This window comes from Mammaliicoccus sp. O-M54 (assembly GCF_022386035.1).
Lineage (GTDB): Bacteria > Bacillota > Bacilli > Staphylococcales > Staphylococcaceae > Mammaliicoccus > Mammaliicoccus sciuri_A.
Map to the genome: position 1 here is coordinate 461,374 of NZ_JAJNJE010000001.1, position 57,671 is coordinate 519,044.

Sequence of the window (57,671 nt, forward strand, 5' to 3'; positions counted from 1 at the left end):
TGGGTGCTCAAGCAATTTCTCAAGTTCGTTTATTCAACTTGCATCCAACTGGAAGCATGACTAAAGATGAACGTATTAAAGCACTTATGTCTGATGGTGGTATACAAGAGTGTGGTAGTTCTCAAAACTGTGTAAATGCTTGTCCAAAAGGTATTCCTTTAACAACATCAATCGCAGCAATGAACAGAGAAGCTACTTTCCAAATGTTTAAATCATTCTTCGGTTCAGATCACGAAGTAAACTAATAAAGATATGAGAGGCTGGGACATAATTTTATGTCTTGGCCTCTTATTTGTTTATTTATATAACATAAAGACCAATTCATTAACTGCATATAAGGGTATGTGTTATTATTATTAATATAAGTTTGATGAGAAAAGAGGTACAAACAACTATGGAAGAAATTACAAAACAGATTGAATATTCGTTAAGACATATAGTAGAAAGAACGAAATTAAAATCAAGAGGTCAGTTAAAGGTTTATGATATAACACCGCCTCAATTTATTGCTTTACAATGGCTCAATGAGCATGATCAAATTACAATTGGTGAGTTATCTAAACGTTTATTTTTAGCATATTCTACAACAACAGATATAGTAGATAAACTTGAGAAAAAAGAACTCGTTCAAAGAATTCAATCTGAGAAAGATAAAAGAGTATTCCACGTCAAGTTATTAGAAAAAGGCACGGCACTTATTGACGAAGTTGTTCAAGCGAGACAAATTTATACTGAAGATCTTCTATCTATTATGGAAGATGAAGATAAAATAAAGTTTAATGAAGCGTTAGAAATTATGTTGAAAAGAATGCGAAGTGAAGATGAATGAATAAACCAATTGGCGTAATCGACTCAGGAATTGGTGGTTTAACAGTTGCTAAAGAAATCATGCGACAATTGCCAAATGAGACGATATTTTATTTAGGTGATATAGGAAGGTGTCCATATGGCCCGAGAACAAGAGAAGAAGTTAAATCATTTACCATTCAATTAGCTAACTTTTTAGTTGAAAAAGATATTAAAATGCTAGTCATCGCATGTAACACAGCTACTGCGGTTGCTTTGAAACCTTTACAAGAAATGTTATCAATACCCGTGATTGGAGTTATTGATCCAGGTTCAAGAACAGCAATTATGACAACTAAAAATAATCGTGTACTTGTTCTTGGTACTGAAGGGACAATTAAATCTGAAGCATATAGACGAAGTATCAAATCTATTAATCCTCAAGTAGAAGTTAAAGGCGTCGCTTGTCCAGGATTCGTTCCTTTAGTTGAACAAATGAGATATAAAGATCCGACGATTACGAGTATTGTTATCCATCAAACGCTTAAACAGTGGCGATATGATGACTCAGATACAGTAATTTTAGGATGTACACATTATCCACTATTATATGATGCGATTCATCAGTATTTTGATGATGGCAAGACAATTATATCTTCAGGTTTAGAGACAGCAAGAGAAGTAAGTGCATTATTGACTTTTAGTAATGAGCATTCATATTATACACCAAATCCGAAACATCAATTTTTTGCAAATGGTGATGTTGAACATATTACGAGAACGATAAAAGAGTGGCTACATATAGAAGATGCTCATGTTGAACGAATAACATTGTAAGGAGAGATAAATATGAAAGATATTATTATTGCATCAAATAACCAAGGAAAGATAAATGACTTTAAAACCATTTTTCCAAAAGCAAATGTTATAGGTATTTCTGAAATTGCACCTGATTTTGATGTAGAAGAAACAGGTACAACATTTGAAGAAAATGCAATTTTGAAAGCAGAAGCGGCTTCAAAACAATTAAATAAAATCGTTATTGCTGATGATAGCGGATTATCTGTAAAAGCTTTAAATGGTGAACCAGGTATTTATTCAGCAAGATATGCAGGCGCACAAAAAAATGATCAAGATAATATAGAAAAATTATTAACAAACTTAAAGGGTATAGAAGATAGAGCAGCAGAATTTGTTTGTGCCATTGCTGTAAGTGAGCCTGGTAAAGAAACTGTTACATATGTAGGTAAAGCACCTGGTGAAATTATAGACGAACCACGAGGGGAAAATGGATTTGGCTATGACCCAATTTTCTTTGTACCATCACAAGACAGAACGATGGCAGAATTAACTGCTGCAGAAAAAAGTGCAATCAGTCACCGTGGTAATGCAATTAAATTAATGAATGAAGACATAGGGGAGCGATTCCAATGAAATGGGTAATTGTTAGCGATAATCATGGCGAACAAGGCATACTTCATGAAATATACGAAAAAAATAAAGACGCAGATTTATTTTTACATTTAGGTGATTCTGAATTCGACTATAACGATACAGAACTAAGTTTGTATCAAAGAGTTAAAGGAAATTGTGATTTCGATCCACAATTTCCAATAGAAGAACAAGGTGAAATAGAAGGTATAGGTTATTTCTATACACATGGTCATAGATATGATATTAAAGCATCTAGAGAAGTATTAAGTGCCCATGCTAAAAATAACCATGCTAAATTTGCATTTTATGGACATAGTCATATAGCATTATGTGAGTCAATAGATGGCGTTTACTGTATCAATCCAGGAAGCATCTCTCAAACAAGAGGACAGTGGGAAGAAACTTATGCCATCATCGAATTCGACGAAGCATTAAATAATGCAACTTTAACATATTTAAATAGAAATAATGAAGAAATAGAAAAATTATCATTAGCACTTTAAATATATATTTTGCAAAACAAAAATGGCAAATAGATTTTATTTATTGAGATATTCTTACGAATATCTCAATTTTATTAAAAATTTAGAATAAACTTTCAATTAAACAAAAATTGTTTTATAATTATGAATGTCGTTAATTTTATGTAAAAACTAATAAGTTATGATACGTAGGAGGAGTAGAAATGGGCAGAACACACGTTACATCAGTTATCAATGATGATGAGTTTTGTATAAATAAAAACGAATATAACGACTTACATAAGAACGAAAACATATATGTATTAACAGCAAATGGACTAGTACATGCGAGTGTTATAGAAATATTTGAAGATAAATCTTTGTGTAAAGCCGAAAAAGCCAATACAGTTAAAGTTAATGACATAGTTATCACCGAATAAAAGTAAAATAAAATAACTAAACGTGTAATAATACTTCGAAAGCGATTTAATAAACCTTTTTCTTTTTAAAAAGTATTGATAAATCAGTATCTATTCGATATAATTATTCTTGTGTTGAAAATGTCCTGGTAGCTCAGCTGGATAGAGCAACGGCCTTCTAAGCCGTCGGTCGGGGGTTCGAATCCCTCCCAGGACGCTAAGTAGGGTTTAAAGAGTATTGTTAAAATACCAAAAGCCTTTCATACCAATGGTTTGGAGTATTTGAGGTTATATCGAATATCATAGAATATTTTATTTTAATCCCCAAATTATCCCCAAACATGAAGAAAAGCATCTACATTAATTTGTAGGTGCTTTTTTTATATGCTATTTAAAAATGTTATGGCTTGTTCATCATCACGTTGATATGTTTCTTCTAACAAGTGTGAATATATGGATAGGGTAACATTAATATTCTTGTGTCCTAGACGTTTAGAAATATAATGTATAGAACACCCTTCATGTAATAGAACTGAACACAAACTGTGACGTAGTGAGTGAGCCGTTATCTCTTTGATGTTTAATTGCTTACACGCTCGTTTTAATGCTTTATTAACTGCGTTATTAGTTATCAGTGTACCATGTTCAGAAAATACATATCCATTAACATCTTGTGGGCGATTATTAATGAAATTTTTAACACGACTTAATGTTTTATGATCCATACTGATTACTCTATCTGATGTTTGTGTTTTAGTGCCAGGTATATGAACTTGATTATTAGGTAAATTAAAATCATCACGTTTCATTTTCTGTATTTCAGTAAATCTTGCACCAGTAACCATTATGACAAGCAATAGTAAGGACGACATACTTTCTTTTGTTTCTAAATAGCTTTTTAAACGTTTAAACTCATTATGACTAATATATTTATCCTTTTCATCTTTAGACGCCACAGAGCCTTTTGTATTGGCTTTATATGTGGCGTTCTTGTGTATTAGTCCGTCATGTATAGCATCATCTAAACAATTGCGAATATAACTGTTTAACTTACGTGTACTGTCTGTGGAATGATTACCAGCATATTCATTTATAAATTTCTGATAGTCCATTCTATTTAGTTCTGTAAGTAATGTGTGGTTAAAATATTCTTTAATTAATCTGTATGCTATAACGTAACGATCATAAGTTTTCTGTGTGACTTTATCCTTCTTATTTGTTTCATACCAGGACTTGAAGTAGTCTGCAAATTCAACCTTATTATTTAATACAATACCTTTTCTGTAATAAGATTCTAACTCGACAGCTTCAGCATGTGCTTCTTGTTTGGTACGGAAGCCACCTTTTTGTATCTTCTCTTTTTTACCGTCAATCGTAGCATAAAAAACATAACGCCATGTTTTACCACGTTTTTCATAAGATGCCATTTAATCACCTTCTTTAATTTCTTTAACTTCATATTCATAAACATCGTATGAAATAAGAAGTTTATAGTCTTCTATTTCTATATATTCTTTTAATTCACCGGTATTTTTAAATTGGTCATCATTAAAATTTTTTGAATACCACATTGTGCTGGAAACTACAGCTTCTGCATAAGGCATAAAGTTTACCATAAGTGGAAATGTAGAAAAATCAAATAAATTGTTTTCGTATGCTTTTTTAAAAATTAATGCCATAAAAGGTACAAATAAATTTAATTTTGAAGTCATAGTTTTATTCCCAATAATATCCTTTACGTGCTTTTCACTAGTTAAAATTTCTGTAGGGAAATCACCAGCTAAATTTACCATTACACCTTTTAAAGGAGTGTTTTCATTAAATGTTAATAGCAATTTTTTTACATCTCTATCTTCATTAAGATAGGTACATTTTAAATATAAATTGTTATCTCCTTTAAGTGGGAAAAAGAAATCATCTTTAGGAATCAATTCTACATCTAATATTTCGAGCGTATTATAACCATCATCTAAAATGATTAGATCTTCTATTTTACACTCTAAAATGTTTACTATTCTTTCTAAGGTATCAAATTGAATACCTTTACTTCTACCAGTTGACAATAAACTTAAAGTATTTATGGATAATCCTGTTTTGCTAGATAACTCTTTAAGAGTAACCTTTTTATCTTTCATTATTTTTTTGAGATTGAATTTAATCATGTTCATTCCTCCAATAGTAATCAAGTAAAATTTATCATATGTTTGTAAAACATACAATGATTTATAGTAAAACTTTGCGAAAAATAAGATAAATACTAATAAACTATTAATAAAATACTATTATGTAGTAAATACTATTGACAAGACATTTATAAAAAAGTAAAATATAGTCAATTACTAATATAGTAGTAATTGATTAACAACATATAGTAAAGGAGGGCATAAAAATGACTGTGGTTATCAAGAGCAGATATTTAAAAGAGTTAATGTTTTTAAAAGGTCATAACCTTTCAACGTTAGCAGATGAAGTTGGTATTTCAATTTCTTACATGAGCCAAATTATCAATGGTAAACGAACACCTAGTGCAATGCTGGCGTCAAAGATATCTAAAGTATTTGGTGTAAGTGTAGAGGAATTATTTACATTTAAAGACAAGGAGGAAACGATATGCAGCAACAGTTAAACGCAACAATTAATATTCCATCTGATTTCATTTTGATTACAAAAGTGGAGTATGAACAATTATTAAATAACCATAATGAAGGTAAATTTATAAGTCTAAAAGAGTTAGCAGATCATTTAGATTGTAGTCCACAGTGGTTAAAAGAAAATATTTTATTTAACCCTAGATACAAGAATGATTTAAAAGAGTTTGTTCATTTTCCAAGTTCGAGTGGTGAAAAGTATCATATACACCAAAAAAAGGCATATAAATATTTTGATGAACATTCAATCAGTATCTTTGATAGAAAAAATAAATAGGAGGACTTTAAAAATGAATAATAACTTATGGGAAATTAAAAACTTAAAATGTCATATGGACGTGCTACAAAACAAAATGAAAGATTTAATTCAATCGAATTATTGGTTATTAGAAGATTACTTCGAAGATGAAGAACTAAAAACTAAAGATGATGTTATGAAACATGGGTGTGGTTATTCAGAGCAGCGTATCAAACTTAATCAATCAATTACTTTACTACAGACTTATAAAAAGGAAATGGACGATTTAATCGCAGAGTTAGATTCAGAAATAAATAAGTTGAAAGAGGTCGAGTAAATGAGAGAGTTCGTTCTAATGATGTTCATTATTTCGAGTGGGCTACTACTTATAGCAAAAGGCGTAGATTTCTTCTCGGCAGTATATTTTGCCATACTTTTCGGTTCTATGCTCTTTTATCTATATGTAACTGTTCAAGAATTAAAAAAGCCTAATGTTGACGGCAATCAACAAAAGGCATCGAATAATTAAAAAATTAACGTGACTACATTTTAACACAAAGAAAGGTTTGATTAAATGGACGAAACAATTCTTTATAATAAACATTTTGAATTTCACTCACAGTTAGACTATGTGAATACAATAAACTTGTCACGTATCAAAGAGATTAGTAAGCGAATCAATTTCGCTTCTATCTCTAGTGATAAACAAGTCTTTAATAATAAAGGCAATCTATATCATCGAGAAAAGAGTGATATAGGTGATTACATTAATAATCTTACTTTAGACTATACCATAAAAGCTAAATCATTGGGAGTAGTTTATGGAACGATTCATACAAAAACTACAGATAATGACAGTGGTGAAGAAGAAAAGAAATCTACATTTAAGTCTGATACATTCAATAACTACGCTCGATTTATAGCTGATCTAATTTCAGATTTAGTAATTTATTCAGATGAACTTGATTGCTTCATTATCGTAAAAGATAACACTTATGAAGTAATAGATGAAACAAATTTCGCTTTAAATTATCCAGTGGATAATAAACATCAAATTAACGACTTTTTAGAAGTCATGCTTGAAGTGTATCGAGAACGATTAAATGTTAAGCACAGGTACAATATTTCGCCTTATACAATCGCTGGGAACGATTGGATATATGATTGCAGAAATTTAGAATACAGTAAAAAAACACTAAGTTCAAATGAACTATATATCAAGAAATATGATGTAAATGCTAAAGATATAGACACAGATAAAGCTAGAGAATTTTATGATCTAGTCACTGAAAATGATAAGAGTAAAAACAATTTAATGCTTATGCACGCTTATACAATGTATAGAAAAATGAATTTAATACAAGCTGAGAAATGGTTCTTGATGAAAGACTTCGGACGTTCGGGCAAAGGTTTATTAATGTCTACATTTGATGCGTTGCTACAAGTCAATAAAGTAAATTTCGATAGTTTAATTACAGGTGGTTTTGAAGCAGCTAACGAGTGGATGAACTTTTACGGTGCAGACATAGCACATGCTAATGAAACAGGGGAAGTCACAAAAGTAATGATGCGTATATTAAGAAAGATTGCAACAGGGGAAATCATTTCTGGTCGTGGTATTGGTAGAAACGCTTTTACATTTAAGAACAATGCAGTGTTAATACTAGATACAAACGAAAACGTAGATACAGGGGAAATTACAGCTAATACAACACGTACAGTCAAAATTTCATTAAAGGATAGACCACTTAATGAAACAGACGAAGAACGTTATCAGATATTCAAGCCATATTGGGACTTCGTACAGCCACATGGTAAGCAATCAGCATCAGCATCAATTTCATTTTTGATTGCAAGTTTAGAATATCTAAAAGAAATTGGACGAGAATTTAAGTTTAATGATGTGACACTTAAAAATTATTTTAGTGATGATGAATTGACAGAAACACAAGTCGTTATGCTTAAAGTTTTATCAGAACAGGGGTTTGTATTTGCTGGTGATGAAACAATTCAAAAGTTAATTGAACAAGATTATAAAAGTTTGAGATACAAGCAAGCTAAAGATGATATGAAAAATATCGGGATAAGTATTAATCATCAAAAAAAGATTGATGGTGTAAATACTAAAGTTCATAAAATAGGAAATCCAGAACTATTTAATATGGCACTAGAACTTATAAATAAAGATTAAGGGTTACCGTAACTCTTATAGTAACTCTAAGAATGGCTATATAACAGTCGGTAACCTTTGTAACTCTATTTTTCTAAGCGTATTTTTGAAAGTCTAAATATTTTTAAGTATGTAGAAAAAAATAAGGGTTTTAAGGGTTACCGGTTACCTAAAAGGAGGCATCAAATGACAGGCTATCATGTTGCAAAAGAACTTCTTCAAAAGAACATACAGGTAATTCCGTTAGATCAGTATAAAAAACCAGCAGTAACATTTAAAGATGCAGTCATTGATGATGACTTCATAGAAAATTATAGCAATATGTATAACAGGGCTTTTGTGTTAGGTGTACTTACTCGTGATGTGTGGTGTATTGATATTGATGTAGACCATGCAGAAGGTAAGAACGGTTTTGAGAGTATAGAACATATACCATTTAATGATGAACTTGTGGCTAATATGGATAACACGTTAGTACAAACTACGCCAAGTGGTGGTAAGCACATTATATTCAAAAAGCGTGATGGGATAAATTATAGTCAAAAAATTGATTACTTGCCTTCAGTAGACATCAAAGCACACCCTAATAATTATTTTGTGCTTGCAGGTAGTAAAACAGTTAAAGGTAAGTACACACATAATGGTGTGCGTGTAACTAAGTATGAAGGTGAGTTTGAAGAACGTATATTTTCTAAACGTGGTAATTATTCTCAACAAGTCCTAGATGATTATTCTGTACAAAATACTTTGAATAATTATGATTTTTCACACTTGCAGAATTATGGCAAAGGTGGATTAGGTAAGCAAGCATATCAGCGTATTGTTGATGGTCAAAGTACCGAAAGGAATAACGACTTATATTTGGCAGTAAGTTATGCAAAGCAATGTAACGTGGATATAGAGCCATTAAGAGTATTAATCGGTGATGTTAAAAATGGCGATGAATTTAAGCAAAGTGAGTGGGAGGCGACTGTAAGAAGTGCAAGCTACAAAAATTAATTACGACACTCAAGCACGAAAGATAGGATTAATAGTAGGAATATCAGAAGAAATATATTTTTGTACATTAAGTCGTGTATCTACGGTATACGTTGAGAAAATTGGCGATCATTGGTTAGCGTGGCGAGAAACTTATATTTTAAATAGTAAAAGAATTAGTAATTATAAAATTCTTGCACAGGGAAGTTTTGAATTAGTAATGGCACGTACAAATAATTATATTCAATTCATAAAAAAGAAAAGGTAGATATAACTTTAATTATTTTAGGAGGACTAAATACATGATAATACCTAAAAATGCTTTATACAGTAAAGATAAAAATGCTTATACAACGTTTATAGAATTGGATAGTCCATATTCAATTAATTACTTACCAATAGAAAAGCAAGAGCAGTTAATACTGTGGTGTAGTAATTTAAAACCTATTAAGTCGTTTAATCAAAAACATTCATCATATGGACTAAAACATCTATTCGAACAATCAGAGCATGGCTTTTATATCACTAATGGACAATTGAAAGCAGCATTAATCATGACAGGGTTTAAAGTCGAAAACATTGATCTATTGAATTGGCATTTTAATATATCAGAGAACAGTGTTAAGGGATTAAAAATAGCGAACTAACAAAGGTGTGAGTTATTAACGTGTGGGAAATCAAACAAGAGTTAAGTGATTATGAGTTATTAGTTCATTACAATCCGTACTATATAAAGAATAAAATTGAATGTTCATATGACTATATCGAAGTTATGTATGATTATCATTATCCTCATGCTGTTGGTGATTTAGCAACACATACTATCTACTTTGAATCGGTACATTTAGAGAATCTGGCTATATCAATTATTGAATATAAAGAGGGTTTGAGAAAGTACATCGAACGGACTAATACAAATTTAAAAGTAATTGAAGAAGTTACACAACACTATAGTCAATCTGATAAAGATGATATAGATCTATTCTTTAAAACAGATGGTGAGTATTATCCTAATCGAGTTATAGCAAGATTGAAATACGATGCTTATAAGCTATCAAACAAGTTGAGAGCAGCACGTATAAGAGCAAGGGAAAAAGCAGAGTTGTTAAGTAAAGTTGAAACTTCATAAGGGGGAACGAAATGAAATATAAAAGGATAGCACATTCAGTTGTCGCAAGATTACCGACAAATATCGAAAATGTATCAATGAGTTATCTCAATAGGGTGATTGGTGAAAGAATTAAAAGCTCTTATGATTTTGGACAAATTAAACAAATCATAATTAATGAATATATGAACAATAATAAAACATACAAAAAATATCACAAAGGTGGAAAATAAACTATGAAAAAATTACAAGAAAAATCATTTGAAATATTCGCAAATGGAATTTACGGTAAAGTGGAAAAAGCTAAATCATTAAAACGTGAGTATGATGGTTTAATTGACGAATTAAAGGCGTTAGATAATAAAATTGACTATCATAGACGTAATGATGATTACGCAGAAGTTACACGCTTAAAACGTGAACAGAAGGCATTAGAGGACAAAATAGAAGTGTTAGATAATAGATTAAAAGAAGAAGATTACTCAATCTTAGAAGATGATTATATTAGGTTTTATGAAGCTTTTGATAAAGAATTAGAACCAATCAAAGCAGAACATGAGAAACTGAGAAAAGAAATGAAAGATAAAATAAAAGAACTCGGTGAAGTTTACGAGCGAATGATTATTAATAAAAACAATGCTGGTAGACGTATTTCAAGAAAACAATATGTAGATCGTACTAAAACAGATTTCAAGCCAGTTTATAAAGGTCAAATCTTAGCGAACGAAGTTCAGATAGGTGGTAATACTACGCCACATGCCTATAGAAACTTAGTTATGAGTGAATTAGAAGCAGCGTCTTTAAAAGACTATCAAGCATATTATTATAACAAGAAACAATGGTAATAGAGGGTAGTATATCTACCCTCCAAATAATTAATATTGAGGTGAACATAAATGACAAGTAGATTAATAACACAAGTAGGGAATAATGTTGGTTATTCTAAAGATAAGAAAAGCATCATAGGTGTATTAGGTCAATTTGATAAAACGTTTAAAACTGGTGTTGCTAGTAAGGATTTAAAGGTTAGTAAAGAATGTGTGGTTGACGAACAATCATTTAAAGATACAAATGCAGATAATGTAATTATGTTAATAAATGCTGATACTGAACAAGTAGTAGGTAGATCAGATAACGGATTGTTTGAGTTAATGGTTTATAAAGATAAAATTGCTTTTAAATTAGATATAGCTAAGTTGCAAAGTGGTAAATTTGAATTTCAACGTAGTATAGCAAATGATATCTTAACTATGGTAAAACAAAATAAGGTTAAAAGTACAAGTATGATTATTCAAGATGAACAGAGCGAAAAGAAAGGTAATGTGGACTATATAAAGCGTATTGGTAAGATTAAAGTGATTAGTCTTAATCAATAATAATAGAGAACTGTAGTTCGTTAAAAATAGTATTATAGAGAACTAATGTTCTTGATTAAGAGTAGCAAATTTAGTATAATAAAGGTAGATAGTTAAGGCTATCCTTTGACTATTTTATAAAGTATTCAAAGCAAATAATCTTTTAATTTTGTCGTCTTCTTCAACTTTAACAGGTTTAATTTTGCAATATTCTAATTCCAGAATATACTCCTTCAAAATTGTGCATGAGATAATCTTGTGCTAGCCCATCATCACTTAATGTGTTGGTGGGTATTTTTATAAAACCATGTAAGCTGGTGTGAGTGTGGCAGAATGAATATAATGCATTGTACCTACTTATACCAAGCGTTAGTGACCGTACTACCTAAGTAACAGTACAATCTGATATATACTTAATAAGGTGGTAATAGAGGCATAGTAAATACAAGGCAACTCAATACCGTTATAAATAGAATAGGTAAGATATTATCTAGATACAACAATCACACGTTAAAACAAGTTAAGACAATTCAAGTAAAGAATTGATAATTCAAAATGAAATATTGTTATGATGATTTGTTTTATATTATTAAAAGCAATTATTGAATTGATGAAATGATTAAGCGAAATGAAATGATAATTGAACAATCAAAGATTAATATTTAATTAATCAACTTGAACAAACAAATGATATATAAAGTCAATTAGTTAAAGGATAAGATGAATTATATAAATGAAAGTATTGAGTTAATAAGAAAAGGAAAAGTTTATTAGGTCACTCATTTATCATTTGAAGTAAGTACAAAGTAAAAGATAAAAAGATTATTAAAACTTCTTATTCAACTTTGATAAAAAAAGTTAATGAAGTGATTGAAACTATTTTTAAATATAATAGAGAAGTCGATAAGTATATATCGTAAGCAATCACATCACAAGTCGTGTATGCAAGAGTATAAGGATAACTCTATTCATATTATAAGTACGTGCAGCATTAATAGTTATATATAATTAACTTGTATATGCTTATTAATATGTACAGAAATGCCATTCTAACGTTGATAGAGCGTGTTTAAGAGTCTTTGAAAAGGTTTATGAATGATTAATAGTAAATAGTTAAACAAGCCATAAAAGTAGTAGAATGATTAAATAGAATAGGGTGACAAATTATTCAACTGTGGGTATATATTAAAGTAGAGCGATCATCAAAAATAAAATTTTGAAAATTAAAGGGGTACTTTTCTAAACCCCCGTCATGAAAGTAATTGGAATTAATCGACCCACTCTTAAATACGACCAAATTCCTAAAACTAAAATTTTGAAAAATATAAGCTATTAAACCCCCTATGTATGATACGATTGGTCGTTAATTTATTTATTGATTAGAAACGTTAAAGGTAAACCATCTAAGAATGTTTCTAGGAGATTTATGGGTACATTTAAATAAAAAATTATGATAAAATCAAAGCATAGAGTAATTACTTTATTACTCTCACAAATTTCATAGACGTCAAAAGACCCTATCTATCGGAAACTAGGTAGGGTATATTTAATTTCCAATTTATAATTTTAATGATACAATAATATTAGTTTAAACCTATTATCTCCGTTTTAGTTTTAAACTCATATTTGGTAATACCTTTATACACCCTACTAATGTGGGGTGTTATTTATTTGCTATAATTTAATTGGACGTAAGTGGTTAGAAGTATATATGAGGTGGCTGATACAGACAGTCACCTTTTTTATTTAATCAAGTTAAATTGCGTACTTTTAATAACCATCAAGAGAGAGCTATATTCAAGAAACTTCTTAAATGTTTTTTGGATTTATTGTTTTTTTATTTTAGGGTTACCTAAAAATAAGTTGATAAAATTATAGAAAATAGTTAGAATGTAAATTATGAAATGAAAGGTGAGTATTATGTGGAGAGTGAGGAAAAAAGGAGATAAGGGAATCTTGTTTACGTATTTCATACTCTCGATGATAGGGATTATTATGATTTATAGTGCAAGTATGATTTCTGCATACAATGGTGCATTAACTAATGGTATAAGCATTAGTGATAAACACTTTATAATAAGACAAAGTTTATATTTTATGTTAGGTAGTTTTATTGTAGTAATGATGAGTAAGTCTTTTAATATAGATGTTTTTAAAAAGAAAAATATCCAGCAGTTAATCTTAATTGGTGTATTATTGTTACTAGTAGTCACATTGTTATTTGGAAGTGAAATAAATGGTTCTAAAAATTGGCTGAATTTAGGTATATTTAGTATTCAATCATCTGAATTATTAAAAATATCTTCTATTCTTTATTTATCATATATATTAGATCGTAGGTTAAAAAATGAAAGTAGCTATAATTTGAAATCACTAATCCCACCATTATTATTATTAGGTTTTGGTATACTTTTAATATTAGTTCAAGGTGATTTAGGAGGAGCGCTTTTAAACGCTGGTATAATAGCATTTATGTTGCTTTATTCTGATATAAAAAATAGGATTAAATTACAAATACTAGCGATTACGGCTACACCATTATTTATATACATATTCTACACATTAATTTTTGATTCAAGTAATATTTATAGATTAAAAAGAATAAAAGTTTTAACAGATCCTTTCAAATATGAAAATGGAGATGGGTATCAATTGTCGAGTTCTCTATTAGCTATTGGAAATGGTGGGATATTTGGAAAAGGATTAGGTAACGGCATTATGAAATTAGGATATTTACCGGAACCACATACAGATTTTATCTTTGCAGTTATTGCTGAGGAACTAGGTTTGATAGGTGTCTTAATCATTATTTTTATGTATGGTTTTTTAACTTTTAAAGCAATTATATATGCTAATAAAACAAAGAATAATTTTTACAAAATGATATGTATAGGCATTTCGAGCTATATTATTCTTCAAGTCTTTATTAACTTAGCAGGTATATCTGGCTTAATTCCTTTAACTGGTGTCACATTGCCATTACTAAGTTACGGTGGATCATCGTTTTTGAGCATTAGTTTTGCTATAGGTATTTTACTTTCTTGTAGTAAAAAAATAAAAAATGAAAATAACAATAATTATACATAATCGAAAGGCTTTTACTTATTATAAAGTGTGCTATAATATTTTTAGATTTGATTACTTCTCCCGATTTAATCGATCTATATGTATGTTTCTATCACACCTCACATTAGTGGGGTGTTATTGTTTATAAGGAAAAATAATGATATAGTGATTATATGAAAGTGTGTAACCTTAAACACTTACCCTCTACACAATGCCATGATGTAGGGGGTTTTTATTTGCTTTAATATAAATAGTGTAGTATTACTATATATAAGCACTTATTTTGTGCTTAATTTTCATATATAATCAACCATTAACTTTCCCTGTCACATTCTGTGATGGGGTTTTTATTGCATTAAAGTAGTCTTTTAATAAGCCATAAATATCAAGTTTTTATTTATACCGAATGCGCATTTTTTTGATTACTGATTTAATCGTGAGCACATTGATAATATTAAGGTTATATATATTGCGATGATAAAATTTGAATAACTAAAAAAAGTTTTAAAAAATGGTTGCATTACAATGAAAAATATGTTATAAAATAATCGAAAGTTATCAAATGATAATTTTAAGTAACTGGAGGTAGATATTATGTTAAAAGATAAACCAAAAACTTCTTATTACATTAACTATTCACCTCGAATTACTGAGTTAAAAAGCATTGATTTATTGTCTAGAGAATCCAATAATAATAAATTTATTGAATTTTCTTCGCCACTTACGTGGGATTCATACAAAAAAGCTATAGATATATCGAAAAATATTGAGAAAAAATAATTCAAATAATTATCATTTGATAACTCAAACAACTTTAGGAGGTGGTGTGAAAATTAATGACACTAATTTTTCTAAACATATTCCGTGGTTGTTCGATATTATAAGTTAAGAAGTGGAGTAGTATATGACTAGAAGCGATCAAAAGGCAATTACATTTAAAATAACAACTAAGGAATATGAAAAAATCAAACAAATAGCTAAGTCTTGTCATATGTCTCCAACGGAGTTTTCAAGACACCAAGCTCTAGGTAATCAAATAACACCAACAGTGTTGGAAGTTACAGATTCAGAAAATCATGTTTCATCTCACCAATTTAATTTATTAGAAAAGGCATATGTAAAACAAAAAGCTAAAAACCTTAAAATCACTAAAGATTATCAAAAGGCTATAGAGAATATTCATAAAGATTATGAAAAAGTATCTATAGTAAACCAACTGATACCATATATACAAATAGATGGAACAATTGATAATGAAGCATTAAAAAATGATAAAGATTTGTTAACTGCGTTAAGTCAATTAGATTACTGATAATAAGTGGTGATTGACCTTGTTTTTAAAAGATATTGTTGAAACTATAAATCAATATAAAGATGGTAAAATTAAAACTAATGATATATTTAAAAACGTCGAAAATGACAAACTACCTTTTTTAGATTTTTCTAAAGTTTATCAAAATGATAAAACAAATTTAAATAAGGAGTGAAGTTATATGTCAAACTTAACACCATTTAATAAAAATATTTTTGACTTTTCACCATCAAGAATATTTGATGATCATTTTAATTCGCTTTTTAAATATTTTAATACAGCTATTCCAAAAACAGATTTAAGGGAAACAAATAGCGAGTATATTGTTGATATTGATTTACCTGGTATCAATAAAGAAAATATTAATTTAACTTATGAAGACAATACACTGTACTTAAGTGCTATACAAAGTAATGAAAATGAACAAAAAGATAATAATGGGAACACTGTGTTTACAGAAAGATCAAAATCACAAATAAGTAGGTATTATCATTTACCAAATGGAGATGAGGACAATATTAAAGCAGATTTTGAGAATGGTGTACTACATGTATCAGTTCCCAAACTAAATTCTATTAACAAAAAATCTAAAATAATTGATATTCAATAAATAAATTAATAATACTCTTTGACTAATGTGCTAACTACAAATTGAGGGAGAAATTCATATGATTGAATTTCTCCCTCTTTTAATGGAAGCTATATATTGGATTATCTAGTCTTACTTAAGTGCTATCAAACTGTAAAAAAGTCTAGAATAGTTTTCAAAAGAACTAGAAAATTTGTAAAAAACATCTATACGAATAAGTAAATTCTACAATAATTGGTGGCTATTTTTTATACTATAATTTCATTAGACGAAAGAGGTCTTAAGAACATATAACCAACTATGTTACTTGGTAATCTTTTTATTTGTATTTTGTTTATTATTGTTAAAATTATCTTTGCTTAGCGAATTTATTTTTATTTTTCCAATACATTGTATATTCATCGTTTCCAGTTTCATCTTCACTTAACTCTTCAATTTTAAAGTGGTTTTTCTTATAAAAATTAACTGCTTTTTTGTTCTCTTTATATACTTTTAGAGATAGGTATTCTTTTTCTTTTTGAAGATATTGTAATAGGTTTGTTCCTATATTTTGATTTCTTTCATTCTCATCAACAAACATACCTGCTATATAATTATCAACTAAACCACAAAAACCTAAAATATTTCCATTTTTCGTATATACAACTATTTCCGCCTCTTCGAATGCATTAAGGACATCTTCGTAATTATTATGCCAATATTGGGTATCAATAAAATTATGAGTGGTTATATTGGAATTCAACCAGATTGCTCCTAGTTTATTTAGGGTGTCTTTGTCTTTTTTATCTAATTTAAATATCACTTTTATTCTCCTCTTTGATAATAAAAAATTTGGAAGTTTATATAATTCTAAAAATTTTATGAATTAATAGTTTCAAATGTCATTTCATACAAGTCTTTATCATCTAAATTAACAAACTCTTCAATATTTACTCTATAAGTGATACTATTTTGTTTTTTAGATATTTGGCTATAATATCTTATATTTATATACATATTAGTTGTATAACCATTATTTTCTATTGTATCTTCAAATTCTTCAAATGCTTTTTTATTAATAGGCATTAGATAAAATTTATTACTAGGTAAAACATTAATGTGTTTTTCTTGTAATACTTCATTCTCATTTAAATAAACTGTTATATCTATGTTTTTAGCAGTTCCACCGCCTAAATTTTGTAGTTTAAAAGCTGTATTAACGTAGTCAGAATCAGTTTCAGTTAAATTCTTTAATTTTAAACGCTTTGCTTTTTCAATTATAATCTGGTCAAAGGCCAAAAATGGTATAAAAGAAATTTTAATTTGTCTTATTTGTATCATTACTGAAATGAAATATAAAATCGCCATAATAAACGTACCAATTGAACCAATCGCTTGTAAAATGTTTAACATAATGAACTCCCTTTATAATAATGTTAATCATCATTCTACTCTATTCCTACAATACAATCCATACTCAATGTTACATTTAATAGTATTTGATAACAATGAATAGTTTAAATAGTCTACGTGTTACTTTCATGTATGGACTTATTAACAAGCTATCATTACCAATTGTTACATTTTATTATACCTGCGTTGTCATATTGGGTACGCAGGTCAAGAAACTAAAGTACTAAATGAGTACCACAGATAATAAGGTGTCGTCATAATACAGATCCCTTTATAAAAGGACGCCCCAAATTCTGTGCGTTTGATGATAGAGTAGCAAATCATTACACCATCAAAATAGTATTGTATTATACACATTCCTATTTTAGAAATATGTATATACAGATATATGATGCCACTACTAATGAAATTATTTATAAGATAGTCGTGAATCACGACATTAGATCATAAATAACTCTTTACTCATTGTGATTCTGACAACAGTTAACACTTTTATGTGGGTAGTTATAGGCTAACTTGCTTAGAAATCGCTTTTAGTGATATTGTAATTCGACCAAATTTGGAGATTAGACGAATATTTCCGTTCTATTTAAAATAAATAATCTTATAACAATCGCTAGTACTATATATTATTAAAATATCAGGATAGAGGTTAAACTAATATAACGTTTTAATAGTTAGATAAGCTGGCTTAATGTATCGTTACGTCAATTAGTATATAAACTGCTATTAGTGTATTTTGGTATATTAAGAGCCAAACTATTTTAAAATAGTCTAATGTACTTTTTAGGACTATAGGTATCTACCTATGTTAAGTACATTGGTTACACGCCATAAGTGTTTGGATTACAATTGGCCACATAGTAGCATAACACTTTAGTAAAATGTGGTTACTTTTGTTATATGATCATGTCATTACTAATGATTTCGTTATTAATATGTTCAACTAAATAATGATTTAAAATATTTTAAGACATTAAATAAATATGTGAATAAAACTTTATTACAAACAGACAAAAATTCTTTTTGGTAAAAGTAATCAATTATGATTAACATAATGTTATTAGTAATCATTTATGTTTAAAAAATATTGAAGTAATGAACATATTTTAAGTTCTAATGTGTTTTATTGGTGAACAAAGCATAGTTTAAATAAATTTTATAATTTAATATCAAACTTGAATATGTTTTTTAAGTTTGATTAGAAGATTTTAAATTAAAACTTATTGAATTTGTTTAACAAGAAATTAAAAACGTTAGAGAATTTTGACAGTCAAAATCTTTTAGATAGATTATGTTGCTTTATATATATGATCTAACTGTTTATGATGATATATTACATAAAGAAGGAAATAGTCATAAAGTAGAGTTTTGCAGAATTTTAAAAGTTATATATCTTAAGTTGGTAAGTTTAAATGGTATATTGTAACGGTACTTGGAGTAAGTACCCATTTTAGAGTATATGTGACACACAGGTAGCTGATGAAGTGGGATAAATGTTGCTTGTATGTTTGAATAATTATGATGGTTAAATACATGTCCTACATTTATTGTTGCAATAGATAATATAAAGTAGGGGTGGTCATAAATTTTTGTGATACTGATATTAAATATTGCTTGAAAATAATTTAGGGTAGCCTAAACTTTGCCCGGTACTGATTCTAAAAGTAAATTAATCGACCCACTCTCAACTTACTGAAAATGTTGAAAATAGAATGTAAAAATGTGTGAATAAATTCACTTATAATGTGTCGTGCGAACTGCATTTTAAACCTAAAAAATAATGGTCATAATTTGGTCATAACGAATTGAAAAAGTGTGTGTAAATGGATGTTTTTAAAATTTGAAACGTTGATTTAACGGGGTTTAAAAGTGTAATTTACCACAATTAAATATTTGATAATATAGTTGATTTACATGGAAAATTTAATATGTTAAACTTGATTTATAGATTTAATTCTCTCTTTCCATATATACAAATTAAATCTCTATATGATATTTTTGATCCCGTCACCTTATGTGATGGGATATTTTTAATTTTATATTGTAATATTTAGCATAATTTGGTAATTTAGTAATACAAGGATTAGCTTAACACCCATTTTGTTTATCCTTGTACAACTAATATAATCTGTTTTTGTTTGGCCACTCTAGGAAACCCTTCATTGACTAGAGTGGTTTTTTTGTTTATGTGGTTGCAGACTAGTGATATAATTGGATCTAGTTATTGGTCAAAAAGTATTAAAAAAGTGACGTCATAAAATTAAGTAAAAATATTTTAATCCCCATATAGTCCCCAAAAAATATATAAATACTGTTATATCAATGGTTATAAAGAGTGATAAACTCCCTCCCAGGACGTAAATTACCAATATCCCGTTGTATCTCGTTACTTGTAACGTTGATATGACGGGATTTTTTTGTATATGTAAATGGCTTGTTAAATAGCGTAACTGCGCCAACAGTACACCAAGTTGTATAAATTACTTAGGATATTTTTAAGTTCCTTTGTAAAAGTAATAAAGGGTGCATGTGTCAAATATGAGTCAAAAGTATAATAATCTACAACATGGATCATCAAGTATTTATGTTGTAGGTTATTTTCTGTAATTTTCTATTTGATATCTTTCTCTAAAATAATCGCTAAGTCATTTTTATCTGGATAACAATTTTTTATTTGAAAGTCATTTTTTATATTTAAAATGAGCATGCTTTTCCATTTATTAAAAGTTTTAGTTTGAATTTTTTCATACCCTTTACTTTTTAATATGCTTATTTGTTTATCCATAAGCATTTGCGCAATTCCATAATTTCGATTATTTTTTTCAACCCCACCTAACCAACTGTAAAATGTAGAACGATCCTTTTCATATCCGATTTTATATCCAACAATTGTACTTTCTTTATAAGCTACTAAAATTATAATTTTATTTTTACTTAAGAACTTGTCGTTTAAATTTTCATTTGTATAGAAGATTTCATTGTGTATTTTAGATAGTTCTTTATTTTCCAACTCTGGTAATGAATTATAAAACTCTTTTATATGTATCATTGTTATCACCTATATTTTATTTTTGATAAGAATTATAGTCGGTAATCTTTTTTTGTAAATACCAATTTATAGCAAGTTTTTCAGTCATTTTTACAAATTCATTTTTTCCATTTACATATTTTTCTTTGTCTCCGCAATACTTATTAATGAGCGTCATTTTTAAATCCTCATATTCTTTTGCTACTTCTGGAAACTCAATTAAGAAGTCTCTAAAAGCGAGATGGCGAATAATGTTTTTATCATCTTTACGATCGTAAAGATGAACATGGTAAAGTTTTTTATTTGTTTCTTTATCAAGTTTAGTAAAGTATCTTCTATTAACGATTCCATATTCGCCATGCATATCATAATCAAACTCTTCAAAAGCAAGATTATATTTATCCACATTGTCAATATTATTAACGATAGGCATAATATCTATAATTGGCTTTGCAGATATATGTGGAATCGATGTACTACCGATATGATGAATTGAATGTAATTCATCACCAAGTATTCTTTTTATATTGTTTGATTCATTTGCAAAAAGATTTACCCAATAAGGATTATATTTTTCGATATTAACCTTCATTTGTATATCAGTCCTTTTGAATATGACATAAATTTATAATATGTTTCCTTATTCTAAATAGTAGATTAAGTTTAACTTATTTGAGTAATTTAAAACAAATTATGTTTCTATAAGTTTAAATTGAAAGATGAAAAAATATTCGTGTACTTAAATAATATAAATAAATGGGATTTAATAAATAGTATAAAAGATCAAAAATAGAGCACCTAGCCATATTCGGCTAAGGTGCTTTGTTATTTCTAAATGAGTAACCATTTTATAATCAACAATTGGTAAGTTATTTTAGAGTATTTAATATTTCATCTTTATTTGACCATTTAAGAATTTGAATTCCTTCATAATCAGCTACTTGTTGTGCTTTTTTCGAAATGGTATTTTCTAAATCATTAGCGATAATTAACATTTGAGAATTTAAATTATTTCTATTTGGTCTATTATTCTTAACATCACGATAAGCAAATAGATCACTTGTTATTCTGTTATAATCCAGGTTATTAGAAAAATTCACAAGTTTTTCTGATTTTAATTTTGTTCCTGGTATTATAAAATCAATTGAATATTTTATACCAGTTTCACCAGGGATTGCCACTTTTGCTGAGCCCGTAATTTCCTCATTATAAAAAAAGTCAAAAACTTCTTCATAAAATAAGTTAGATACATTGGATTTAGTTGTTAAAGTCAAATCGTAAATTTTTAATATACCTTGAATTAAATTATGTTTTGATTGTGGAAAGCTGTCACTGTCAACATTTGTTATGATTTCATCATCTTTTAAACTTAAATTAAATTGGTTCAGAATTGAATGAATTAATCTTTTTCGTGTTTTTGTTAAATCAATATCTAACATGTCTAATTCATTAAATGTTTGGCCATCATCTGATAGTCTAATATGATTATCAGGTAATAAATCTGCATATATTCTTATATAGTCATTTAAATGGTTTTTAAATGGAGTAGTTATTTCAGTGGAAGTCTCCAACTTTTTATATTTATAATTTTGTTGTAACCATTCAAAATATGTTTGCATTTTTTGTTCGATGATTTCCATGAAATATCACTCCTTTTATAATAGTTTTGGTGTTATTATAACATCTTTTCTTTTAATATTTGTATAATCAATAAAGAATTCGAGAGAATCTAAAAGTTCATCAATTAGTTCTATATCATCTATTTCATGTAAAGGTATTGCAATGCCACCATTCATATATTCATCAGTAAAAATGTGTATGTGTGGAGTTGGAATTCTTTCATTATTTGGAGGATTTGCATGATCAGATCCATTAACATCAAATCTTACCATACTACATTTATGAGATATACTATTTAGTATAATTGTTAAATTTTCAGAGTTTCTATGTCCTTTCTTATTAATAATTAATTTGAATTTTTCAGACTTATCAATGATATGCGTTAAATTATGTTTTGTTTGTTCGCCTATGCCTGGTAAGTTGACAATATTTTTTTCGAAAACTTTTATTTTCTTTAATAATTTTTCGTAATTTTCTTTATCCATAAAAATCCTCCTTTATATATGTAAAACCTTTATTGATTTAAATTTTATTGTGTATATTTTTGAATATAATTTAGGAAACTGAAAGTGAATAAATATATATAGAATGATAGGTGAAGAAATGATAGATGAAATTATCACTAGTTGAATAACAAGTAGTAAAAGGTAGTTTGTAAATTTGATTTTGCACATTTATATTTTGAATTTTCATTAATGTCTATGATTTAAATATATTATATATAAAGATTTGTTTTTATTCAATGTTGAGCTGATTGAAAGTTGTATTCACTTACGACATATTATTGATGTTATAAATAAAGAATTTAAATCTTTAAATAATCCACTAAAAAACAATTGATATTAATTGATATATTTGGTATATTCTGTAAATGGAATGGAGGGTTGCTTATGACATATATAAATTTTTGGAAGCAAACATTCGATTACAAGAATAAATCAAGTTTTCGTGATCTGTTAGTATGCATGTTTGTTAATATAATCATTTTAGTGCTTATTATGGCGCTTGGTGTGATTGTGCCAATTACTTGGGAAAATAGTATTGTTAATTTATATTATATTGTTCTTGTCTTAATGATTTTTCCTATGATTGCACTGATAGTCAGAGTAATTAAAAATTATAAATAAATAGTATGAATTGTGAACGAAATGATGAATCTCATCATTTCGTTCTTTTTGTTTATATGAACAAAATAGAAAGTGAAATCAAACATTATAGAACAAAAATGCTAGACTACAATGATATAAAAGTATACAATAAATGTAAGTTTTCAAATTTTAAAAAGGGGTGTTTAATTTGAATTTTAGTAATAAAACATTTGTTTGGAGGAAAAAACTGTTTGTCGTTTCAATTGTTTCTGTTATGTTGTTCAGCTTATTAACGCTGACAAATCATCATGTAGAAGCAAAAGACAAAGGGGATGTTTTAAAGAGTAATAAGATGAAAGTGAAGGTTGATAAGTCATTTCCAAGGGCTATTGAATATACTTTGAAAAATGGTAAGAAGATGGATGGACAAGTTAAAGAAATTAAGACGATTAAAGTGAATGGTAAATCGGTTCAACCGAAAGTTAAGTATAAAAAACTTAATGCACATGCAGCTCAATATCAATTAATTGCTTCTAATAAAGATAAAAAAATAGATGCTGAATTTACAATTGAGATGAAGGTTAAAGATAACCAATTGCATTTTGATATGAAGGATTATAAAAACAAGTTAGATGGTAAAAGTGATGATACTATAATAAAAGATTTTGAAATACCTAATCATTCATTAGTTTCTGTGAATTCTAAACAGAAAAATGCTAACTTACAAACAACACGTATGTCTACAAATACGATGAAAAGTGGCGATAAAAACTTTAAAGTTAACAAAGATATTGAAGATGATTTTAAATATCCAATGATGTATGGTTTTGTTTCAAATGATAAGACGAGTGCAGGTGTTTGGAGTAATTCACAACATTCTGAAGGAACTGGAGAGCTAGATTATACGAGAATAAATGCGACTTCGGAACAAGTAGATAAAGATAAATATGTCGGTTTATCTAGTTCTAAATGGATATTGCAGCCTGGTCAAAGTTATGAAAATGCTAAAGAACAACAATTAATGCCGAAAACAAAAGTTGTTATAACGGATGATGAAAATGGTGATGGAAAAACAGACTGGCAAGATGGTGCTATTGCATATAGAGCTATCATGAATCATCCGACAGGTTCAGAGTCTGTACCTGATTTAGTTGCACACCGTATCGCAATGAATTTCGGTTCACAAGCACAAAATCCATTTTTAAAATCACTTGATGGTGTAAAAAAAGTTAATTTAAATACAGATGGGTTAGGTCAGTCCATTATATTAAAAGGATATGGTAGTGAAGGTCACGATTCTGGTCATCTTGATTATGATAATATTGGTCAACGTATTGGTGGCGCAGAAGATATGAAGAAATTACTTAAGAACGGTAAGAAATATGGTGCAAAGTTTGGCGTACATATTAATGCGAGTGAAACATATCCAGAGTCTAAAGCATTTAATCCCGACCGTTTAAGAAAAAATGAAGACGGTACGTATAATTATGGTTGGAATTGGTTAGATCAAGGTATTAATATTGATGCAAAATATGACATGTTGCATGGTAGGAAAGACCGATTAAAAGCTTTTAAAGATAAAGTAGGTAAAGATTTAGACTTTATTTATGTAGATGTATGGGGCAATGGTCAATCAGGTGATAACCAAGCTTGGATGTCTCATCAATTAGCAAAAGAAATACAAGATTTAGGTTGGAGAGTAGCTGTTGAATGGGGTCACGGTATGGAATATGATTCAACATTCCAACATTGGGCTGCAGATTTAACTTATGGTGGCTACGAAAACAAAGGGATTAATTCGAACGTCGCAAGATTTATTCGAAACCACGAAAAAGACTCTTGGGTAGGTAATTACCAAACTTATTCAGGCGCAGCTGATTATCCATTACTCGGTGGATATGATATGAAAGACTTTGAAGGTTGGCAAGGTAGAAACAACTTTGATGAATACATCAACAATATCTTTAAAACAAATTTATCTACTAAATACTTACAGCACTTTGAAGTTACGAAGTGGGTAGATGGCAAGCCAGTCAAAATGACAGCAAATGACCAAACAGTTGAATGGACGCCTGAAATGGAAATCCAATTAAAAAATGGTAAAGATAAAGTAGTCATTAAACGTAAATCTAATGATTATGAAAATGATAAAGAAAACTACAGATCTAGAACGATAACGTTAAATGGTCAAAAGATATTAGATGGCAATAAATATTTAATTCCGTGGAACTGGGATGAAAATGGCAAGCAATTAAACAGTAAGAAACAAAAGCTCTATCATTATAATGAAGATGGTGGAGAATCAACTTGGGAATTACCAAAAGGTTGGAATAGTAAGCATTTAAAATTATACCAACTAACAGAGCATGGTCGTCAATATGTTGATAATGTACGTGTTAAAGATGGTAAAGTTACTTTAAGCAATGTTAAAGCAAATACACCATATGTATTGTATAAATCAAAACAACATAAAGAGAAAGTGAAATACGGAGAAGATATGCATATTAAAGATCCAGGATTTAATGCAGAAAATCTTAAAGATTGGAAAATTAAAGGATCTAAAAAAGACGTTTCTATTACGAAATCAAACAGTAGCGACAATATGTTAACGATTAATAATCCGAAGAAAAATGTTGAATTGAAACAAAAATTAACAGATTTGAAACCTGGTAAACAATATGCAGTTTATGTTGGTGTGGATAATCGAAGTGATCAAAAAGCACGTATTAGTGTAGAGGCAGATGGTACGACACATCAAAATTATACAACTAAATCTATCGCTAAAAATTATGTTAAAGCTAACGCTCATAATACAACTAAAGAATCTGCAACGAAAGGTAATGACAGTTATTTTCAAAATATGTATGTGCACTTTAAAGCACCTAAAAATGGTAAAGCAACTTTAATGCTTTCTAGAGATAAAGGTGAAGGTGTCACATATTTTGATGACATTCGAATTTTTGAAAATGATCAACAATTATATTCACAAGATAAAGTGTTTAAACAAAATTTTGAAAAAGTACCTCAAGGCATATTCCCATTTGTCGTATCTGATATTGAAGGCGTAGAAGATAACAGAACACACTTATCTGAAAAACATGCACCTTATACACAACGTGGATGGAATAATAAAAGTATAAGTGATGTCATCGATGGTACATGGTCATTAAAAATTAATGGTCAAGTAGAAAAGAATAAACTTGCTTATCAAACGATACCTCAAAACTTTAGATTTGAACCAAATAAGACATATGAAGTTTCATTTGATTATGAAGCAGGATCTGATGACACATATGCTTTTGCTACAGGTAACGACAGTATTGATAATCAAAAATACAAAGAAACACCATTGAAAGGTACTGTAGATAATAAAAAACATCGTCAATTCAAAACGACAATTAAAGGTCATAAAAATGGTCAAACATGGATTGGCATAGCATCAACAGATAAAAAGGCAGACAATAAAGGTGTTAAAAATGAAGGCCAAGTGAACTTTGAAGGGACTAAAGATTTCGTATTAGATAATTTAGTCATTAAAGAAGTGAAAGATAAATAAAGTTCATAAGGAGTCTGGGACAGAAATGTTCTAGACTCCTTTTCATATTTTTAGAAATAGAGGTCTGAATATTGCAAGACTCCCCAAACAAGCAACATAGCACCTCCCGCTAACTTTGATTTTTCCAAATAAAAAAGACTGGCAAATTTTTTGTGCCAGTCTTTTTACAGATACTACATTTCGATCGGTTCTCGTTCTATTGTATAGTTCCATTGATGCAGGTCTGGAAGCTTACCTTGCTGAATAAATGTATATGTTGTATATAAATGTTGTGTAATTGGTCCGATTTTATTGTTATGAATGGTTAAAACATTGTCTTTATATTTAATTTCACAGACAGGGGTGATAGCATTCAAAGTACTCGTACTAAAGACTTCTGTTAATAATCCATCTTTATATGATTGAAGGACTTCGTCAATACTAATTTGTCTTTCTTCTATTTGATAGCCTAATTCTTTTGCTAATTCAATAATTGATTGTCGTGTTACACCTGGTACTGTAATACCGTCTAATGCTGGCGTAATCAGTGTATGATTGATAACAAAGAAAATATTCATATTATTTAATTCTTCTATATAGGTTCTCTCTCTACCATCTAGCCAAATTACATGGTCGTATCCGAATTGAGCTGCTTTAGATTTTGCGGCGTATGAAGCGGCGTAGTTACCACCAAATTGTGTAAAACCAGCACCACCTGTAACAGATTTAACATATTCATCTTCTACATGTGCTTTTATACGTTCTGGTGTTTGGCAATTCAGCGTTTTAGGTAGAGGGGATAAGAATGTAATGAGTTCATATGTATCAGATTTACTAACACCTAATTTATTCTCTGATGCAAACATGACTGTTCTAATGTTAACAGGTTGATGTTCATGTAAATCGAATAGTTGACGTTCTTGATTAATAAGGTGTTGGATGCCTAAAAGTAGCTCGCTTTTATTAATAGCTGGCATTTCGATTCGGTTCAGTGATTGATTGAACTTTTCAAAGTGTTCGAAAGGTTTAAAGATATGAATATCGTCATTGATATGATAGGCGACCATATCTTCAAAAACGGTTTGACCATAATGAAGACATTGTGCACTTGGAGAAATTGTGATAGGTGCATAATCTTTAATGATAGGAGAAGACCATCCTTTTGATGATTGATACGACATAGTTAACATTTTGTTACCAAAGGTGGATTCACATTCGTCCTTTGTTTGACTACTTGATGATTGATATTCCATATAAATTGCCTCCTATATTTAAGTAAGTAATGTGAAATAGTATATCAGCTATATTGACCTAATTCAATATTTATTTTGAAAATTCTGAAAATAATTTTATGTGTATCTTGTTGGTTATGATGATATACTTTGATTGTGAAAATAATAGGCTAGGAGGTGACGATGATGTTTGTTACGTTAGCATTTTTAATTTTATTTATAATCAGTTATTTAGTGGATTTTAGACAATATAAAAATGTCTTCTTATTAGGATTGTTTATCATCAGTTTAATGAGTACGATATTGATTGAAATCATTGTGCCAACATTAGATTTAAATCTAAATATTAATTACATTATCATAGCGAATATCATTTACTGTTTAATTGTAATTGTGGTTATGCTCTTAGCTTTATTAAATACTAAAAAGCGAATAGCAAATGAAGGTAAAATTGTAACAAACATGATTGTCATTGGTTACGGATCTTTCATCTTAATTAACTTTTTAATCGTTGTTTTTAAACCGTATCTATTAGTAGAATTATGGAACGGGTTGATATTAATTGCTATTTCAAGTTTGTTTTACTACTTAAATTTAATATTTATATTGCATAATTTATACGCTTGGATTGTGAGTGGCATTTCTAAAAGAAAAAAACAAGATTTTATAATCGTACTGGGTGCAGGTATTATAGGAGAAAAGGTAACACCACTTTTGAAAGCGAGATTAGATAAAGCGATTAAATTAAAACGGAAAAGTTTAGATACGAAATTGATTGTAAGTGGTGGTCAAGGTTCGGATGAAGCAATCAGTGAAGCTGAAGCGATGAGACGATATTTAGTGGAACAAGGCATACGTAATGAAGAAATTATAATGGAAGACAAATCAACTAATACAGAAGAAAATTTAGTGTTCTCTATGAAGATAATGAACGCTTATAAACAACATGCAATTGCTACGATTGTTTCTAATCATTTTCATATTTTAAGAGCAGCATTTTTATCTAAGAAAGTTAAAATGAACGCAACTGTTACGGGCGGATCATCGAAATCATACTTCTATCCAAATGCATATATTAGAGAATATTTAGCAATCATTTATATGTTTAAAAAGACACATGCACTGACGATGATTATCTTATTGGCAGCAGTTGCTTGCTACACATTATGGGGAATATAAACGAAAAGAAGGTCCCGTAGAGCACTAACTCTACGGGACCATTAGTATATTATTTATCTGGTGTCCATATCACAATATCTTCACCGGATTGGTTTTGTTGCTCGATATCTTGGAAACCATGATTTAAGAAGAAATCTTTAGATTGATTACGTGCGATACATTTGATTGGTAAATCGAAGCTCTTAGCGTAATCTAATAACTGTTTGCCGTATCCTCTATCTTGATAGTCTCTTAATACTTCTAGCTTCCATAAAATGAGGTAATCATTAAATGCTGGGAAGTAAGTTTTTTCTACTTCATCTTGCTTAAATAAACACATTCTTGCTACTAACTTGTCGCCAACATAAATACCGTAAAATGGTGAATCTGAACTAGCATCGATCATTTTTCCTTTTAATTCTTCAACCATATATAAACCTTCGTTTCCGAAGTTACGAAATTGTTCGAATGCTTCTTCAGTTTTGTAATTAATTTGTAAATGTTCTACTTTAGCCATGATAATCCCCCTTGTTCTTTCCTTAATTATACTTCATTTGAATAAAATTTTAAATTATAAGCCGTTAGATTGTTTTATTTAACTACAATCTTTATACTATTGATAGTAATTAATTTCGAAGGAGAAAGACTCGTATGGACTGTAAGAAGACTGTAATTGATCAACAAAATAGTTTTATAGAGAGATATACAAATCATAATACTGAAATTATAAACTTTTATGGATATAAACCAGGGGACCAATCTGAATTCGAAAGACGCTCGAATTTATCAGCTAATGGTAGAGAAGAAGCACTTTCAAAAGTCATATACAATTATATGTCTCAATTGGATTTAACAGATAAACAACTTGAAAACATTGAAAATTTAAAACGTGGTCACAAAGTCATTATTGGTGGTCAACAAGCTGGACTCTTTACTGGTCCTTTATATACATTCCATAAAATCATTTCGATTATCGTTTTAGCAAACGAACAAAGTGAAAAATTAGATACACCAGTTATTCCTGTTTTTTGGATAGCTGGAGAAGATCATGATTTTGATGAAGTGAATCATACATATGCGTATGATCGTATTTCAAGACAGTTAAATAAAGTGAAATATAGTACGTTAGAACCACCAGAAAAGAGTGTTTCTCATTATCATTTTGATAAAGCACTGGTTAAAGATGCTTTAAATGACATGTTCAGTTCTATCGGAGAAACTGTTCATTCTAAAGATATTCAATCATTGATTCATAAAGCAATCGAGTCTTCTGAATCATGGAGTGAAATTTTTAAAGTCATCACACATGAAGTGTTTAAAGAATATGGGTTGTTATTAATTGATGCGAATGATCCAGAACTAAGATCTTTAGAAGTGCCATTCTTCAAGGAAAACATTGAAAAACATGAAGAAGTAGATTCAGCATTTAGAAATACACAAGACCAATTTGCTGAAGTTATTAAAAAGCGCATGATTTTAACGGATGGTAATGTTCACTTATTCTATGAGCATGACGACAAAAGGCAGCTCATTATGTACGAAGATGAAAAATTCTATTTAAATAAAGATACAGATGTAACCTTTACTAAAGATGAATTACTCAATCTTGTAGAAGAACACCCTGAACGATTTTCTAATAATGTTGTAACTAGACCTTTAATGGAAGAATATTTATTTAATACATTAAGCTTCATTGGTGGGCCGAGTGAAATTATTTATTGGGGTGAATTAAAAGGTGTATTCGATTTATTTAATATTGAAATGCCTATTGTTACACCGCGTATGCGTATTAGCTATTTAACGCAAGAAGCGAAAAAATGTATCGATAACTATAACTTAGATCTAGATACTGTTTTAGTAGATGGTATTCAAAGCGAAAAAGAGAAATTTATTAGAGCAAAAGCTTCTGATGAAGTCTTAAGAGAAATTGAAGAAATGAAAGAAAGCCAATCTCAATTTCATCAAAAACTGATTAAAGAAATTGGTGACGATTATCAAAACAGAAAATTAGTCGAAAAAAATAATCAAATACATCAGCACCAATATCAATATTTAATAGATAGATATTTATTAAATGTTGAAAGAGAAAATGAAATCAGTATGAGACATTTCGAAATAGTGGAGCATACATTACATCCTCACCACGGATTACAAGAAAGAGTGTGGAATCCTATCCAAGTAATGAATCAATTTGGGATTACTATGTTCAGTCCCTCCACCTATCCACCACTTCGTTACACTTTTAAACATATAACGCTTGAACTATAGTCATAACAAGGATTAACACCCAATTTACGAAATCGTAAATTGGGTGTTTTTTTACTATTTACACAAATTTTAAGAAATCTTGTATAAATAGTGGAGGATTGTGGGGGAATGTGGTAAATTATAAATAAGGTGAGGTGAGATAAAATGTTCATGGGTGAATACCAACATCAATTGGATACTAAAGGGCGTATGATTGTGCCTTCTAAATTCAGATATGATTTGAACGAACGTTTTATTATCACTAGAGGCCTAGATAAATGTTTGTTTGGCTACACACTTGAAGAGTGGGCGCGCATCGAAGAAAAACTCAAAACCTTACCTATTACAAAAAAAGATGCCCGTAAATTCATGAGAATGTTCTTCTCAGGTGCGATTGAAGTAGAACTAGACAAACAAGGACGTATTAACATCCCTCAAAATTTAAGAAGTTACGCTAATTTAAGTAAAGAATGTACTGTTATTGGTGTTTCTAACCGAATTGAAATATGGGATCGTTCTACGTGGAATGATTTTTATGATGAATCTGAAGACAATTTTGAGGACATTGCGGAAGATCTCATTGACTTTGATTTTTAGGAGTGAATTAAATGTTTCATCACGTATCCGTACTATTGAAAGAAACAGTAGATAAATTAGACATAAAACCAGATGGTACTTACGTTGATTGTACATTAGGTGGAGCTGGTCATAGTTTGTACCTAGTTGAACAATTGAATGACCAAGGCCGACTTATAGCAATCGATCAAGATGAAACAGCAATTGAACATGCTAAAGGTATCTTAAAGGACCATATGCATAAAGTGATTTTTGTACAAAACAACTTTAGAAATTTAGAACATATATTAGAAGAACTACATATTAGTAAAGTAGATGGTGTACTTTATGACCTTGGTGTATCTAGTCCACAGCTCGACACGCCAGAACGAGGATTTAGTTACCATTATGATGCTAAATTAGACATGAGAATGGATCAATCACAATCTTTATCAGCTTATGAAGTGGTAAATGAATGGTCATATGAACAACTTGTCAAAATCTTTTTTAGATATGGTGAAGAGAAATTTTCAAAACAAATAGCTAGAAAGATTGAAGCAAGAAGAGAACAAGCACCTATAGAAACGACTTTCGAACTAGTGGATTTAATTAAAGAAGGTATTCCAGCAGCTAAGCGTAGAAAGGGTGGACACCCTGCTAAACGTGTCTTCCAAGCGATTAGAATAGCAGTTAATGATGAATTAGGTGCATTTGAAACATCTGTTGAAGCGGCAATACAACACGTTAAAGTTGGCGGAAGAATTTCAGTTATTACATTCCATTCTTTAGAAGATCGTTTGTGTAAACAAGTCTTTCAAGAATATGAAAAAGGCCCAGATGTACCAAGGGGATTGCCGGTTATACCGGAAGCGTACAAGCCGAAACTAAAAAGAGTAAACAAAAAACCAATTATTTCTGATGAACAAGAACTTGAGCATAACAATAGAGCGAGAAGTGCAAAGTTAAGAGTTGCGGAAATTTTGAAGTAAACAGAGGAGTGGCAATTGAATGGCAGTAGAAAGAGTATATCCGAATTATAGACCTGATGAGTGGCAAGAGCCACAACTCGAACCACAGAAGAAAAAAGTAAAAAAGACCAAGGTAGTAGGAATATCGAGGATCGAAAAAGTCGTATACATATCATTAATAACTATGATTGCGTTGATAAGTATTTATATGCTATCTTTAAAAATGGATGCGTATAATAACAAGACACAAATCGCAGAATTAGACAGTAAAATTGAACAACAACAAACAACAAACAGTGATTTGAAGACGGAATCAATGAAACAATCGTCATACGAACGCATCTACGAAAAAGCTGAAGACTACGGTCTAAAGTTGAATAATGACAATGTAAAGGTAGTGCGTAGTGATGCCCAAAATTAAAATAAAGAAAAATAAAATAGGAGCAGTCCTCTTAGTAAGTTTTTTCGGACTGCTCTTTTTTATATTGGCCGTAAGATATTCGTATTTAATGATCAGTGGTCACTCAGCTGGTGAAGATTTAGCATACAGGGCAAGTGAGAAATATTTAAGACAAACAGTCGCTGAACCTGAACGTGGAAAAATTTATGATCGTAATGGTAAAGTGCTTGCCGAAGATACAGATAGTTATAAATTAGTGGCAATATTAGATAAAAAAATGAGCGAAGGTAGCGATAAACCTCGACACGTAAAAGACAAGAAGAAAACAGCTAAAGCATTAGCTAAAATTCTTGATATGGATGAAGATGATATTTTAGATAAACTTAAAACTAAAAATGCCTTTCAAGTTGAGTTTGGTCAAAAAGGTAAAGATTTAACTTATAAACAAAAAACACAAATTGAAAAGCTTAAATTACCAGGATTGACGTTTGAAACGGAGAAAAAAAGATTTTATCCTAATGGTAACTTCGCATCTCATCTTATCGGTTTAGCAGATAAAGATCCAGATACAAACAAATTAAAAGGTGTATCAGGTGCTGAAAAAGTATTTGATAGCTATTTAAAAGGAAAAACGGGTAAAAACTCTTATAAGCAAGATATATGGGGTATGCTCGTGCCGAACAGTGAAGATAGTATTAAAGCGCAAAATGGTGATGATGTACATCTTACATTAGACTCTAATATTCAAGTCTTTGTTGAAAATGCACTCGACGAAATGGTAGATCGCTATGAACCTAAAGATTTATTTGCGGTTGTCATGGATGCAAAAACTGGTGAAATTTTAGGTTACAGTCAGAGACCTACGTTTAATCCTGATACGAAAAAAGACTTCGGGAAAAAATGGGCGAATGATTTATATCAAAATACTTACGAACCAGGTTCAACATTCAAAACATATGGTCTAGCTGCAGCAATTGAAGAAGGTAAATTCGAACCAAACAAGAAATTTAAATCAGGTCATAGAGAAATAGATGGATTTAAAATTTATGATTGGAACGATGATGGTTGGGGAAATATCCCTATGACAACTGGATTTACATATTCAGCGAATACATTAATGATGAAACTTCAAGACTTAGTCGGTGCTGATAAAGCAAAAGCATATTATGAGAAATTTGGTTTCGGTAAAAAAACAGGTGGCTTATTTGATAGTGAAGCGCCAGGAAATATTGCATTTGATAACGAACTTCAAAGAAAGACATCTTCATTTGGTCAGTCTACTACTGTAACGCCAATCCAAATGTTGCAAGCTGAAACAGCTATTATAAATCAAGGTAATATGCTTGAACCTTATTATGTAAAATCGATTCAAAACAAAGAAAGTAACGAAACGATTAAAAAAGGCGAGAAAAAAGTAGTTGGTAATCCAATATCTAAAGATACAGCCAAGAAGACAATGACAGAATTAGATAAAGTAGTAAATAGTAAAGAAAGTCATGCTACAAACTATAAGATAGATGGTTACCGAGTTGCAGGTAAAACCGGTACAGCTCAAGTGCCAGATACTAAAAACGGTGGTTATGTAGATGGTGCCAATCCTTATTTCGTAAGCTTTATGGGCTATGCGCCTGCTAAAGATCCTGAAGTGGTTGTTTATGCTGGTATGTCACTTGCACAAAAACGTGACTTAGAGGCATATGAATATGGTGTATCAAGAGGTTTCAATCCGATTATGGAAAATACATTGAAATATTTAGATGTAGAAGAAACTGAAGGAAAAGCTAAAACGAATGCTTCAGATGTACCAGATGTTGTTAATATGAATACGCAAAAAGCAACGGATGCAATAAAAGGTAAAAAACTTGAGCCAATTGTAATTGGTAAAGGTGATAAAATTAAGAAACAAATACCGCTTAAAGGTAAAAATGTCCAAGATAAAGAAAGAATTTTACTCGTTACTGACGGTGAAATGACGATGCCTGATACTGAAAATTGGACTAAACGAGACTTATTAAAATTACAAGAAGCGACAGGTATTGAAGTAGAATCAGAGGGTTCTGGTTATGTTTCTGAGCAATCTGTCAGTCAGAACCAAACAATTAAATCTGGTACTAAAGTTAAGTTTACACTTTCTAACAATCATCCGAATGGTGATGATTCAATAGGACAAGTTCCAGATGATGAAGAAACATCTAAAGATGAAAGCAAAAATAAAGATGATAAAAAAGATAGTAAAGAAGAAAAAACATCTAGTGAATCATAAATCACAGGATGATAGATAATATACAAAAGAAAAGGTGAACAATTATGAATTTTACGCTACCTGTCATTGCGTTTTTATTGACTTTGATACTTGTACCCGTTTTAATTCCAACACTTAAAAAATTAAAATTTGGGCAAAGTATTCGAGAAGAAGGACCTAAGAGTCATATGAAGAAAACAGGAACACCAACTATGGGTGGATTAACGTTCTTATTAGCAACAATCGTTGTAACAATCATTGCGTTATTCTATGTTGAGCAAGTAGGTCCGCTCATTCTGTTATTATTTGTAACACTAGGTTTTGGACTTATTGGTTTTATAGACGATTATATTATTGTCGTTAAGAAAAATAACCAAGGTTTAACAAGTAAACAAAAATTCTTAGCTCAAATTGCGATAGCCGTTGTATTCTATATCGTAAGTGTTATATTACCAAACTATGAATTTGAAACAGCTATCAACATTCCTTTTACAGATTGGTCATTACCATTGTCTGTTTTCTACATTATATTCATAGTATTTTGGCAAGTTGGATTCAGTAATGCTGTGAACTTAACAGATGGATTAGATGGTCTTTCAACTGGTTTATCCATCATTGCATTTGGTTTTTACGCGGCACTATCATTTATTCTTGATAAGCCAGAAATAGGGTTATTCTGTTTAGTGATGCTTGCAAGTTTATTTGGATTTTTAATTTACAACAAGTACCCAGCAAAAGTGTTCATGGGAGATACTGGAAGCTTAGCGCTTGGTGGTATTTTCGCAACGATTTCAATCATGCTTAACCAAGAAATAACATTATTATTAATCGGTTTAGTATTTGTAATTGAAACATTATCAGTTATGTTACAAGTAACGTCATTCAAGCTTACAGGAAAAAGAATATTTAAAATGAGCCCATTGCATCACCATTTCGAATTAGTTGGTTGGAGTGAATGGAAAATAGTATTAGTATTCTGGGCTACAGGTATCGTTACTGGTGCAATTGGTTTATGGATAGGGGTAATGTAATATGAAAGCATATGATGCATTAAAAGAGAAACCTGTTCTTATTTTAGGTTTAGCAAAAAGTGGATATGAAAGTGCAAAGTTATGCCATAAATTAGGAGCTGAAGTAACAGTTAATGACGGTAAAGATTTATCATCTGATCCGCATGCACTTGAATTAGAGCAACAAGGGATACGTGTAATCAGTGGTGAACATCCATTGTCACTACTCGATAATAAGCCTTTAATCGTAAAAAACCCTGGTATACCTTACAATATTCCACTATTGCAAGAAGCGATGAATCAAGGATTGGATATCATAACAGAAGTTGAATTAAGTTATTACATTTCAGAAGCACCTATTATCGGTATTACCGGTACAAATGGTAAAACTACGGTGACTTCTTTAATAGGTGATATGTTTGGTAATAGTAAAGTGAATGGTCAAGTTTCCGGTAATATTGGTGTAGTTGCATCAAAAGTTGCTCAAGAAGTTACGAAAGACGATTATCTTATTACTGAACTATCTTCATTCCAACTTTTAGGAACAATCCATTATCGTCCGCATATCGCGATTGTTACAAATATTTATTCTGCACATTTGGATTATCACGGTAGTTTAGAAGAATACCAGAATGCTAAGAAAAATATTTTTAAGAATCAAACCGAAGACGATTATTTAATTTTTAACTATGAACAAAGACATTTAATCAATACAGATGATATTAAATCTAAAATATTATATTTTTCAACTAATCAAAAAGTAAATGGCATTTATATTGAAGATGATTATGTCGTATATAATGGTATAAGAATTATCAATACGCAAGATATTGTATTACCTGGTAAACATAATTTAGAAAATGTACTTGTAGCTGTATTAGCTTCATTATTATCTGGTGTTGACGTGAAGTCGGTTGTGCATACTTTAACAACATTCTCAGGTATTAAACATAGACTTCAATATGTTGGGAATAATAGAGGTAATAAGTATTACAATGACTCTAAAGCGACGAATACTTTAGCGACACGATTTGCTTTAAGTTCATTTAATTCGCCAATCATTTGGTTATGTGGTGGATTAGATAGAGGAAATGACTTTGATGATTTAATACCATATATGGATAATGTCCGTTTGATGGTTACATTTGGCGAAACAAAAGATAAATTAAAAACGTTAGGTGCGAGTCAAGGTAAAGAGGTCTTGCAAGCAAATGACGTTAAAGATGCCGTCAATTTGATTCAAGATTATATACAATCTAATGATGTTGTCTTACTATCACCAGCGTGTGCAAGCTGGGATCAATATGATACATTTGAAGCGCGTGGCGACGAATTTATTGAAAGTTTCCAAAAACATTTACCAACATTTTAGAAATTGTGAAAAAAAGGAGTGACAACCGTGAATAAAAGTTCTGATAACAATGATGATATATTGCAATTTGAAACGACTACGGAAGATGAACGATTAGAAATTTTAAAGAAAAAAAGAAAACGTAGACGTCAAATTCAATTAGGTGTATTCATAGGTGTTATACTCCTTGTTATCTTGATTTTACTGTACATGTTTACAGACATCAGTAAAGTTGATCAAGTGGACATTAAAGGTGAAGAAATCGTATCTAAAAAGGATATCGAAAAAGCTTTAGACATTAAAAAAGATTCTCGAATATACAATATTCCTGTAAGTGATATGAAATCGAAAATCGAAGAAATTGAAGGCGTTAAAAGTGTTGAAATTAAACGTCATTTTCCAAATGATTTAACGGTAAATGTAAATGAATATGAAACGATTGGCTTAGTTAAAGAGAAAAAACGTTACGTACCGTTATTAGAAAATGGAAAAACAATTAAAAACTTATCAACAGATTTACCAATTGATGTTCCGATTTTGAATGATTTCAGTTCTAAAAAGTTAAATAAATTGATTCCTGAATTGAAAAAGGTGAAACCTAAAGTTAAATCAATGATATCGGAAATTAATTATAAGCCAGGTGAGAACAATCAGAATAGAATCCAACTATTTATGACAGATAATGTAGAAGTTGTTGGAGATATTCAAACTTTTGCGAATAAAATCAACTATTATCCGAGTATTTCTGATAAATTAGAGAGAGACAATTCTGGAGCGCTCAAAACACCTGGATTTTTAGATTTACAAGTCGGTGTAACATTCTTACCGTATGAAACAGAAGAACAGCAAAAAGAACGTTCAGAAAAAGAAACAAAACAAGATGAAAACAATAAAACTGAACAGAAAAAATTAGACCAAGCATTACAAGATTTATCTAAAGAATTGGATAAATCTGGAGAAGAACCAAAATCAACTGAGAAATCAGAAGAATAAGTAAAAAAATCAATAAATAAACCTATAATTAGTTCACATTAAATCAAGTATCATGTAAACTAATAATAGTTTAAATTTGATTATCATGTGTTAGAGGAGGTGCCTATCGATGGAGGAACATTATTATATTAGTTTAGATATAGGTTCATCGAGTGTAAAAGTAATAGTAGGAGAAAAATTTCATAATGGCATTAACGTGATAGGTACAGGGCAAACTTATACGAATGGTATAAGAAATGGTTGTATAGATGATTTTGATATCGCTAAACAAGCTATTAAAGATACAATCAAAAAAGCAGCAATTGCTTCTGGAATAGATATTAAAGAAGTATTCTTAAAAATGCCTATCGTGAATACAGAGATTTACGACGAAAAATTTGAAATACCTTTTGATGGTACAGAAACTGAAATAAATGGCAGTCATATAGAATCAGTATTAGAGGGCATTAGAGAATTGAATGATGTACCTGAAACTGAAGTCATTGGTGTATTCCCAATGAAATTTATTGTAGATGACTTACATGAGGTTTCTGATCCTAAAGAGATGGTTGCAACGCAATCATTAAAAGTAGAAGCAGGCGTTATCGCAACATCAAAATCATTATTAATCAACATCATTAAATGTGTTGAATCTTGTGGAGTAGATGTATTAGAAGTATTTTCTGATGCTTATAACTATCAATCTATATTATCTCCAACAGAAGTTGAACTTGGTGCTTGCGTCATTGATATTGGTGAAGATTTAACGCAAGTAGGCTTTTATGAAAGAGGCAATTTAGTTGATGCTGATACGATTGAAATGGCAGGTAGAAGCATAACAACAGATATTGCGAAATCATTAAATACTACATATGACAATGCCGAGAAGATTAAACAACAATATGGACATGCATTCTACGACTCTGCATCAGATCAAGATGTCTTTAGTGTTGAACAAATTAACGAAGATGGTCACGCACAATTCACTCAAAAAGAATTAAGTGAAATTATTGAATCAAGAGTAGAAGAAATTTTCTTTGAAATATTTGATTTATTACAAGATATGGGTATTACAAATGTTAACGGTGGATTCATCGTAACAGGTGGTACTTCAAACCTACTTGGTATTAAAGAGTTATTACAAGATATGGTTAATGAAAAAGTACGTGTACATACACCGTCTCAAATGGGTATACGTAAACCTGAGTTTACTTCTAGTATATCTACTATATCTAGTGGAATTAACTTTGATGAGCTACTAGATTATGTTACAATGAATAATTATGACGCTGATAATGTCGAAGAAGAAACATACGAAGAAGAAACTCAAGAAACTAAAGCTAAACCATATGAACAATGGTTTAAAAAGAAATCAAACAAAAACAATGACGCAAAAGCTTCAAATTCTGATCATGACAGAGTCTCCGAAACAGAATATGATTCGGAAAGTCAAGAAGAGAAGCCAAGTGTATTAAAAAAATTAATGAAATCGTTATTTGATTGATGGGTCATAAAGATTAGGAGGATAATAAATGTTAGAATTTGAGCAAGGGTTTAATCATTTAGCTACTTTAAAAGTAATTGGTGTTGGTGGCGGCGGTAATAACGCTGTTAACCGTATGATAGATCATGGAATGAACAATGTAGAATTTATTTCTATTAATACAGATGGTCAAGCTTTAAACTTATCTAAAGCTTCATCTAAAATTCAAATTGGTGAAAAATTAACACGTGGATTAGGTGCAGGTGCAAACCCAGAAATCGGTAAAAAAGCTGCTGAAGAATCACGTGAACAAATAGAAGATGCTATTCAAGGCGCTGACATGGTATTCGTTACTGCTGGTATGGGTGGCGGAACTGGTACAGGTGCTGCACCAGTTGTTGCTAAAATCGCAAAAGAGATGGGTGCATTAACTGTTGGTGTTGTTACACGTCCATTTAGCTTTGAAGGACGTAAACGTCAAACTCAAGCTGCTGCCGGTGTAGAATCTATGAAAGCTGCAGTAGATACATTAATCGTTATTCCTAATGATCGTCTTTTAGATATTGTTGATAAATCAACACCTATGATGGAAGCATTCAAAGAAGCAGATAACGTATTACGTCAAGGTGTACAAGGTATCTCCGACTTAATCGCTGTTTCTGGTGAAGTTAACTTAGACTTTGCTGACGTTAAGACTATTATGTCTAACCAAGGTTCAGCATTAATGGGTATCGGTGTATCTTCTGGTGAAAATAGAGCAATCGAAGCTGCTAAAAAAGCCATTTCTTCACCATTATTAGAAACTTCAATCGTAGGCGCACAAGGTGTCTTAATGAACATTACAGGTGGAGAGTCACTTTCACTATTTGAAGCTCAAGAAGCGGCAGATATTGTTCAAGATGCAGCAGACGAAGATGTTAATATGATCTTTGGTACAGTTATTAACCCAGAATTACAAGACGAATTAGTCGTTACAGTAATTGCTACTGGATTTAATGACAAACCTTCTAATGCTCGTAAACCACAAGGTGGCGGAGCATTTGGTGGAACTACAGAAGAACCTGCTTCTAAAAGAGAAGAAGGAGAATCACTAGGTAGAAAAGCTTCATTTGAAAATAAATCAGCAAATGAATCAACTGATGATAGTGATATTCCAAGTTTCATTCGAAATAGAGAAGATAGACGTTCTAGACGCTCTAGACGATAAATGAACTTAAAAAGTCATCAGGCTAAGTCCTGATGACTTTTTTTGTTAGGAGAGATGAAATGAAAGAGATTTTTAATCAACATAATCATTATTTATCATATGAAGCCGATGATAGAAATGATTTAACGATAGGTATTACAACTCGTCAAGGTGGTTATAGTCCATATCCGGAGAATGCATTTAATATGGCGCGATATATCAATGACGATCCAGATAATATTTCAAAGCATCAGCAAATATTAGCCAATGAAATTAATTTTAGTTGTGACAATTGGGTATTTCCAATTCAAACACATGAGAATAAAGTTCGAGAAGTATCTTCAAAGGATAAAGGTACCAATATCAATGCATTAACTGAAGAACTTCATGGAATAGATGGACTTTATACTTATGAGTCTGACCTATTATTAACGATGTGCTTTGCAGATTGTGTACCAATCTATTTATATGATACGCAAAATGGTTATATTGGTCTTTGTCATGCCGGATGGAGAGGTACGCATTCCCAAATTATTAAAGAGATGATTGAACAATATAACGGAGACGTTTCAAATTTGAGAGTTGTTATAGGACCATCCACATCTGACAGTTACGAAATTAACGAAGACATTTATCAAAAGTTCAAAACATTACCAATAGACTCTGAAGCGTACATTGTACAAAGAGGACAAGATAGATACGCCATAGATTTAAAACAAGCAAATGAACTACTTGCCATACATTATGGTGTTAATCCTGAACATATCGTTAAGACGAATCATTGTACGGCTAGTGAAACGGATTTATTCTTCTCATATAGAGTAGAAAAAGGGCAAACTGGTAGAATGCTTGCATTTATAGGTAGAAAGTAGGTATAGATTTGAAATCAGTAAAAGAAAATTTAGTAGAAATCAATTCACAAATTTGTAACAGTAGTGAAGAATCAGAATTTAATACGGCGCCTCAAGTGATTGTTGTGACAAAATATGTTACAATAGACCGAGCTAAAGAAGCTTATGAAGCAGGCTTGAAAAACTTTGGAGAAAATCGTATTGAAGGATTTTTGGAAAAGAAAAAGCATCTTCCAGATGATGCTATCATGCATTTTATTGGATCATTACAAACAAGAAAAGTAAAAGACATCATTAATGAAATTGATTATTTACATGCATTAGATAGATTAAAATTAGCTAAAGAAATTGAAAAACGTGCTGAACATGTTGTAAAATGCTTTGTTCAAGTGAATGTTTCGGGAGAAGAATCAAAACATGGCATGTCGCCTGATGAAGTTATCCCATTTATTCGAGAGCTTAAGGATTTTAAACATATTGAAATAGTTGGTTTAATGACTATGGCACCATTAACTGAAGACAAAATAAAATTAAGACAATATTTTAACCAACTAAGATTATTGAAAGAGAAAGTACAATCCTTAAACTTATCATATGCACCTTGCACTGAATTATCTATGGGCATGAGCAATGATTTCAATGAAGCAATATTAGAAGGTGCTTCTTATGTAAGAATTGGTACAAAATTAGTTGGCGAATAGGAGTGTAAATTATGGCAATTAAAGATGTATTTAAAGGCTTTTTCGTAGTCGATGAAGAAGAAGAAGTATACGAAGAGCCACAAAGAGAACAAACAAAATCACCACAACAAGAATCATCTATACAAGAACAAAAACCAAAACAACAATCTTTAAAAAGTGTACCAACACAAAAATCAAATACAACTAGATACCAATCACAACGTTCTCGTGATTTTAAAAAACCTGAAAGGAAAGAGGCCATGACTGAGAAACGTACAAATTCATCTCAAACGAATGTCGTTAGTATGAGCGGGAATATGGATTTTGCGCAAAGTTCAAAAATGTGCTTATTTGAACCAAGAGTATTTTCAGATACGCAGGATATCGCCGATGAACTTAAAAATAGACGTACAACATTAGTAAACTTACAACGCATTGACAAAGTATCAGCTAAAAGAATTATAGACTTCTTGAGTGGTACTGTTTATGCGATTGGTGGAGATATAAGACGTGTAGGAACAGACATCTTCTTATGTACACCTGATAATGTTGAAGTAGCTGGATCAATTACTGAGCAACTAGAACAAGTTGAACCTTATCAAGAATAGAGGAATTTAAGATATGGATAGTGGATTATTAAGTACGATATTAGGCTTTGTATTATTCGTCGTTAAAATTTATCAATATGGTATGATTGTTTATTTCCTTACATCATGGTTACCAGGCGTTAGGGAAGGCGCATTTGGACAATTTTTAGGGAAAATATATGAACCATTTTTAGAACCATTTAGAAAAATCATCCCACCATTAGGTATGTTGGACATATCTTCATTAGTGGCGTTTATAACGTTAAGTTTATTCTATGTTGGTTTAGTTAATATATTTAATATGATTGTACCTGTAATGCCAATATTATAATTAAACGATAAATGACAGTAGGGTGAGACGTAATGTCACATCCTATTTTTTATTGAATTAGAGGTGTCAAAATGGATATATATCAACACTTTAGAAAAGAAGAAAAAGAGATTATTGATTTATTTTTAAATAGGTGTGAAGTTGCTGAACGAAATTATCAACCAGTGCTTACAGAATTTCTGGACCCTAGAGAACAATTTATATTACAAACAATCGTGGGTGGCTTCGATGATTTAAATGTACATTACTTTGGTGGGAATGAAGAATCAGAAAGAAAACGTGCAATCGTCGCACCTGATTATTTTGAACCGACTGAAGCGGATTATGAATTGGTTCTTATTGAGCTTACTTATCCTTCAAAATTTGTTAAATTGACGCATCGTAATGTATTAGGTACGATCATGTCGCTTGGGATTGATAGAAATCAACTAGGGGATATTATTGTTAATGACCGTATACAGTTTGTTTTGACAAAGAGATTTGAATCGTATATTATGATGGAATTAACAAAGATTAAAGGTGCTGGAATCAAATTGAGTTCTATTCCATTCCAAAATATGATACAATCAAGTGAGAATTGGCAGACACATGACGCAACTGTAAGTGCATTGAGATTGGATGTAATCATTAAACACCTTACAAATACGAGTAGAACAATTAGTAAGAAATTGATTGAAAGTAAACGCGTTAAAGTCAATCATAGAGAAATCGAACAAGTAGACTTTATAGTCGAAGAAAATGATTTGATCTCTATTAAAGGATATGGACGTGCGAAGATCATTCAAAATAATGGAACTTCAAAAAAAGGCAAGATAAGAATAGCTTATCGAACATTGTTTAAATAGTGCTGAGGAGGAAAACTTATGGCATTTACCCCAGAGGAAATCAAACAAAAAGAATTTAGTAGAGTTCATAAAGGATTAGATGAAACTGAAGTACGTGGATATCTACAAACTTTAAGTGATGAAATTGAAAAATTAAAATCAGATAAAGCGCATTTACAAAGTATTATAGATGATAAAGAAGAGAATATTAGTCGATTCAAAGCAGTCGAAAATACAATCTCTGACGTATTATTACAAGCGCAAAAAACAAGTGAAGAAACGAAACATACTGCTGTTTTAAAAGCAGATGCTATTATTAAAGAAGCAGAAGGACGTTCTGATCAAATCGTTAATGATGCACTTCAAAAAGCGCGTCATATCAGTTTCCAAACTGAAGATATGAAACGTCAATCAAAAGTCTTCCGTTCACGTTTCCGTATGTTAGTTGAAGCGCAATTAGATTTATTGAAAAATGAAGATTGGGATTATTTACTGAATTATGATGTCGATCAACAAAAAGTTACTGAAGAAAATATTGACATTTTGAACAAAGAAGAAGAAAATAATCAAGAACAGATAAATAATCAAGCAGTTAAAAGTGAAGAGGACAAGCCTGAAGAATAAACGAATTGAGAAGCGAGTTAGGGATAGTGAGAGCCTAATAAATTCATTTCTTTAGGTATCACCTGTTTGCGAATATGATATATGTTTAATGAGTGAACTCTAAGTTGAGTTAATAAGGGTGGTACCGCGATGTATGTCGTCCCTATTATTTCAGCTTAGAGTTTTTTTATATTATTTTTATTAAGAAGGAGATTAAGACTTATGGATTACAAAGATACGTTACTTATGCCTAAAACAAGTTTTCCAATGAGAGGTGGTTTACCTAATAAAGAACCACAAATTCAAGAAGAGTGGAAAGAGAAAGATTTATACAATAAAATTTTAGAAAAAAATAAAGGTAATACACCATTTATTCTTCATGATGGTCCTCCATATGCTAATGGTAATTTACACATGGGTCACGCTTTAAATAAAATTTTAAAAGATATCATCGTTAGACAAAAAGCAATGTCTGGATATTATGCACCTTACGTGCCAGGTTGGGATACACATGGTTTACCAATCGAGCAAGCTTTAACAAATAAAGGTGTTAAAAGAAAAGAAATGTCAGTTGCTGAATTCAGAGAAAAATGTAAAGAATTTGCATTAGAACAAATTGAATTACAAAAAGCTGATTTCAGACGTTTAGGTGTAAACGGTGATTGGGATAATCCATATATTACGTTAAAACCTGAGTTTGAAGCGGCACAAATTAGAGTATTCGGTGAAATGGCTGCTAAAGGTTTAATCTATAAAGGTAAAAAACCAGTTTACTGGTCTCCTTCAAGTGAATCTTCATTAGCTGAAGCTGAAATTGAATACCAAGATAAAAAATCACCTTCAATCTATGTAGCATTTAATGTAGTAGATGGTAAAGGTGTAGTAGATGAAGATGCAGCATTTATTATTTGGACAACAACTCCATGGACAATTCCATCAAACTTAGCAATTGCTGTTAATCCTAAATTGAACTACGTACAAGTAAATGTAGAAGGCAAAAAATACGTTGTTGCCCAAGCACTTCTTGATTCAGTTTGTGAAGCATTAGACTGGAATAAAGAAACAATTACAATTGATAAAGAATTCAGTGGAGCTGAATTAGAATATGCAACAGCACAACATCCATTTATCGATCGTACTTCATTATTAATTTTAGGTGATCACGTTACAACTGATGCAGGTACAGGTTGTGTTCATACAGCACCAGGTCACGGTGAAGATGACTATATCGTTGGTCAAAAATATGATCTAGGCGTGCTTAGTCCAATTAATGATAAAGGTGTATTCACTGAAGAAGCAGGAGAATTTGAAGGTCTATTCTATGATAAAGCTAATAAAAATATCACAGAAAAATTAGACGAAGTTGGCGCATTATTAAAACTTACATTCTTCAAACACTCATATCCACATGACTGGAGAACTAAAAAACCAGTTATTTTCAGAGCTACTGAACAATGGTTCGCTTCAATCAGTAAAGTAAGACAAGATATTTTAGATGCAATTGATGATACGAAGTTTAAAATCGATTGGGGTAAAACACGTCTTTACAATATGATCAGAGATAGAGGAGAATGGGTTATCTCTCGTCAAAGAGTATGGGGTGTACCTCTACCAGTCTTCTACGCTGAAAATGGCGATATTATCATGACTGAAGAAACAATTAATCATGTTGCCAATCTATTCGAACAACACGGTTCAAATATTTGGTTTGAAAGAGAAGCGAAAGACTTATTACCAGAAGGCTTTACGCATGAAGGTAGCCCAAATGGTGAATTCACTAAAGAAACAGATATTATGGACGTATGGTTCGATTCAGGTTCAACTCATAGAGGTGTGTTAGAAACACGTCCAGAATTATCATACCCAGCTGATATTTATTTAGAAGGTAGTGACCAATACAGAGGTTGGTTTAACTCATCAATCACAACATCAGTAGCAACTAAAGGTATCTCGCCATACAAAATGTTACTTTCTCACGGTTTCGTAATGGACGGAGAAGGTAAGAAAATGAGTAAATCATTAGGTAACGTAATCGTTCCTGATAAAATTGTGAAACAAATGGGTGCAGATATCGCAAGATTATGGGTAAGTAGTGTAGACTACCTAGCAGACGTACGAATCTCAAACGATATCTTAAAACAAACTTCTGATGTATATCGTAAAATTAGAAATACATTCCGTTTCTTATTAGGTAATGTGAATGATTTCAATCCAGCAACAGATAGTGTGAAATACGAAGATATGCTTGAAATCGATCAATATATGCACAATAGATTAAATCAATTTATTGGCCGTACATTATCTCACTATGAAGCATTCGACTATCTAGATATTTATCAAGATATTCAAAACTTCATTAACGTAGAATTAAGTAACTTCTACTTAGACTACGGTAAAGATATCCTTTATATCGAACAAGTAGATTCATTAAAACGTCGTAGTATGCAAACAGTGCTTTATGAAACATTAGTTAAATTAACTAAAATCTTAGCACCAATCATTCCACATACAGCTGATGAAATTTGGGGACATATTCCACATGTTGAAGAAGAAAGTGTTCATTTAACAAATATGCCAGACCCACATGAAGTTGATACAGAATTAGTGGAAAAATGGTCTAAACTGATGAAATTAAGAGACGATGTTAACAGAGCATTAGAAGTTGCACGTAATGAAAAAGTAATCGGTAAATCATTAGAAGCACACATCACATTATCAAACTCAGAAGACTTTGATACAGTTGAATTCTTAAGTCAATTCCAAGACTTACAACAACTCTTCATTGTATCTAAAGTAGATGTCGTTGATGAATTAACAGACGGCGAAGAATATGAATATGTGAAAGTTAAAGTGAAACACGCTGACGGAGAAAAATGTCAACGCTGTTGGAACTACTCAGACGAACTAGGCTCAGTAGGCGAATTAGATAACCTATGCCCACGCTGTCAAACAGTTGTAAAAACATTAGTATAAATTTAATAATCATAAACGAACTCACGAGATAGAAATCTCGTGAGTTTTTTTGTAAAAAAAGTATGTCTAACAATTTTTATATGAGGCATAATTTAATATGATAAATGTAAAAAAATATATTGAATGGTAAAAATTTACATTGTATAATATCCTTAATTAATCTGAGGTATAAATTTCTTCAATAAAGATAAAGTATAGGCGATAAAAATATAAACCGAAATATAAGAAAGTTATATGAAGGTTAAAATTTAAAATACTATATTTGTATTCAAAAAGGGGAGAAGTTTATGTTAAAGAAAATACTTTTATCAACATTGTTATGTACAACACTAACAACACCTTTAATAGGTAAAGTTAATGCAGAAGAAATTAAACAAGATAAACCTGTTAAATATGTGTTTCATAACGGAGGAATGAGATCTCCAATAGGTGTGAACTTTGATGGTTCAATGACTGTACCTGAACAGGGTGGTGAAATATTAGAAATTGATGCAAAACCAGTAGATTTTTTTATTTATAAGGATGGTGTGCCTACGAATGAATTAAATCCTAAATATAAGCACATTTGGGATCAATGGGCGTACTATGATTTTTATGCATCAAAAGGTCGAACTGCTGATTTATTCGTTGGAGAACATCCTAGACCATTAGATGGGGAAATATTTGTACCTAAATATGATAATACTTCAGATAACACAAAAGTTGATGATAAAATAGATAATCAAAATAATGTAAATGATAAGAATAATGACAAAAAAGATGAACCTAAAAATGATCAAACAGAACCTAATAAAAACACTACTGACAATCAGTCTATGACAGAACAACCAAAACAAAATGTTCCTGCTAAAGTAGAACAACCGGCTAAAGATGATGGGAAAGTTGATAAAAATTCTGATAGTCAGAGTAATGTAGTTGATAAGAAAGATACTGCTAATCAAAATAAAGCTAATACTAATAAAGATAATAAGGCTATAGCTAATAATAAATCTAATGTTCAAAATAAAGTGTCAGTGAATAATCAAAAGTCTGAACCTCAATCTTCTGATGTTTCTAAAAAAGTTGATGTGAAAAAAGAAGATATTAATAAAGATGTGAAGGCTAAGGGTTCTGATAGTAAAGCTAAATCTGCTGATAATAAATCAGATAAACAACAAAAAGAATTACCTAAGACGGGGGAAAGTGATAGTACGTGGTTACGTAATGGTTTAGTCATTTTATCTGCTTTTATTGTTCTTGGTATTTATAGATTGTCTCGTAAGTATGAAGTGTAATTTAATGAATGAAAGAGATTAAGCAATTGTGGTTGCTTGATCTCTTTTTGTTTTGTTTATTAGTTTCTTATTTATGCGAGAAAATATATGTGATGTGGTGTTTGAATTAGATGTGTAATTTAAAAGATCATATTAACAATTAGGTCGTGTTATGTGGTAAAATAATCAAGATTGGAGTGGAAAGCAGATGCGTAAAGGTTACAATGTACCGATTTGGAGTACTTTTATTATTATATTAATCGCGCTTGATCAACTTACTAAATTTTTAATTGTTAAATCTTTAGAAGTGGGTGAGTCTATAAAGGTTATCAGTAATTTTTTATATATTACATCTCATAGAAACCAAGGTGCTGCTTGGGGGATTTTACAAGGGAAAATGTGGTTATTTTATATCGTAACAATTGTCGTGCTCGTTATTTTATTTATGTTCTTTAAGAACGAAGGATATGGACGACCTGATGTTCAACTTGGACTAAGTTTATTAATTGCAGGGTCAATTGGTAACTTTATAGATCGTTTGTTTAGAGGAGAAGTTGTTGATTTTGTTGATACATATATTTTCAGCTATAATTTCCCGATATTTAATGTAGCAGATGCTGCTTTAACGATAGGTGTCATTGTATTGATAATTGTGATTTTATTTGAGGGCAAGGAGGAAAAAGCTTGAATACATTTGAATTTAAGATAGAGACAGAAAATGAAATTGGTGTAAGAATTGATAAATTATTACCTGATTTGAATCCAGATTGGTCAAGAAATCAAATTCAAGATTGGATTAAATTAGGTTTAGTTGAAGTAAATGGTAAAGTCATTAAAGCAAATTATAAGACGAAGCTTAATGATGTGATTGTTGTGACAGAGAAAGTAATCGAAGAAGTCGATATTGTCGCAGAAGATTTAGGTATTGAGATTTATTATGAAGACAAAGATGTTGCGGTCGTTTATAAACCTAAAGGTATGGTTGTGCATCCAGCACCTGGCCATTATACAGGTACGTTAGTAAACGGATTGATGTATGTGATTAAAGATTTATCAGGTATTAATGGTGAAATTAGACCTGGTATTGTACATCGTATAGATAAAGATACATCAGGTTTATTGATGATTGCTAAGAACGATATTGCACATAGAGGATTAGTTGAACAGTTAGTTGATAAAACTGTGACAAGAGAATATACAGCACTTGTACATGGTAATATACCTCACGAATTTGGCACAATTGAAGCACCAATCGGTAGAAATCCTAAAGAACGTCAAGAAATGGCGATTGTTGATGATGGTAAAGAAGCTGTGACGCACTTTAATGTAATTGAAAAGTTCGAAAAATATACATTGGTTAAATGTCAGTTAGAAACAGGTCGTACGCACCAAATCAGAGTGCATATGAAACATATTGGTTTTCCTTTAGTAGGCGATCCTAAGTATGGACCGAAGAAAACAATGAACATTGGTGGACAAGCTTTACATGCTGGATTATTAGGATTTGAACATCCAGTTACTGGTGAATATATTGAAAAAGAAGCGCCACTACCAGAGTATTTTGAAACATTATTAGAGAAATTAAGAAATCGCGAAGATAAAAAATAAGTACAACGTGTAATAATACTTATTTAATTTTATTTAAACTTTGACATCATATGAAAAAAACGATATTATTGTTTTAACAATTAAAGCGTCTTTAACAGACAGTCCAGAGAGGCTGAGAAGACATAATATGAGCGTGTAGACCATCATTGTATGGTACTAGTGTATACTCATGTCTTCTAAAGACGTGAGTATTTTTTTGTGGAAGGAGATTGAATATGGCTGAGAGGTTAATCATGGATGCTGCTGCTGTAAACAGAGCATTAACAAGAATGTCACATGAAATACTTGAAAAGAACAAAGGTACTAAAGATATTGTCTTGTTAGGCGTAAAGACAAGAGGTGTATTTCTTGCGAACAGAATTGAGCAGAAAATCCAAGACATCGAACAAGTTCAAGTACCAACTGGAGAAATTGATGTTACACATTATCGTGACGACGTTCAGAATCAGCAAGGTACGATTAAAGTGAAATCATTTAATATCGATGTAGATATTAACGATAAGCATGTCATTATTGTCGATGATGTCCTTTATACAGGTAGAACGGTTAGAGCTTCATTAGATGCTATATTAGATCACGCAAGACCACGAAAAATAAGTTTAGCAACTTTAGTCGACAGAGGTCATAGAGAGCTTCCGATTAGAGCAGATTATGTAGGTAAGAACGTTCCAACATCATCTAATGAATCAGTTGTCGTTGAACTAGAAGAGTTCGACCAACAAACAGCAGTAAAATTAAATTAAATAAATCCTTTTAAATCAGTACGAGAGACTGGCAAAGGAGCTTATATGGTTACAGGAGATAACTATACCTTTATAGGTATCACTGTATACATAGATCCCTTTGCATATCTTGTGAAGGGATCTTTTTTTGAATAGGAGAATGGAAATGTCACATAATGAAGAAATGTTTAAACGAACAGTAGAACCTATACTAGATGTTAATGATAAACCTAAAGCATCACAATGGTTCTTCTTAAGCTCACAGCATTTATTTGCAATGTTCGGAGCAACGGTACTTGTACCATTTCTAACAGGCTTACCTGTTTCAGCAGCACTCATTGCATCAGGCTTAGGAACGCTACTTTATATACTGATAACGAAAGGAAAGATACCTGCTTATCTCGGTTCGAGCTTTGCATTCATAACGCCGATTATTGTCGGACTCAAGACACATGACCTTGGTGAAATGCTTGTCGCATTATTTATGAGTGGTGTTCTTTACGTCATTATCGGATTGATTATAAAGGTTACAGGCACGAATTGGTTGCTTAATCTGTTACCACCAGTTGTAGTAGGACCGGTCATCATGGTTATCGGACTTGGATTAGCGCCAGTAGCAGTTAACATGGCAATGTACACAGATTCAAATGCAATGAAAGGCTATAGTGGCATTTACATTACAGTCGCACTCATCACATTAATTACAACAATTATCGTTTCAGTATTTTTCAAAGGATTCTTATCAATCATTCCAGTACTTATCGGAATTATTGTTGGATATATATCTTCATTATTATTTGGAATTGTGGACTTAGCGCCGATTTCAAAAGCAAAATGGATTCAAATGCCTGATATTTACTTACCGTTTCATGATTACACACCATCGCTACAATGGGGACTTATCTTAATCATGCTGCCAATCGTTTTTGTAACGGTTAGTGAGCATATCGGTCATCAAATCGTCATCAATAAAATTGTCGGTAAGAACTTCTTCAAAGATCCAGGTTTACACCGCTCATTAATCGGTGACGGGGTATCAACGATGATGGCTTCAATTATTGGTGGGCCACCAAGTACGACATACGGTGAAAACATTGGCGTACTTGCCATTACAAGAATTTATAGTATATGGGTAATCGGTGGTGCAGCAGTACTTGCACTAATCTTAGGATTTGTTGGTAAATTCACAGCGATGATTTCAACAATACCAACACCAGTTATGGGTGGTGTTTCCATACTATTATTCGGAATCATTGCTTCAAGTGGTTTGAGAATGTTGGTGGAGAACAATATCGACTTCGGTGACAACCGTAACTTGATCATTGCTTCTGTCATTCTCGTATTAGGAATTGGTAAAGCACATTTAGACTTCACAGGTATTGGCATACATTTAAACATTGAAGGTATGGCTTTAGCAGCAACAGTAGGTATCTTGCTCAATCTTATATTGCCAAAGAAAATAAAATAATTCTCAGGAGGCGTGTCATATGAAAAATTTATTAACAATGACTGATTTAACTAAAGACGACATCATGAAAATTATAACGAAAGCACAAGACATTAAAGAAAATGGTGCAGAAACTTTTGGTAAAGGCATGACGGTCGCAAACTTATTCTTTGAAAATTCAACACGAACAAAATGTAGTTTTGAAATGGCTGAAAGAAAATTAGGTTTGGAAGTCATTCCTTTTGAAATAAGTACTTCATCTGTTCAAAAAGGTGAATCTTTATATGATACTTGCAAAACTTTAGAATCTATTGGTGTAGACGCATTAGTCATTAGACATAGTGAAAATGCATATTATGACACATTACAAGGGCTTAATATTCCAGTATTAAATGGTGGAGATGGAAGTGGCCACCACCCGACACAAAGTCTTCTAGATATTATGACAATATATGAGGAATACGGTTACTTCGAAGGATTAAAAATTTTAATCTCAGGTGATATAAAAAATTCAAGAGTAGCAAGAAGTAATGCAGATGCTTTAACGAAACTTGGTGCGGAAGTGATGTTCTCAGCACCGGAACAATGGAAATGTAACTTTTCAGATGTACCATATGTAGAAATTGATGATGTGATAGAAGAAGTAGACGTTTGTATGTTGTTAAGAGTACAAAATGAAAGACATGATTCAGGTACGACGTTTAGTAAAGAAGACTATCACAATGCATACGGACTGACGATAGATAGATATAACAAACTTCATGACAATGCAATCGTCATGCATCCAGCTCCAGTCAACCGAGGTGTTGAAATAGATACTTCACTTGTAGAAAGTTCGAAATCAAGAATTTTTAAACAAATGGAGAACGGCGTGTTTATTAGAATGGCATGTATACATGATGTACTTAATCACAAGGAGGAAAAAGTAAAATGTCACTTATAATCAAAAATGGAAAAATCTTATTAGAAGGTCAATTAGTTAACAAGGAAATTGAAATTGAAGATGGCAAAATTAAAAAAATAGATGATTATATAGAAGTAGAGAATCAAGAAGTTATTGATGCGAAAGGACATTTTATTTCAGCAGGATTTGTTGATGTACATGTACATTTAAGAGAACCTGGTGGCGAACATAAAGAAACAATTGAAACAGGTACTAAAGCAGCAGCAAGAGGCGGATTTACAACAGTATGTCCAATGCCTAATACAAAGCCTGTCCCAGATTCAGTTGAACATTTAGATCGTCTTCACAAAATCATTGATGAGCATGCAGTGGTAAGAGTATTACCTTATGCATCCATTACAGTAAGACAAGCTGGTAAAGAACATGTTGATTTCAAAGCATTAAAAGATAGAGGGATGTTCCAATTTACTGATGATGGTGTAGGTGTACAAACAGCTTCAATGATGTATGAAGCGATGCAAGAAGCGGCTAAAATCGATAAAGCAATCGTAGCACACTGTGAAGATAATTCATTAATTTATGGTGGTGCGATGCATGAAGGTAAACGAAGTGAAGAACTTGGCATTCCAGGTATTCCTTCAATTTGTGAAGCGGTACAAATTGCTAGAGACGTGTTGTTAGCTGAAGCAGCAAATTGTCATTACCATGTGTGTCACGTGTCTACTAAAGAAAGTGTACGTGTCATAAGAGATGCTAAAAAAGCAGGCATTAAAGTAACAGCAGAAGTTACACCTCATCACTTATTACTTACAGAAGATGACGTACCAGGTGACGATGCGATTTACAAAATGAATCCACCTTTAAGAGCAAAAGAAGACAGAGATGCTTTAATCGAAGGATTATTAGATGGAACAATTGACTGTATCGCAACAGATCATGCACCACATGCTAAAGAAGAAAAAGAAGTGTCAATGGTTGATGCACCTTTCGGAATTGTAGGCAGTGAAACAGCATTCCAATTATTATACACACACTTTGTGAAAACAGGTAAATTCACATTAGAACAACTTGTTGCATTTTTAACAACGAAACCAAGTGAAACATTTAACTTACCTTATGGTCGATTAGAAGAAGGAAGCTACGCTGACTTAACTATCATAGACTTGGAAACAGAAAGACCGATACGAGCAGAAGAATTTGCTTCTAAGAGTACAAATACACCATTTATAGGAGAAGTCGTTTCAGGATATCCAATTTTAACAATTTGTGATGGAGAAATCGTCTTCAAGGAGGAAGTATAAGATGAAAAATAAAAGATACTTAGTATTAGAAGATGGTACAACATATAAAGGTTATGCATTAGGTTCAGATGATTTAACAGTTGGTGAAATTGTTTTTAATACAGCAATGACAGGTTATCAAGAAACAATTTCAGACCCATCATATACTGGACAAATTATTACATTTACTTACCCGCTTATTGGTAACTACGGGATAAACAGAGATGACTTTGAATCATTAACACCAACTTTAAATGGTGTTGTTGTGAGAGAAGCGTGTGATTACCCAAGTAACTTTAGATCAAGTAAGTCTTTAGATGAAACGTTAAAATTCTATCATATACCAGGTATTTCAGGTGTTGATACAAGAAGTTTAACACGTAAAATTAGAAAATTCGGTGTCCTTAAAGCTGGATTTACTGATAATGCCGATGAAATAGAAAGTCTCGTTCAGCGCTTAAATACTGAATCGTTAAGAACGGACGAAGTTGAACAAGTTTCATCAGTTAGACCATATATTTCAACAGGTGATGGCTATAAAGTTGTATTAATTGATTACGGTAAAAAAGAAAATATCGTGAGAGAACTTAATAGAAGAGGCTGTGATGTAACAGTCGTACCATATCAAACATCATATGAAGAAATACTGAATATCTCACCAGATGGCATAATGGTTTCAAATGGACCAGGAAATCCTGAAAGTGTGCAAGAAACCATTCAAACAATTAAACAATTAGTCGGCAAAATACCATTCTTCGGCATTTGTTTAGGACATCAATTGTTTGCATTATCTCAAGGGGCAACGTCTTATAAGATGAAATTTGGTCATAGAGGTGCCAATCATCCAGTACAAAATTTACAAACTGGAAAAGTAGATTTAACAAGTCAAAACCATGGTTATGCAATTGATGAAGCGTCTATTGCACAAACTGATTTAGAAGTGACGCATATCGCATTAAATGATAAATCAATTGAAGGATTAAGACATAAAAAATATCCAGCATTTTCAGTACAATATCATCCAGAAGCATCACCTGGACCGCACGACTCAAACTATTTATTCGATGAATTTATTGAAATGATTAAATTACATAAAGCGAAGGAGCGTACAATCAATGCCTAAACAAACTGATATAAAATCCATCTTAGTAATTGGTTCTGGCCCAATTATTATAGGTCAAGCTGCAGAATTTGATTATGCAGGCACTCAAGCATGCTTAGCACTAAAAGAAGAAGGTTACCGCGTAATACTTGTAAACTCTAATCCAGCAACAATTATGACGGACACTGAAATAGCAGATACAGTATATATTGAACCTTTAACTTTAGACTTTGTGAGTCGCATTATTCGTAAAGAACAACCAGACGCATTGTTACCAACTTTAGGTGGACAAACTGGTTTGAACATGGCAATTGAATTACACGAAAATGGTGTATTAGAAGAAAATAACGTACGTTTATTAGGTACACAACTATCTTCAATCGAACAAGCTGAAGATAGAGATTTATTCCGTACACTTATGAATGAATTAAATGAACCAGTACCTGAAAGTGATATCGTGAATGATATTGAA

At 31.0% G+C, this 57,671-nt stretch carries 61 protein-coding genes and 1 tRNA gene (2 of these 62 only partly in view); 52 read left to right on the forward strand and 10 right to left on the reverse strand.

Annotated elements, in window-relative coordinates; all coding sequences use genetic code 11:
- The 7 genes from sdhB to LQ673_RS02390 all read left to right on the forward strand — a co-directional run.
- Window positions 1-245, forward strand: partial view of a succinate dehydrogenase iron-sulfur subunit gene (sdhB, locus tag LQ673_RS02360; protein ID WP_037587502.1) — the end only. It extends 565 nt beyond the left edge of the window; 245 of the gene's 810 nt are visible here — the last part of the coding sequence; its start codon lies beyond the left edge, outside the window; the stop codon is at window positions 243-245.
- A 149-nt stretch (window positions 246-394) separates the two neighbouring features.
- Entirely contained in the window at window positions 395-829 is a 435-nt protein-coding gene (locus LQ673_RS02365) for a MarR family winged helix-turn-helix transcriptional regulator (protein WP_025904623.1), read from the forward strand.
- Complete coding sequence (gene racE / locus LQ673_RS02370) at window positions 826-1,623, forward strand: glutamate racemase (RefSeq protein ID WP_025904622.1); 798 nt, start codon at window positions 826-828, stop codon at window positions 1,621-1,623. The genes LQ673_RS02365 and racE overlap by 4 nt, the downstream gene beginning before the upstream one ends.
- A gap of 12 nt (window positions 1,624-1,635) precedes the next feature.
- Window positions 1,636-2,220 carry an XTP/dITP diphosphatase gene (locus LQ673_RS02375; RefSeq protein ID WP_107576978.1) on the forward strand — a complete coding sequence of 195 codons (585 nt, stop codon included), beginning with the start codon at window positions 1,636-1,638 and terminating at the stop codon, window positions 2,218-2,220.
- A complete protein-coding gene (locus LQ673_RS02380) occupies window positions 2,217-2,723 on the forward strand; it encodes a metallophosphoesterase family protein (RefSeq protein ID WP_037587506.1) in 507 nt (168 codons plus the stop codon). The genes LQ673_RS02375 and LQ673_RS02380 overlap by 4 nt, the downstream gene beginning before the upstream one ends.
- Window positions 2,724-2,905: 182 nt before the next feature.
- The gene (locus LQ673_RS02385; protein ID WP_037587508.1) at window positions 2,906-3,121 is read left to right on the forward strand and encodes a hypothetical protein; all 216 of its coding nucleotides are present in this window, start codon (window positions 2,906-2,908) and stop codon (window positions 3,119-3,121) included.
- A 122-nt stretch (window positions 3,122-3,243) separates the two neighbouring features.
- Window positions 3,244-3,317: transfer RNA gene (locus tag LQ673_RS02390), tRNA-Arg, on the forward strand.
- A 163-nt stretch (window positions 3,318-3,480) separates the two neighbouring features.
- Here LQ673_RS02390 and LQ673_RS02395 read toward each other — a convergent pair.
- Both LQ673_RS02395 and LQ673_RS02400 read right to left on the reverse strand, forming a co-directional pair.
- The gene (locus LQ673_RS02395; RefSeq protein WP_204168440.1) at window positions 3,481-4,527 is read right to left on the reverse strand and encodes a tyrosine-type recombinase/integrase; all 1,047 of its coding nucleotides are present in this window, start codon (window positions 4,525-4,527) and stop codon (window positions 3,481-3,483) included.
- Window positions 4,528-5,262, reverse strand: a complete 735-nt coding sequence (locus tag LQ673_RS02400) for a helix-turn-helix domain-containing protein (protein WP_204168441.1) — start codon at window positions 5,260-5,262, stop codon at window positions 4,528-4,530.
- A 227-nt stretch (window positions 5,263-5,489) separates the two neighbouring features.
- Here LQ673_RS02400 and LQ673_RS02405 point away from each other — a divergent pair, with 227 nt between their 5' ends.
- The 16 genes from LQ673_RS02405 (at window position 5,490) to LQ673_RS02480 (ending at window position 16,585) form a co-directional block, all read left to right on the forward strand.
- Window positions 5,490-5,726: a helix-turn-helix transcriptional regulator gene (locus LQ673_RS02405; RefSeq protein ID WP_204168442.1), complete on the forward strand. Its 237-nt coding sequence runs from the start codon at window positions 5,490-5,492 to the stop codon at window positions 5,724-5,726.
- Window positions 5,711-6,025, forward strand: a complete 315-nt coding sequence (locus tag LQ673_RS02410; RefSeq protein WP_204168443.1) for a DUF771 domain-containing protein — start codon at window positions 5,711-5,713, stop codon at window positions 6,023-6,025. The genes LQ673_RS02405 and LQ673_RS02410 overlap by 16 nt, the downstream gene beginning before the upstream one ends.
- A gap of 13 nt (window positions 6,026-6,038) precedes the next feature.
- The gene (locus LQ673_RS02415) at window positions 6,039-6,323 is read left to right on the forward strand and encodes a type II toxin-antitoxin system toxin TscT (protein WP_204168444.1); all 285 of its coding nucleotides are present in this window, start codon (window positions 6,039-6,041) and stop codon (window positions 6,321-6,323) included.
- Entirely contained in the window at window positions 6,324-6,515 is a 192-nt protein-coding gene (locus LQ673_RS02420) for a hypothetical protein (RefSeq protein ID WP_204174735.1), read from the forward strand.
- Between the two features lie 45 nt (window positions 6,516-6,560).
- Complete coding sequence (locus LQ673_RS02425) at window positions 6,561-8,177, forward strand: phage resistance protein (RefSeq protein ID WP_239704661.1); 1,617 nt, start codon at window positions 6,561-6,563, stop codon at window positions 8,175-8,177.
- A gap of 165 nt (window positions 8,178-8,342) precedes the next feature.
- Window positions 8,343-9,155: a bifunctional DNA primase/polymerase gene (locus LQ673_RS02430; protein ID WP_204168446.1), complete on the forward strand. Its 813-nt coding sequence runs from the start codon at window positions 8,343-8,345 to the stop codon at window positions 9,153-9,155.
- The gene (locus tag LQ673_RS02435; RefSeq protein ID WP_204168447.1) at window positions 9,136-9,402 is read left to right on the forward strand and encodes a pathogenicity island protein; all 267 of its coding nucleotides are present in this window, start codon (window positions 9,136-9,138) and stop codon (window positions 9,400-9,402) included. Before LQ673_RS02430 ends, LQ673_RS02435 begins: the two co-directional genes overlap by 20 nt.
- 34 nt (window positions 9,403-9,436) lie before the next feature.
- The gene (locus LQ673_RS02440) at window positions 9,437-9,781 is read left to right on the forward strand and encodes a hypothetical protein (protein ID WP_204168448.1); all 345 of its coding nucleotides are present in this window, start codon (window positions 9,437-9,439) and stop codon (window positions 9,779-9,781) included.
- A 20-nt stretch (window positions 9,782-9,801) separates the two neighbouring features.
- The gene (locus tag LQ673_RS02445) at window positions 9,802-10,263 is read left to right on the forward strand and encodes a hypothetical protein (RefSeq protein WP_204168449.1); all 462 of its coding nucleotides are present in this window, start codon (window positions 9,802-9,804) and stop codon (window positions 10,261-10,263) included.
- Between the two features lie 11 nt (window positions 10,264-10,274).
- The gene (locus LQ673_RS02450; protein ID WP_204168450.1) at window positions 10,275-10,475 is read left to right on the forward strand and encodes a hypothetical protein; all 201 of its coding nucleotides are present in this window, start codon (window positions 10,275-10,277) and stop codon (window positions 10,473-10,475) included.
- A 3-nt stretch (window positions 10,476-10,478) separates the two neighbouring features.
- On the forward strand, window positions 10,479-11,087 hold the full coding sequence (locus LQ673_RS02455; protein WP_204168451.1) for a hypothetical protein: 609 nt from the start codon (window positions 10,479-10,481) through the stop codon (window positions 11,085-11,087).
- Window positions 11,088-11,138: 51 nt separating this feature from the next.
- The gene (locus tag LQ673_RS02460; protein ID WP_204168452.1) at window positions 11,139-11,618 is read left to right on the forward strand and encodes a hypothetical protein; all 480 of its coding nucleotides are present in this window, start codon (window positions 11,139-11,141) and stop codon (window positions 11,616-11,618) included.
- A gap of 1,935 nt (window positions 11,619-13,553) precedes the next feature.
- Window positions 13,554-14,684, forward strand: coding sequence for an FtsW/RodA/SpoVE family cell cycle protein (locus LQ673_RS02465; RefSeq protein WP_323706479.1), 1,131 nt, complete (start codon window positions 13,554-13,556; stop codon window positions 14,682-14,684).
- A 573-nt stretch (window positions 14,685-15,257) separates the two neighbouring features.
- Window positions 15,258-15,443 carry a hypothetical protein gene (locus LQ673_RS02470; protein ID WP_016998735.1) on the forward strand — a complete coding sequence of 62 codons (186 nt, stop codon included), beginning with the start codon at window positions 15,258-15,260 and terminating at the stop codon, window positions 15,441-15,443.
- Between the two features lie 124 nt (window positions 15,444-15,567).
- A complete protein-coding gene (locus LQ673_RS02475) occupies window positions 15,568-15,975 on the forward strand; it encodes a plasmid mobilization protein (RefSeq protein WP_049320666.1) in 408 nt (135 codons plus the stop codon).
- A 181-nt stretch (window positions 15,976-16,156) separates the two neighbouring features.
- Complete coding sequence (locus LQ673_RS02480) at window positions 16,157-16,585, forward strand: Hsp20/alpha crystallin family protein (protein ID WP_049320665.1); 429 nt, start codon at window positions 16,157-16,159, stop codon at window positions 16,583-16,585.
- A 328-nt stretch (window positions 16,586-16,913) separates the two neighbouring features.
- Here LQ673_RS02480 and LQ673_RS02485 read toward each other — a convergent pair whose 3' ends face one another.
- From LQ673_RS02485 to LQ673_RS14860, 6 genes are all read right to left on the reverse strand, one after another.
- Window positions 16,914-17,366 carry a GNAT family N-acetyltransferase gene (locus tag LQ673_RS02485; RefSeq protein ID WP_239704657.1) on the reverse strand — a complete coding sequence of 151 codons (453 nt, stop codon included), beginning with the start codon at window positions 17,364-17,366 and terminating at the stop codon, window positions 16,914-16,916.
- Window positions 17,367-17,422: 56 nt separating this feature from the next.
- The gene (locus LQ673_RS02490) at window positions 17,423-17,956 is read right to left on the reverse strand and encodes a hypothetical protein (protein WP_058612149.1); all 534 of its coding nucleotides are present in this window, start codon (window positions 17,954-17,956) and stop codon (window positions 17,423-17,425) included.
- 2,614 nt (window positions 17,957-20,570) lie between these two features.
- Entirely contained in the window at window positions 20,571-21,008 is a 438-nt protein-coding gene (locus LQ673_RS02495; protein WP_239704656.1) for a GNAT family N-acetyltransferase, read from the reverse strand.
- 16 nt (window positions 21,009-21,024) lie between these two features.
- Window positions 21,025-21,579 (reverse strand): GrpB family protein, encoded by a 555-nt coding sequence (locus LQ673_RS02500; RefSeq protein ID WP_191836214.1) that lies wholly within the window; start codon window positions 21,577-21,579, stop codon window positions 21,025-21,027.
- Window positions 21,580-21,856: 277 nt separating this feature from the next.
- Window positions 21,857-22,627 carry a DUF1828 domain-containing protein gene (locus LQ673_RS02505; RefSeq protein WP_084754799.1) on the reverse strand — a complete coding sequence of 257 codons (771 nt, stop codon included), beginning with the start codon at window positions 22,625-22,627 and terminating at the stop codon, window positions 21,857-21,859.
- A gap of 15 nt (window positions 22,628-22,642) precedes the next feature.
- Window positions 22,643-23,092 (reverse strand): DUF6978 family protein, encoded by a 450-nt coding sequence (locus tag LQ673_RS14860; RefSeq protein WP_410250510.1) that lies wholly within the window; start codon window positions 23,090-23,092, stop codon window positions 22,643-22,645.
- Window positions 23,093-23,497: 405 nt separating this feature from the next.
- On the opposite strand from LQ673_RS14860, the gene LQ673_RS02515 reads away from it, so the two are divergent.
- Window positions 23,498-23,734, forward strand: a complete 237-nt coding sequence (locus LQ673_RS02515) for a hypothetical protein (RefSeq protein ID WP_037559882.1) — start codon at window positions 23,498-23,500, stop codon at window positions 23,732-23,734.
- A 169-nt stretch (window positions 23,735-23,903) separates the two neighbouring features.
- Window positions 23,904-27,251 (forward strand): endo-alpha-N-acetylgalactosaminidase family protein, encoded by a 3,348-nt coding sequence (locus tag LQ673_RS02520; RefSeq protein ID WP_275584039.1) that lies wholly within the window; start codon window positions 23,904-23,906, stop codon window positions 27,249-27,251.
- 173 nt (window positions 27,252-27,424) lie between these two features.
- Here the strand turns inward: LQ673_RS02520 and LQ673_RS02525 are convergent, their stop codons facing one another.
- Complete coding sequence (locus tag LQ673_RS02525) at window positions 27,425-28,483, reverse strand: branched-chain amino acid aminotransferase (protein ID WP_191836217.1); 1,059 nt, start codon at window positions 28,481-28,483, stop codon at window positions 27,425-27,427.
- 162 nt (window positions 28,484-28,645) lie between these two features.
- Between LQ673_RS02525 and LQ673_RS02530 the strand changes: the two genes are divergently transcribed.
- Window positions 28,646-29,641 carry a YdcF family protein gene (locus tag LQ673_RS02530; protein WP_239704654.1) on the forward strand — a complete coding sequence of 332 codons (996 nt, stop codon included), beginning with the start codon at window positions 28,646-28,648 and terminating at the stop codon, window positions 29,639-29,641.
- 49 nt (window positions 29,642-29,690) lie between these two features.
- Here LQ673_RS02530 and LQ673_RS02535 read toward each other — a convergent pair whose 3' ends face one another.
- The gene (locus LQ673_RS02535; protein ID WP_037587520.1) at window positions 29,691-30,137 is read right to left on the reverse strand and encodes an N-acetyltransferase; all 447 of its coding nucleotides are present in this window, start codon (window positions 30,135-30,137) and stop codon (window positions 29,691-29,693) included.
- A 134-nt stretch (window positions 30,138-30,271) separates the two neighbouring features.
- Between LQ673_RS02535 and bshC the strand changes: the two genes are divergently transcribed.
- The 26 genes from bshC to carB all read left to right on the forward strand — a co-directional run.
- Entirely contained in the window at window positions 30,272-31,888 is a 1,617-nt protein-coding gene (gene bshC / locus LQ673_RS02540) for a bacillithiol biosynthesis cysteine-adding enzyme BshC (protein WP_239704651.1), read from the forward strand.
- Window positions 31,889-32,032: 144 nt separating this feature from the next.
- A complete protein-coding gene (gene mraZ / locus LQ673_RS02545) occupies window positions 32,033-32,464 on the forward strand; it encodes a division/cell wall cluster transcriptional repressor MraZ (protein WP_025904608.1) in 432 nt (143 codons plus the stop codon).
- Window positions 32,465-32,475: 11 nt separating this feature from the next.
- Window positions 32,476-33,411 carry a 16S rRNA (cytosine(1402)-N(4))-methyltransferase RsmH gene (rsmH, locus tag LQ673_RS02550; protein WP_119498922.1) on the forward strand — a complete coding sequence of 312 codons (936 nt, stop codon included), beginning with the start codon at window positions 32,476-32,478 and terminating at the stop codon, window positions 33,409-33,411.
- A gap of 19 nt (window positions 33,412-33,430) precedes the next feature.
- On the forward strand, window positions 33,431-33,811 hold the full coding sequence (gene ftsL / locus LQ673_RS02555; RefSeq protein ID WP_037587528.1) for a cell division protein FtsL: 381 nt from the start codon (window positions 33,431-33,433) through the stop codon (window positions 33,809-33,811).
- On the forward strand, window positions 33,798-36,053 hold the full coding sequence (locus LQ673_RS02560) for a penicillin-binding protein (RefSeq protein ID WP_191836220.1): 2,256 nt from the start codon (window positions 33,798-33,800) through the stop codon (window positions 36,051-36,053). The genes ftsL and LQ673_RS02560 overlap by 14 nt, the downstream gene beginning before the upstream one ends.
- Window positions 36,054-36,097: 44 nt before the next feature.
- The gene (gene mraY, locus LQ673_RS02565) at window positions 36,098-37,063 is read left to right on the forward strand and encodes a phospho-N-acetylmuramoyl-pentapeptide-transferase (protein WP_191836221.1); all 966 of its coding nucleotides are present in this window, start codon (window positions 36,098-36,100) and stop codon (window positions 37,061-37,063) included.
- 1 nt (window position 37,064) lies between these two features.
- On the forward strand, window positions 37,065-38,414 hold the full coding sequence (murD, locus tag LQ673_RS02570; RefSeq protein ID WP_107596655.1) for a UDP-N-acetylmuramoyl-L-alanine--D-glutamate ligase: 1,350 nt from the start codon (window positions 37,065-37,067) through the stop codon (window positions 38,412-38,414).
- 27 nt (window positions 38,415-38,441) lie between these two features.
- Window positions 38,442-39,386 (forward strand): cell division protein FtsQ/DivIB, encoded by a 945-nt coding sequence (locus LQ673_RS02575; RefSeq protein ID WP_191836222.1) that lies wholly within the window; start codon window positions 38,442-38,444, stop codon window positions 39,384-39,386.
- Between the two features lie 109 nt (window positions 39,387-39,495).
- Entirely contained in the window at window positions 39,496-40,869 is a 1,374-nt protein-coding gene (ftsA, locus tag LQ673_RS02580; protein WP_126476918.1) for a cell division protein FtsA, read from the forward strand.
- A gap of 28 nt (window positions 40,870-40,897) precedes the next feature.
- A complete protein-coding gene (gene ftsZ / locus LQ673_RS02585) occupies window positions 40,898-42,055 on the forward strand; it encodes a cell division protein FtsZ (protein WP_037587538.1) in 1,158 nt (385 codons plus the stop codon).
- Window positions 42,056-42,114: 59 nt separating this feature from the next.
- Window positions 42,115-42,906, forward strand: coding sequence for a peptidoglycan editing factor PgeF (gene pgeF / locus LQ673_RS02590; protein WP_191836223.1), 792 nt, complete (start codon window positions 42,115-42,117; stop codon window positions 42,904-42,906).
- An 8-nt stretch (window positions 42,907-42,914) separates the two neighbouring features.
- The gene (locus tag LQ673_RS02595) at window positions 42,915-43,586 is read left to right on the forward strand and encodes a YggS family pyridoxal phosphate-dependent enzyme (protein WP_107617819.1); all 672 of its coding nucleotides are present in this window, start codon (window positions 42,915-42,917) and stop codon (window positions 43,584-43,586) included.
- Window positions 43,587-43,597: 11 nt separating this feature from the next.
- A complete protein-coding gene (locus LQ673_RS02600; RefSeq protein ID WP_107596659.1) occupies window positions 43,598-44,173 on the forward strand; it encodes a cell division protein SepF in 576 nt (191 codons plus the stop codon).
- Window positions 44,174-44,186: 13 nt separating this feature from the next.
- The gene (locus LQ673_RS02605; RefSeq protein ID WP_037587547.1) at window positions 44,187-44,483 is read left to right on the forward strand and encodes a YggT family protein; all 297 of its coding nucleotides are present in this window, start codon (window positions 44,187-44,189) and stop codon (window positions 44,481-44,483) included.
- Between the two features lie 71 nt (window positions 44,484-44,554).
- Window positions 44,555-45,328 (forward strand): YlmH family RNA-binding protein, encoded by a 774-nt coding sequence (locus LQ673_RS02610; RefSeq protein ID WP_239704649.1) that lies wholly within the window; start codon window positions 44,555-44,557, stop codon window positions 45,326-45,328.
- 18 nt (window positions 45,329-45,346) lie between these two features.
- A complete protein-coding gene (locus tag LQ673_RS02615) occupies window positions 45,347-45,931 on the forward strand; it encodes a DivIVA domain-containing protein (protein ID WP_191836224.1) in 585 nt (194 codons plus the stop codon).
- A gap of 201 nt (window positions 45,932-46,132) precedes the next feature.
- Entirely contained in the window at window positions 46,133-48,883 is a 2,751-nt protein-coding gene (gene ileS / locus LQ673_RS02620; protein ID WP_107577722.1) for an isoleucine--tRNA ligase, read from the forward strand.
- A 287-nt stretch (window positions 48,884-49,170) separates the two neighbouring features.
- Window positions 49,171-50,157 carry a hypothetical protein gene (locus LQ673_RS02625; protein WP_239704645.1) on the forward strand — a complete coding sequence of 329 codons (987 nt, stop codon included), beginning with the start codon at window positions 49,171-49,173 and terminating at the stop codon, window positions 50,155-50,157.
- A 187-nt stretch (window positions 50,158-50,344) separates the two neighbouring features.
- Window positions 50,345-50,824, forward strand: a complete 480-nt coding sequence (gene lspA, locus LQ673_RS02630; protein WP_037587555.1) for a signal peptidase II — start codon at window positions 50,345-50,347, stop codon at window positions 50,822-50,824.
- Window positions 50,821-51,744 carry an RluA family pseudouridine synthase gene (locus LQ673_RS02635; protein ID WP_191836226.1) on the forward strand — a complete coding sequence of 308 codons (924 nt, stop codon included), beginning with the start codon at window positions 50,821-50,823 and terminating at the stop codon, window positions 51,742-51,744. Before lspA ends, LQ673_RS02635 begins: the two co-directional genes overlap by 4 nt.
- Before the next feature lie 215 nt (window positions 51,745-51,959).
- On the forward strand, window positions 51,960-52,487 hold the full coding sequence (gene pyrR, locus LQ673_RS02640) for a bifunctional pyr operon transcriptional regulator/uracil phosphoribosyltransferase PyrR (protein WP_025904587.1): 528 nt from the start codon (window positions 51,960-51,962) through the stop codon (window positions 52,485-52,487).
- Between the two features lie 145 nt (window positions 52,488-52,632).
- The gene (locus LQ673_RS02645; RefSeq protein ID WP_037587560.1) at window positions 52,633-53,934 is read left to right on the forward strand and encodes a solute carrier family 23 protein; all 1,302 of its coding nucleotides are present in this window, start codon (window positions 52,633-52,635) and stop codon (window positions 53,932-53,934) included.
- Between the two features lie 19 nt (window positions 53,935-53,953).
- Window positions 53,954-54,856, forward strand: a complete 903-nt coding sequence (locus tag LQ673_RS02650; protein ID WP_037587561.1) for an aspartate carbamoyltransferase catalytic subunit — start codon at window positions 53,954-53,956, stop codon at window positions 54,854-54,856.
- Window positions 54,844-56,118 carry a dihydroorotase gene (locus LQ673_RS02655; RefSeq protein WP_037587563.1) on the forward strand — a complete coding sequence of 425 codons (1,275 nt, stop codon included), beginning with the start codon at window positions 54,844-54,846 and terminating at the stop codon, window positions 56,116-56,118. The genes LQ673_RS02650 and LQ673_RS02655 overlap by 13 nt, the downstream gene beginning before the upstream one ends.
- 1 nt (window position 56,119) lies before the next feature.
- The gene (locus LQ673_RS02660; protein ID WP_025904583.1) at window positions 56,120-57,220 is read left to right on the forward strand and encodes a carbamoyl phosphate synthase small subunit; all 1,101 of its coding nucleotides are present in this window, start codon (window positions 56,120-56,122) and stop codon (window positions 57,218-57,220) included.
- Window positions 57,213-57,671, forward strand: partial view of a carbamoyl-phosphate synthase large subunit gene (carB, locus tag LQ673_RS02665; RefSeq protein WP_191836227.1) — the beginning only. The gene runs 2,715 nt beyond the window's last position; 459 of the gene's 3,174 nt are visible here — the first part of the coding sequence; its start codon is at window positions 57,213-57,215; its stop codon lies off the right edge, out of view. Before LQ673_RS02660 ends, carB begins: the two co-directional genes overlap by 8 nt.

Excerpts from the sequence above, each read along its gene's own strand:
- LQ673_RS02475 (WP_049320666.1), top strand. The coding sequence starts at position 15,568 with ATGACTAGAAGCGATCAAAAGGCAATTACATTTAAAATAACAACTAAG.
- LQ673_RS02615 (WP_191836224.1), top strand. The coding sequence starts at position 45,347 with ATGGCATTTACCCCAGAGGAAATCAAACAAAAAGAATTTAGTAGAGTT.
- LQ673_RS02395 (WP_204168440.1), bottom strand. The coding sequence starts at position 4,527 with ATGGCATCTTATGAAAAACGTGGTAAAACATGGCGTTATGTTTTTTAT.
- LQ673_RS02460 (WP_204168452.1), top strand. The coding sequence starts at position 11,139 with ATGACAAGTAGATTAATAACACAAGTAGGGAATAATGTTGGTTATTCT.
- LQ673_RS02415 (WP_204168444.1), top strand. The coding sequence starts at position 6,039 with ATGAATAATAACTTATGGGAAATTAAAAACTTAAAATGTCATATGGAC.
- LQ673_RS02495 (WP_239704656.1), bottom strand. The coding sequence starts at position 21,008 with ATGATACATATAAAAGAGTTTTATAATTCATTACCAGAGTTGGAAAAT.
- LQ673_RS02400 (WP_204168441.1), bottom strand. The coding sequence starts at position 5,262 with ATGATTAAATTCAATCTCAAAAAAATAATGAAAGATAAAAAGGTTACT.
- LQ673_RS02525 (WP_191836217.1), bottom strand. The coding sequence starts at position 28,483 with ATGGAATATCAATCATCAAGTAGTCAAACAAAGGACGAATGTGAATCC.
- LQ673_RS02505 (WP_084754799.1), bottom strand. The coding sequence starts at position 22,627 with ATGGAAATCATCGAACAAAAAATGCAAACATATTTTGAATGGTTACAA.
- LQ673_RS02645 (WP_037587560.1), top strand. The coding sequence starts at position 52,633 with ATGTCACATAATGAAGAAATGTTTAAACGAACAGTAGAACCTATACTA.
- LQ673_RS02625 (WP_239704645.1), top strand. The coding sequence starts at position 49,171 with ATGTTAAAGAAAATACTTTTATCAACATTGTTATGTACAACACTAACA.
- LQ673_RS02650 (WP_037587561.1), top strand. The coding sequence starts at position 53,954 with ATGAAAAATTTATTAACAATGACTGATTTAACTAAAGACGACATCATG.
- ftsA (WP_126476918.1), top strand. The coding sequence starts at position 39,496 with ATGGAGGAACATTATTATATTAGTTTAGATATAGGTTCATCGAGTGTA.
- LQ673_RS02515 (WP_037559882.1), top strand. The coding sequence starts at position 23,498 with ATGACATATATAAATTTTTGGAAGCAAACATTCGATTACAAGAATAAA.
- LQ673_RS02470 (WP_016998735.1), top strand. The coding sequence starts at position 15,258 with ATGTTAAAAGATAAACCAAAAACTTCTTATTACATTAACTATTCACCT.
- LQ673_RS02500 (WP_191836214.1), bottom strand. The coding sequence starts at position 21,579 with ATGAAGGTTAATATCGAAAAATATAATCCTTATTGGGTAAATCTTTTT.
- pyrR (WP_025904587.1), top strand. The coding sequence starts at position 51,960 with ATGGCTGAGAGGTTAATCATGGATGCTGCTGCTGTAAACAGAGCATTA.
- ftsL (WP_037587528.1), top strand. The coding sequence starts at position 33,431 with ATGGCAGTAGAAAGAGTATATCCGAATTATAGACCTGATGAGTGGCAA.
- ftsZ (WP_037587538.1), top strand. The coding sequence starts at position 40,898 with ATGTTAGAATTTGAGCAAGGGTTTAATCATTTAGCTACTTTAAAAGTA.
- LQ673_RS02375 (WP_107576978.1), top strand. The coding sequence starts at position 1,636 with ATGAAAGATATTATTATTGCATCAAATAACCAAGGAAAGATAAATGAC.
- LQ673_RS02425 (WP_239704661.1), top strand. The coding sequence starts at position 6,561 with ATGGACGAAACAATTCTTTATAATAAACATTTTGAATTTCACTCACAG.
- LQ673_RS02385 (WP_037587508.1), top strand. The coding sequence starts at position 2,906 with ATGGGCAGAACACACGTTACATCAGTTATCAATGATGATGAGTTTTGT.
- pgeF (WP_191836223.1), top strand. The coding sequence starts at position 42,115 with ATGAAAGAGATTTTTAATCAACATAATCATTATTTATCATATGAAGCC.
- LQ673_RS02530 (WP_239704654.1), top strand. The coding sequence starts at position 28,646 with ATGATGTTTGTTACGTTAGCATTTTTAATTTTATTTATAATCAGTTAT.
- LQ673_RS02450 (WP_204168450.1), top strand. The coding sequence starts at position 10,275 with ATGAAATATAAAAGGATAGCACATTCAGTTGTCGCAAGATTACCGACA.
- LQ673_RS02455 (WP_204168451.1), top strand. The coding sequence starts at position 10,479 with ATGAAAAAATTACAAGAAAAATCATTTGAAATATTCGCAAATGGAATT.
- LQ673_RS02535 (WP_037587520.1), bottom strand. The coding sequence starts at position 30,137 with ATGGCTAAAGTAGAACATTTACAAATTAATTACAAAACTGAAGAAGCA.
- rsmH (WP_119498922.1), top strand. The coding sequence starts at position 32,476 with ATGTTTCATCACGTATCCGTACTATTGAAAGAAACAGTAGATAAATTA.
- LQ673_RS02490 (WP_058612149.1), bottom strand. The coding sequence starts at position 17,956 with ATGTTAAACATTTTACAAGCGATTGGTTCAATTGGTACGTTTATTATG.
- LQ673_RS02380 (WP_037587506.1), top strand. The coding sequence starts at position 2,217 with ATGAAATGGGTAATTGTTAGCGATAATCATGGCGAACAAGGCATACTT.
- LQ673_RS02605 (WP_037587547.1), top strand. The coding sequence starts at position 44,187 with ATGGATAGTGGATTATTAAGTACGATATTAGGCTTTGTATTATTCGTC.
- LQ673_RS02420 (WP_204174735.1), top strand. The coding sequence starts at position 6,324 with ATGAGAGAGTTCGTTCTAATGATGTTCATTATTTCGAGTGGGCTACTA.
- mraY (WP_191836221.1), top strand. The coding sequence starts at position 36,098 with ATGAATTTTACGCTACCTGTCATTGCGTTTTTATTGACTTTGATACTT.
- bshC (WP_239704651.1), top strand. The coding sequence starts at position 30,272 with ATGGACTGTAAGAAGACTGTAATTGATCAACAAAATAGTTTTATAGAG.
- racE (WP_025904622.1), top strand. The coding sequence starts at position 826 with ATGAATAAACCAATTGGCGTAATCGACTCAGGAATTGGTGGTTTAACA.
- LQ673_RS14860 (WP_410250510.1), bottom strand. The coding sequence starts at position 23,092 with ATGGATAAAGAAAATTACGAAAAATTATTAAAGAAAATAAAAGTTTTC.
- LQ673_RS02660 (WP_025904583.1), top strand. The coding sequence starts at position 56,120 with ATGAAAAATAAAAGATACTTAGTATTAGAAGATGGTACAACATATAAA.
- lspA (WP_037587555.1), top strand. The coding sequence starts at position 50,345 with ATGCGTAAAGGTTACAATGTACCGATTTGGAGTACTTTTATTATTATA.
- LQ673_RS02610 (WP_239704649.1), top strand. The coding sequence starts at position 44,555 with ATGGATATATATCAACACTTTAGAAAAGAAGAAAAAGAGATTATTGAT.
- ileS (WP_107577722.1), top strand. The coding sequence starts at position 46,133 with ATGGATTACAAAGATACGTTACTTATGCCTAAAACAAGTTTTCCAATG.
- LQ673_RS02480 (WP_049320665.1), top strand. The coding sequence starts at position 16,157 with ATGTCAAACTTAACACCATTTAATAAAAATATTTTTGACTTTTCACCA.
- LQ673_RS02405 (WP_204168442.1), top strand. The coding sequence starts at position 5,490 with ATGACTGTGGTTATCAAGAGCAGATATTTAAAAGAGTTAATGTTTTTA.
- LQ673_RS02440 (WP_204168448.1), top strand. The coding sequence starts at position 9,437 with ATGATAATACCTAAAAATGCTTTATACAGTAAAGATAAAAATGCTTAT.
- LQ673_RS02655 (WP_037587563.1), top strand. The coding sequence starts at position 54,844 with ATGTCACTTATAATCAAAAATGGAAAAATCTTATTAGAAGGTCAATTA.
- murD (WP_107596655.1), top strand. The coding sequence starts at position 37,065 with ATGAAAGCATATGATGCATTAAAAGAGAAACCTGTTCTTATTTTAGGT.
- mraZ (WP_025904608.1), top strand. The coding sequence starts at position 32,033 with ATGTTCATGGGTGAATACCAACATCAATTGGATACTAAAGGGCGTATG.
- LQ673_RS02365 (WP_025904623.1), top strand. The coding sequence starts at position 395 with ATGGAAGAAATTACAAAACAGATTGAATATTCGTTAAGACATATAGTA.
- LQ673_RS02410 (WP_204168443.1), top strand. The coding sequence starts at position 5,711 with ATGCAGCAACAGTTAAACGCAACAATTAATATTCCATCTGATTTCATT.
- LQ673_RS02560 (WP_191836220.1), top strand. The coding sequence starts at position 33,798 with ATGCCCAAAATTAAAATAAAGAAAAATAAAATAGGAGCAGTCCTCTTA.
- LQ673_RS02430 (WP_204168446.1), top strand. The coding sequence starts at position 8,343 with ATGACAGGCTATCATGTTGCAAAAGAACTTCTTCAAAAGAACATACAG.
- LQ673_RS02600 (WP_107596659.1), top strand. The coding sequence starts at position 43,598 with ATGGCAATTAAAGATGTATTTAAAGGCTTTTTCGTAGTCGATGAAGAA.